Origin of the sequence: Nocardiopsis sp. NPDC006832, assembly GCF_040635885.1 — a bacterium.
Taxonomy (GTDB): domain Bacteria; phylum Actinomycetota; class Actinomycetes; order Streptosporangiales; family Streptosporangiaceae; genus Nocardiopsis.
Window position 1 is genome coordinate 1 of the sequence record NZ_JBEYLC010000017.1, and the last position, 57,671, is coordinate 57,671.

Annotated in this window: 51 protein-coding genes and 2 pseudogenes (1 of these 53 running past the window's edge); 8 read left to right on the forward strand and 45 right to left on the reverse strand. The window is 69.1% G+C overall.

The window, feature by feature from the left end:
* Positions 1-399 (forward strand): hypothetical protein (locus ABZ717_RS10640; protein ID WP_358508107.1); only part of this gene is annotated, 399 nt, incomplete at its 5' end.
* A 255-nt stretch (positions 400-654) separates the two neighbouring features.
* Here the strand turns inward: ABZ717_RS10640 and tyrS are convergent.
* Complete coding sequence (tyrS, locus tag ABZ717_RS10645) at positions 655-1,953, reverse strand: tyrosine--tRNA ligase (RefSeq protein ID WP_358508109.1); 1,299 nt, start codon at positions 1,951-1,953, stop codon at positions 655-657.
* A 231-nt stretch (positions 1,954-2,184) separates the two neighbouring features.
* Here tyrS and ABZ717_RS10650 point away from each other — a divergent pair, with 231 nt between their 5' ends.
* From ABZ717_RS10650 to ABZ717_RS10660, 3 genes are all read left to right on the forward strand, one after another.
* Positions 2,185-3,000, forward strand: a complete 816-nt coding sequence (locus tag ABZ717_RS10650) for an alpha/beta hydrolase (RefSeq protein WP_358508111.1) — start codon at positions 2,185-2,187, stop codon at positions 2,998-3,000.
* Positions 2,993-3,574: a TetR/AcrR family transcriptional regulator gene (locus ABZ717_RS10655; RefSeq protein WP_358508113.1), complete on the forward strand. Its 582-nt coding sequence runs from the start codon at positions 2,993-2,995 to the stop codon at positions 3,572-3,574. Before ABZ717_RS10650 ends, ABZ717_RS10655 begins: the two co-directional genes overlap by 8 nt.
* A gap of 178 nt (positions 3,575-3,752) precedes the next feature.
* On the forward strand, positions 3,753-4,463 hold the full coding sequence (locus tag ABZ717_RS10660) for an HNH endonuclease family protein (RefSeq protein ID WP_358508115.1): 711 nt from the start codon (positions 3,753-3,755) through the stop codon (positions 4,461-4,463).
* A gap of 4 nt (positions 4,464-4,467) precedes the next feature.
* On the opposite strand, the gene ABZ717_RS10665 is transcribed toward ABZ717_RS10660, so the two are convergent.
* From ABZ717_RS10665 to ABZ717_RS10825, 33 genes are all read right to left on the reverse strand, one after another.
* On the reverse strand, positions 4,468-4,977 hold the full coding sequence (locus ABZ717_RS10665) for a hypothetical protein (RefSeq protein ID WP_358508117.1): 510 nt from the start codon (positions 4,975-4,977) through the stop codon (positions 4,468-4,470).
* 116 nt (positions 4,978-5,093) lie between these two features.
* Entirely contained in the window at positions 5,094-6,326 is a 1,233-nt protein-coding gene (gene lhgO / locus ABZ717_RS10670; RefSeq protein WP_358508119.1) for an L-2-hydroxyglutarate oxidase, read from the reverse strand.
* A 27-nt stretch (positions 6,327-6,353) separates the two neighbouring features.
* A complete protein-coding gene (locus tag ABZ717_RS10675; RefSeq protein WP_358508121.1) occupies positions 6,354-6,803 on the reverse strand; it encodes a DUF742 domain-containing protein in 450 nt (149 codons plus the stop codon).
* Positions 6,793-8,904, reverse strand: coding sequence for an ATP-binding protein (locus ABZ717_RS10680; protein WP_358508123.1), 2,112 nt, complete (start codon positions 8,902-8,904; stop codon positions 6,793-6,795). Before ABZ717_RS10680 ends, ABZ717_RS10675 begins: the two co-directional genes overlap by 11 nt.
* A gap of 275 nt (positions 8,905-9,179) precedes the next feature.
* Positions 9,180-10,097 carry a CbiX/SirB N-terminal domain-containing protein gene (locus tag ABZ717_RS10685; RefSeq protein WP_358508125.1) on the reverse strand — a complete coding sequence of 306 codons (918 nt, stop codon included), beginning with the start codon at positions 10,095-10,097 and terminating at the stop codon, positions 9,180-9,182.
* 149 nt (positions 10,098-10,246) lie between these two features.
* Positions 10,247-10,849 (reverse strand): ATP/GTP-binding protein, encoded by a 603-nt coding sequence (locus ABZ717_RS10690; protein ID WP_358508127.1) that lies wholly within the window; start codon positions 10,847-10,849, stop codon positions 10,247-10,249.
* Positions 10,830-11,303 (reverse strand): DUF742 domain-containing protein, encoded by a 474-nt coding sequence (locus ABZ717_RS10695; protein WP_358508129.1) that lies wholly within the window; start codon positions 11,301-11,303, stop codon positions 10,830-10,832. The genes ABZ717_RS10690 and ABZ717_RS10695 overlap by 20 nt, the downstream gene beginning before the upstream one ends.
* Entirely contained in the window at positions 11,300-11,734 is a 435-nt protein-coding gene (locus ABZ717_RS10700) for a roadblock/LC7 domain-containing protein (RefSeq protein WP_304073430.1), read from the reverse strand. Before ABZ717_RS10700 ends, ABZ717_RS10695 begins: the two co-directional genes overlap by 4 nt.
* Before the next feature lies 1 nt (position 11,735).
* On the reverse strand, positions 11,736-14,204 hold the full coding sequence (locus ABZ717_RS10705) for a nitrate- and nitrite sensing domain-containing protein (protein ID WP_358508131.1): 2,469 nt from the start codon (positions 14,202-14,204) through the stop codon (positions 11,736-11,738).
* 265 nt (positions 14,205-14,469) lie between these two features.
* Entirely contained in the window at positions 14,470-15,888 is a 1,419-nt protein-coding gene (gene argH, locus ABZ717_RS10710) for an argininosuccinate lyase (protein ID WP_358508133.1), read from the reverse strand.
* 51 nt (positions 15,889-15,939) lie between these two features.
* Positions 15,940-16,476: an arginine repressor gene (locus tag ABZ717_RS10715; protein WP_358508135.1), complete on the reverse strand. Its 537-nt coding sequence runs from the start codon at positions 16,474-16,476 to the stop codon at positions 15,940-15,942.
* Complete coding sequence (argF, locus tag ABZ717_RS10720) at positions 16,473-17,417, reverse strand: ornithine carbamoyltransferase (protein ID WP_358508137.1); 945 nt, start codon at positions 17,415-17,417, stop codon at positions 16,473-16,475. Before argF ends, ABZ717_RS10715 begins: the two co-directional genes overlap by 4 nt.
* Positions 17,414-18,622 carry an acetylornithine transaminase gene (locus ABZ717_RS10725; RefSeq protein WP_358508139.1) on the reverse strand — a complete coding sequence of 403 codons (1,209 nt, stop codon included), beginning with the start codon at positions 18,620-18,622 and terminating at the stop codon, positions 17,414-17,416. The genes argF and ABZ717_RS10725 overlap by 4 nt, the downstream gene beginning before the upstream one ends.
* Complete coding sequence (argB, locus tag ABZ717_RS10730) at positions 18,619-19,605, reverse strand: acetylglutamate kinase (protein ID WP_358508141.1); 987 nt, start codon at positions 19,603-19,605, stop codon at positions 18,619-18,621. The genes ABZ717_RS10725 and argB overlap by 4 nt, the downstream gene beginning before the upstream one ends.
* Entirely contained in the window at positions 19,602-20,384 is a 783-nt protein-coding gene (locus ABZ717_RS10735; protein WP_358508143.1) for a bifunctional ornithine acetyltransferase/N-acetylglutamate synthase, read from the reverse strand. Before ABZ717_RS10735 ends, argB begins: the two co-directional genes overlap by 4 nt.
* Positions 20,385-20,400: 16 nt before the next feature.
* Positions 20,401-21,429 carry an N-acetyl-gamma-glutamyl-phosphate reductase gene (gene argC / locus ABZ717_RS10740; RefSeq protein WP_358508145.1) on the reverse strand — a complete coding sequence of 343 codons (1,029 nt, stop codon included), beginning with the start codon at positions 21,427-21,429 and terminating at the stop codon, positions 20,401-20,403.
* A gap of 137 nt (positions 21,430-21,566) precedes the next feature.
* A complete protein-coding gene (locus tag ABZ717_RS10745; RefSeq protein WP_358508147.1) occupies positions 21,567-23,015 on the reverse strand; it encodes an FAD-binding oxidoreductase in 1,449 nt (482 codons plus the stop codon).
* 161 nt (positions 23,016-23,176) lie between these two features.
* Positions 23,177-23,668, reverse strand: a complete 492-nt coding sequence (locus tag ABZ717_RS10750; RefSeq protein WP_358508149.1) for a MarR family transcriptional regulator — start codon at positions 23,666-23,668, stop codon at positions 23,177-23,179.
* Positions 23,669-23,858: 190 nt separating this feature from the next.
* A complete protein-coding gene (locus ABZ717_RS10755; protein WP_358508249.1) occupies positions 23,859-25,085 on the reverse strand; it encodes an aspartate aminotransferase family protein in 1,227 nt (408 codons plus the stop codon).
* A gap of 480 nt (positions 25,086-25,565) precedes the next feature.
* Positions 25,566-28,055 (reverse strand): phenylalanine--tRNA ligase subunit beta, encoded by a 2,490-nt coding sequence (gene pheT, locus ABZ717_RS10760; protein ID WP_358508151.1) that lies wholly within the window; start codon positions 28,053-28,055, stop codon positions 25,566-25,568.
* Positions 28,055-29,173, reverse strand: coding sequence for a phenylalanine--tRNA ligase subunit alpha (gene pheS, locus ABZ717_RS10765; RefSeq protein ID WP_358508153.1), 1,119 nt, complete (start codon positions 29,171-29,173; stop codon positions 28,055-28,057). The genes pheT and pheS overlap by 1 nt, the downstream gene beginning before the upstream one ends.
* A gap of 234 nt (positions 29,174-29,407) precedes the next feature.
* Positions 29,408-30,544 carry a HAMP domain-containing sensor histidine kinase gene (locus ABZ717_RS10770; protein ID WP_358508155.1) on the reverse strand — a complete coding sequence of 379 codons (1,137 nt, stop codon included), beginning with the start codon at positions 30,542-30,544 and terminating at the stop codon, positions 29,408-29,410.
* 518 nt (positions 30,545-31,062) lie between these two features.
* Positions 31,063-31,884 carry an RNA methyltransferase gene (locus ABZ717_RS10775; protein WP_358508157.1) on the reverse strand — a complete coding sequence of 274 codons (822 nt, stop codon included), beginning with the start codon at positions 31,882-31,884 and terminating at the stop codon, positions 31,063-31,065.
* A 25-nt stretch (positions 31,885-31,909) separates the two neighbouring features.
* Positions 31,910-32,281, reverse strand: coding sequence for a 50S ribosomal protein L20 (gene rplT, locus ABZ717_RS10780; RefSeq protein ID WP_358508159.1), 372 nt, complete (start codon positions 32,279-32,281; stop codon positions 31,910-31,912).
* A gap of 169 nt (positions 32,282-32,450) precedes the next feature.
* Complete coding sequence (gene rpmI / locus ABZ717_RS10785; protein WP_067607638.1) at positions 32,451-32,645, reverse strand: 50S ribosomal protein L35; 195 nt, start codon at positions 32,643-32,645, stop codon at positions 32,451-32,453.
* Between the two features lie 166 nt (positions 32,646-32,811).
* Positions 32,812-33,396 (reverse strand): translation initiation factor IF-3, encoded by a 585-nt coding sequence (gene infC / locus ABZ717_RS10790; RefSeq protein WP_084392792.1) that lies wholly within the window; start codon positions 33,394-33,396, stop codon positions 32,812-32,814.
* A gap of 371 nt (positions 33,397-33,767) precedes the next feature.
* Positions 33,768-34,595, reverse strand: coding sequence for a shikimate dehydrogenase (locus ABZ717_RS10795; protein ID WP_358508161.1), 828 nt, complete (start codon positions 34,593-34,595; stop codon positions 33,768-33,770).
* Complete coding sequence (gene mltG / locus ABZ717_RS10800) at positions 34,595-36,796, reverse strand: endolytic transglycosylase MltG (protein WP_358508163.1); 2,202 nt, start codon at positions 36,794-36,796, stop codon at positions 34,595-34,597. The genes ABZ717_RS10795 and mltG overlap by 1 nt, the downstream gene beginning before the upstream one ends.
* Complete coding sequence (gene ruvX / locus ABZ717_RS10805) at positions 36,793-37,281, reverse strand: Holliday junction resolvase RuvX (RefSeq protein WP_358508165.1); 489 nt, start codon at positions 37,279-37,281, stop codon at positions 36,793-36,795. Before ruvX ends, mltG begins: the two co-directional genes overlap by 4 nt.
* A 495-nt stretch (positions 37,282-37,776) precedes the next feature.
* The gene (gene alaS, locus ABZ717_RS10810) at positions 37,777-40,443 is read right to left on the reverse strand and encodes an alanine--tRNA ligase (RefSeq protein WP_358508167.1); all 2,667 of its coding nucleotides are present in this window, start codon (positions 40,441-40,443) and stop codon (positions 37,777-37,779) included.
* Positions 40,444-40,758: 315 nt separating this feature from the next.
* The gene (locus tag ABZ717_RS10815; RefSeq protein WP_358508169.1) at positions 40,759-41,301 is read right to left on the reverse strand and encodes a hypothetical protein; all 543 of its coding nucleotides are present in this window, start codon (positions 41,299-41,301) and stop codon (positions 40,759-40,761) included.
* Between the two features lie 127 nt (positions 41,302-41,428).
* On the reverse strand, positions 41,429-41,704 hold the full coding sequence (locus ABZ717_RS10820) for a hypothetical protein (protein ID WP_358508171.1): 276 nt from the start codon (positions 41,702-41,704) through the stop codon (positions 41,429-41,431).
* Positions 41,701-42,093: a DUF948 domain-containing protein gene (locus ABZ717_RS10825; RefSeq protein ID WP_304072502.1), complete on the reverse strand. Its 393-nt coding sequence runs from the start codon at positions 42,091-42,093 to the stop codon at positions 41,701-41,703. The genes ABZ717_RS10820 and ABZ717_RS10825 overlap by 4 nt, the downstream gene beginning before the upstream one ends.
* Before the next feature lie 393 nt (positions 42,094-42,486).
* On the opposite strand from ABZ717_RS10825, the gene ABZ717_RS10830 reads away from it, so the two are divergent.
* Positions 42,487-44,055, forward strand: a complete 1,569-nt coding sequence (locus tag ABZ717_RS10830) for a serine/threonine-protein kinase (RefSeq protein ID WP_358508173.1) — start codon at positions 42,487-42,489, stop codon at positions 44,053-44,055.
* Here the strand turns inward: ABZ717_RS10830 and ABZ717_RS10835 are convergent.
* The 3 genes from ABZ717_RS10835 to ABZ717_RS10845 form a co-directional block, all read right to left on the reverse strand.
* Positions 44,052-45,440 carry a replication-associated recombination protein A gene (locus ABZ717_RS10835; RefSeq protein WP_358508175.1) on the reverse strand — a complete coding sequence of 463 codons (1,389 nt, stop codon included), beginning with the start codon at positions 45,438-45,440 and terminating at the stop codon, positions 44,052-44,054. The genes ABZ717_RS10830 and ABZ717_RS10835 overlap by 4 nt on opposite strands.
* Positions 45,441-45,482: 42 nt before the next feature.
* Positions 45,483-47,474, reverse strand: a complete 1,992-nt coding sequence (locus ABZ717_RS10840; protein ID WP_358508177.1) for a SpoIIE family protein phosphatase — start codon at positions 47,472-47,474, stop codon at positions 45,483-45,485.
* A 931-nt stretch (positions 47,475-48,405) separates the two neighbouring features.
* Complete coding sequence (locus tag ABZ717_RS10845; RefSeq protein ID WP_358508178.1) at positions 48,406-48,735, reverse strand: hypothetical protein; 330 nt, start codon at positions 48,733-48,735, stop codon at positions 48,406-48,408.
* Between the two features lie 114 nt (positions 48,736-48,849).
* Here ABZ717_RS10845 and ABZ717_RS10850 point away from each other — a divergent pair, with 114 nt between their 5' ends.
* Positions 48,850-49,686, forward strand: coding sequence for a helix-turn-helix transcriptional regulator (locus ABZ717_RS10850; RefSeq protein ID WP_358508180.1), 837 nt, complete (start codon positions 48,850-48,852; stop codon positions 49,684-49,686).
* Positions 49,683-49,889 (forward strand): DUF397 domain-containing protein, encoded by a 207-nt coding sequence (locus ABZ717_RS10855; RefSeq protein ID WP_358508182.1) that lies wholly within the window; start codon positions 49,683-49,685, stop codon positions 49,887-49,889. The genes ABZ717_RS10850 and ABZ717_RS10855 overlap by 4 nt, the downstream gene beginning before the upstream one ends.
* A gap of 49 nt (positions 49,890-49,938) precedes the next feature.
* Here the strand turns inward: ABZ717_RS10855 and cmoA are convergent, their stop codons facing one another.
* From cmoA to ABZ717_RS10885, 6 genes and pseudogenes are all read right to left on the reverse strand, one after another.
* Positions 49,939-50,667, reverse strand: a complete 729-nt coding sequence (cmoA, locus tag ABZ717_RS10860; RefSeq protein WP_358508184.1) for a carboxy-S-adenosyl-L-methionine synthase CmoA — start codon at positions 50,665-50,667, stop codon at positions 49,939-49,941.
* The gene (locus ABZ717_RS10865) at positions 50,660-50,989 is read right to left on the reverse strand and encodes a hypothetical protein (RefSeq protein ID WP_358508186.1); all 330 of its coding nucleotides are present in this window, start codon (positions 50,987-50,989) and stop codon (positions 50,660-50,662) included. The genes cmoA and ABZ717_RS10865 overlap by 8 nt, the downstream gene beginning before the upstream one ends.
* Before the next feature lie 57 nt (positions 50,990-51,046).
* A pseudogene (locus ABZ717_RS10870) lies at positions 51,047-51,388 on the reverse strand (class I SAM-dependent methyltransferase); the annotation flags it as partial.
* A pseudogene (locus ABZ717_RS10875) lies at positions 51,322-51,957 on the reverse strand (ThiF family adenylyltransferase); the annotation flags it as partial. The pseudogenes ABZ717_RS10875 and ABZ717_RS10870, both read right to left, overlap by 67 nt.
* On the reverse strand, positions 51,958-53,730 hold the full coding sequence (aspS, locus tag ABZ717_RS10880) for an aspartate--tRNA ligase (RefSeq protein ID WP_358508188.1): 1,773 nt from the start codon (positions 53,728-53,730) through the stop codon (positions 51,958-51,960).
* Positions 53,731-54,033: 303 nt separating this feature from the next.
* A complete protein-coding gene (locus ABZ717_RS10885) occupies positions 54,034-54,711 on the reverse strand; it encodes an MBL fold metallo-hydrolase (RefSeq protein ID WP_358508190.1) in 678 nt (225 codons plus the stop codon).
* 460 nt (positions 54,712-55,171) lie between these two features.
* Here ABZ717_RS10885 and ABZ717_RS10890 point away from each other — a divergent pair, with 460 nt between their 5' ends.
* A complete protein-coding gene (locus ABZ717_RS10890) occupies positions 55,172-56,404 on the forward strand; it encodes a DUF349 domain-containing protein (protein ID WP_358508192.1) in 1,233 nt (410 codons plus the stop codon).
* Between the two features lie 91 nt (positions 56,405-56,495).
* Here ABZ717_RS10890 and ABZ717_RS10895 read toward each other — a convergent pair whose 3' ends face one another.
* Complete coding sequence (locus tag ABZ717_RS10895) at positions 56,496-57,245, reverse strand: hypothetical protein (protein ID WP_358508194.1); 750 nt, start codon at positions 57,243-57,245, stop codon at positions 56,496-56,498.
* Positions 57,246-57,340: 95 nt separating this feature from the next.
* A protein-coding gene (locus tag ABZ717_RS10900; RefSeq protein WP_358508195.1) for a hypothetical protein crosses the window boundary here: on the reverse strand, positions 57,341-57,671 show its 3' portion. It continues 329 nt past the right edge of the window; the window shows 331 of its 660 coding nt (coding positions 330-660); its start codon lies off the right edge, out of view — the gene reads right to left on this strand; the stop codon is at positions 57,341-57,343.

Below are 57,671 nucleotides of genomic sequence, written 5' to 3' on the forward strand. Positions count from 1 at the left end.
AACAAACATGGCTTAAAGAAAATCAAACACGCGCTGTTGAGTTCTCAAGAAACAATCACTCTTCCCGTACAAGCTCCGGAACCTTGCGGTTCTCGTTTGCTCTTCCGTGGAAGGCTTCTTCGTTGTGTCTTTACTTTATCAGGTGTTCCGTTTCCCGTCGAATCGGCGGTTTCGGTGTTCCTGATCGGGGTAAAGGCCCGTTTGTGCTTCTTTCGGCTTTGCGTTTTCGCCTGTCGGTTTGAACGCTGGGCTTTTGAAGCGACTCTTCGAGTTTACATGCTCCGAGCACCGCTCGAACCAGGCTGCTTTGAAGAGGATGTCTGTGATCGCGGTCCGGTGCCGAGCGCGAACCAGAAGGTTCGTGCGCTCTCCGTCCCGCAGCGACTCTTTCGAGTGTAGGGGTGTCGGGGGCAGACGTCAACTCAGGACCCGGATCCGGTGCCGTTACGGCGATCCGGGCCTCGATCGCCCCGGTTCGGGCGGCTTCTCAAGGCCCCTGACGTGCGCGGTCCTCACACCAGGCCCACGCGTCACATCGGCTGTTGTCAGACATGGGCTTCTTGCCCTCTTCGCTCCGCGACCAAACCCGGGCTTTCCCCGAACGCGCGAGGGGCCGATCTCCACGAGATCGGCCCCTCTACAAGCTGCTCGACGTCAGCCGCGAAGCACGACACCGCCGACGTTGCGCTTGCCCTTGCGCAGGACGACGAAGCGGTCCTGGAGCACATCCTCGGTGGACAGCTTGGCCTCGACGTCGGTGACCTTCACGTTGTTCACGTACGCGCCACCCTCCTGGATCGCGCGGCGGGCCGCGGACTTGCTCGGGGTCAGCCCGCTCTGCGCGAACAGGTCGGTGACGAGCAGGTCGGTGACCGGGCCCTCCACCTCGGCCTTGGGCACCTCGGACAGAGCGGACTCCAGGGTGCGCGCGTCCAGCTCGCGCAGGTCCGCGCGACCGAAGAGAGCCAGGCTGGCCTCCTTGACTTTGCGGGTCTCCTCCTCACCATGGACCAGCGTGGTGAGCTGCTCGGCGAGGGCGCGCTGGGCGGCGCGGGCCTGGGGACGCTCCTCCGTCTGGCGCTCCAGGTCGGCGATCTCCTCCTGGGACAGGAAGGTGAACACCTTGAGGTAGCGGGCGACGTCGCGGTCGTCGGCGTTGAACCAGAACTGGTAGAAGGCGTACGGCGAGGTGAGTTCGGGGTCGAGCCAGATGGTGCCGGACTCGGTCTTGCCGAACTTGGTGCCGTCGGCCTTGGTCAGCAGGTTCGTGGTGAGGCCGTGCGCGGACCCGTGCGGTTCGTTGCCCTCGATCCGGCGGACCAGGTCCAGGCCGGCGGTGATGTTGCCCCACTGGTCGGAACCACCGGTCTGCAGGACGCAGCCGTAGCGGCGGTAGAGCTGCACGTAGTCGTAGGACTGGAGCAACACGTAGCTGAACTCGGTGTAGCTCATGCCCTCACCGTCGAGGCGGCTCTTGACCGTCTCTCGGGCCAGCATCTGGTTGATGCTGAAGTGCTTGCCGACGTCGCGGAGCAACTCGATGGCGTTGATCTCGCCGAGCCAGTCGCCGTTGTTGGCCAGGATCGCGTCGGTGGGACCGGCCTGCTCCCCTTCCGGGGTGAAGCGCAGGAAGGCCGACAGTTGACCGGCGAGGTTGCCGACCCACTCCTGGACCGTCTCCACGGAGTTCATCTGTCGCTCGGCATTGGGCTTGGGGTCCCCGATGAGGCCGGTGCCGCCGCCGACGAGGGCGATGGGACGGTGGCCGGCCTGCTGGAAGCGGGCCAGGGTGAGCGCCTGGGTGAGGTGGCCGACGTGCAGGCTCCCCGCGGTCGGGTCGAAACCGCAATAGAGGGTGATCGGACCATCGGCCAGCGCCTTGCGGAGTGCGTCAAGGTCGGTCGTCTGCGCGATGAGCCCGCGCCACTGGAGTTCGTCGATGATGTCGATCACTGTGTAGCTCTCTGTCGGATAGGCGGGCCCACGGCCCGATCTGCCTAGCAGTCTAGGTCGGCTCACCGGGTGCCTCACCCGGTTTTCCGTCATGGGTCACGCTAGCGGGCCGCGCCCCGACCGCCCCATCGTGCCCCGCCCGAAACCCGATCGAGGCACCCCTTGACCATCGAAGCTAATGCCATTAGCTTTTAGGGTAATAGCAATAGCCAAAGCGAGGGAGAATCGACCATGCATCTTCTGGAGCGCCCCGAGGGGCGCATCGCCTACGACCTGTACGACGGGGACGGGGACCACGACGGGGCCCTCGTGGTCTGTGTCCCCGGCATGTTCGACCACCGGGCGTCCTTCCGCTTCGTGGGCCGAGCCCTGGCCGCCGCCGAGTACCGGGTCGCCGTCATGGACCTGCGCGGCCACGGGGACAGCGACACCACCTTCACCGCCCACGACAGCCGCGCCGCCTCGACCGACGCGATCGCCCTGGCCGAGGAACTGGGCGGGGAACGGGTGATCATGGTCGGCAACTCCATGGGCGCCGCCGCGGTGACCATCGCCGCCATCGACCGGCCGGACCTGGTCGCCGGCATCGCCCTGCTCGGCCCGTTCCTGCGACAACCGGCTCTCGACCCGGCGACCCGCGCCATGATGCGGCTCCTGCTCACCCGACCGTGGGCACCCCGCGCGCTCACCCTCTGGTACGACCGGCTGCACGTCGGACGCACCCCCGAGGACCACGCCGAACAGAAGGAGCGGGTCCTGCAAATGCTGCGACCCAAGGAGCGGTTCCGGGCGATCGCGGCGACCATCAACGCGCGCAACGAGACGATCGACACGACGGAGGGGATGGCGGCCGAGGCGGTCGTCATCATGGGCGAGTCGGACCCCGACTGGAAGGACCCGCGAGCCGAGGCTCGATGGGTGTCCTCGGTGGTGGGCGGCCGGTCGGTGATGGTGCCCGACTGCGGTCACTACGCCCAGGCACAGCGACCCGACGTGGTCACCCCGGTCCTTGTCGACCTGATCGAGAAGGTGGCCGCCGATGCCTAGGGCCGGTCTGACCCCGGAGGTGGTCGTCACCGAGGCCTCCCGGTTGTGCGACCAACAGGGGTACGGGGCTCTCTCCCTGGCGGCGGTGGCCAAGCGCCTGGGCGTGGCCACGCCCAGCCTCTACAAACACGTGCCGGGGTTGGACGAACTGCGCCGCCGGGTGGCGTTGGCCGCCGTGTCCGACCTGTCCGAACGGCTGCGCGCGGCCGCGGTCGGTCTCTCGCGTGGCGCGGCCGTACGCGCGCTCTTCGCGGCGTTCCGGACCTACGCGCACGAGCATCCCGGGCGTTACACCGCGTTGCAGCGGGAGGCCCCGCCGCCGGAGGAGGCCGAGACCTACGCGGCGTTCGCCCGCCCGGTCGAGGTCATCGCCTCGGTCCTGCGGGGGTTCGACATCCCCGAGGACCGCCTGGTGCACGTCATCCGGGCGCTGCGCAGTGCTCTGCACGGGTTCATCGACCTGGAGACGCACGGCGGGTTCCAGATGCCGGAGAACCTCGACGAGAGTTACACGTTGCTGGTGGACGGTTTCGTTCGGATCCTCGAACAGTGGCCCGAGGCGGAGGGGACCTGATGCTCGCCGAACATCCAGTTGCCGCCGGTGTGGCACTCCTCCTGGTGGGTTCGTTGGCCTTCGACCTCCTCGGTTGAGTCCGCCTTCGAGTTCTCCGGGGCGCCTCGATGGTCCAAGCTTGGAGTGGTCGTGACCTTCTCCCCGCCGGTCGGGGTGCACAGATGTTGGAGTCTCCCGCATGTCGAAGCAGTCCTCCCCCAAGGGTCGAAAGCCGAAGTCCAAACTGGCGGCCGTCGTCAGCACTCTGGTCGGCGTGGCCGTGGTCGCCGTCATCGTGTTGCAGCAGCTGGGGGTGATCGACCTCGAAACCGGAGGGTCCCCCAGCGAGCCGCAGGGCGCACCCGGCGACGTCTCGGCCTCCGATGTCGACCAGGCCCGCGAGCGTATCGAGGAGATCCGTGTCGAGGAGGAGAACGACCCGGGCGGCTACGACCGGTCGCTGTTCCCGCACTGGAGCGAAGAGGACGGCTGCTCGACTCGCGAGACCGTGCTGAAGCGCGACGGCGAGGGCGTGGAGATCGACGAGGACTGCCGCTCGACCTCCGGCAGTTGGTACAGCGCCTATGACGGCGAGACGTTCGACGACGCGCAGGATCTCGACATCGACCACATGGTCGCCTTGAAGGAGGGGTGGCGGTCGGGCGCCCACGAGTGGTCGACCGAGGACCGCGGACGGTTCGCCAACGATCTGGACACCACCCAGTTGTGGGCCGTGAGCGCCTCGACCAACCGTTCCAAGGGCGACGCCGACCCGTCGGACTGGCTGCCCCCGCTGGAGTCCTCGCACTGCGACTACGTGGTCTCGTGGATCGAGGTCAAGCACGAGTGGGACCTGAGCATGGACCCGGACGAGGAGACCGCGGTGCGCGAGGTGTTGGAGGGTTGCTAGGACGTCAGGCGGGGTTCTCCTCGACCACTCCCCTGGCGGTGGCGAGGAGTTCATCCCGGCCCAGCAGCCCCGAGGTGTCGCGGACCTCCACCGCGACACCTTCGCCCGGGGTCCAGAAGGCCTCCCGCTCACCGTGCAGGGCGGGGGCACCGTCGTCCCTGCTCAGGTCGGTGAGCTCCCAGGTTTCGGGGTCGCGTTCGTGGTAGCGGGTGAGGAAGGACCGGACGGCGTCCAGGTCGACGAACTCGTCGCCGCGCATCACCAGGACCTGGAGCACCACCTGGAATCCGCCACCCTCCTTGGCCTGTTCCCAGGCCCGTGAGGTGAAGGCGACGTCCTCCCATTCGTAGGTGAAGTCGGCGGCCGAGGCCTGCGCCCCGACCTGTTCGGGCAGGTGCGTGACGGCGAATCCGTCCAAGGGTCCTCCTCGGGTTCCTGCGGCCGGCGTGGCCGCGGTGAGCACGAGCGCGAGTACGACGGCCAGGGCCGCCGGGGCCCACCTGGTCAGGGACATTGCGCCTCCACCGGTGGCCACGGGACCGTCCCGCGCCACCCTTTCCATGGTCGGCGCGGCGGCGGCCCGGTACCAGGGTGTCCTCGAACCTGTGGATAACTCCGGTCCGACACACCTTAGGTCCGGGTGGGACGGTGCCCGTCCAGGTACGAGTCGTAGAGGAACTCGGCGATCGCGAGCGAGGAGGTCGCCGCCGGTGAGGGCGCGTTGCGCACGCACACCACCCGCCCGCGCGTGTCCACGTGGAAGTCGTCCAGCAGGGAGCCGTCCCGTCCGAGTGCCTGGGCCCGCACCCCCGCGGGGGCGGGACGCAGGTCGGCGGTGGTGATCTCGGGCAGCAGTCGACGCGCCTGGGCCGCGAACACCGCCCGGGACGCCGAGACGACCGTCTCCCGTGCGCCCACCGTCCAGTGTCGGCGGGCCAGGCGCCAAAAACCGGGCCAGGTCAGGGTATGGCCGAGTTCGCGTGGGCGCAGGTCCCGGGCGCGGTATCCCTCCAGGGCGGTGGCCAGGATCGCGTTGGGGCCGGCCATGACCTCACCGTGGACGTGGCGGGTCAGGTGTACCCCGAGGAAGGGGTAGCGGGGGTCGGGCACCGGGTACAGCAGGCCTCGGACCAGGTCACGGCGCTCGGGGACGATCTCGTAGTAGTGCCCGCGGAAGGGGACCACGCGCGGGTCGGGGTCGGCGCCGGCCATGCGCGCGAGTCGATCGCTCTGTAGGCCACCGCAGAGCACGACCTGATCGAAGCGGTGTATGACCCGCTCGCCCTTGGGGTCTCCGGTGAGGACCTCGGCGCCGTCGGAGTCCTGACGCAGGTCCAGGACGGGGGTGTTGAGCAGGACCCGGCCCCCGCCTCGGCGCACGTCGTCGGCGAGCTGTTCGGCCACGGCGACGAAGTCCGTGATGGCGGTGGTGGGCGAGTGGAGTCCGGCCAGGCCCACGGCGTGGGGTTCGACGTCGCGGATACCGTCGGGACCCAGGCGGGTGACGCCGGGAACGCCGTTCTCGCGCGCCGTGCGTTCGATGTCGTCGAGGCGGTCCTCATCCGCCGCGTCGACGGCGACCAGGAGCTTGCCCGCCTCGCGGTAGGGCAGGTCGTGCTCGGCGCAGTACTCGCGAAGCATGCCGACGCCGCGGCGGCAGAGGGTGGCCTTCAGGGAGCCGGGCCGGTAGTAGAGGCCGGCGTGCACGACACCGCTGTTGTGTCCGGTCTGGTGCGCGGCGACCCGGTCCTCCTTCTCCAGGACGGTGACACGGGTGCCGGGGCGGTGGAGGGTGATGTGGCGGGCCAGAGCCAGGCCGACGATCCCCGCTCCGATGACGCCGATGTGTTCGGTGCTGCGCATGGGCGCACGCTAGCAACACCCGGGGTCCTAGAGGGAACGCAGCCCGACGAGAACGGCGTGCAGGATGTCCTGACGTTCCAGCGGTCGCGAGGGACCGCAGCGTTGGAGAGCCCCTTCGTCGATCATCGCGGCGACCATGCCGCGGACCTGACCGACCGGCAGGCGGATCTCGGCCGCGATCTCGGCGACGGTGCGGGCGTGCAGGGCGTGGGCGAGGATGGCCTCACGTTCGGGTCTGAGCCATTCCGCCGGGCCCGGGGTTCTGGCGGCCACGACCAGGGAGAGCAGGTCGAGGTCGACCGGCCCGCGTCCATGCCCGGGCACGATGTCCGGTTCCGCCGCGCCCGCGTCGATGGCGTAGGGGCGCAGGAACCGTTCGTTCTCCGCGGCCTCTTCGATGGCCCGGCCCTTGGAGGCGCCGGTTCGGTCACGGGTGTCTCGTTGCGGACGGTGGGCGTGCCGGCCCTCAGCGTTCACGGTGTCCTCCTGGTGGCGTCTGGGTCGGGAGCGGCGCGATCCCTTGGGGGCCCGACGGACCGAGGTGGGTTTGTGGGCCCGAAGCTCCCACGGTCCACTGCGGCCCGGAGTGGCCGACCCCGTTCTGGACGGGGTGGCCGTTGACGGCGCCGGAGACGGTGAGCGGGTTGTCGACCGGTTCGAGCAGGCCGTCGGGGATCAGGGCGGTGGCTCGGGTGCCCCCGTAGGGTGAGGGGTGGAGCCAGACCCTGACGCCGTGACGTTCGGCGAGGCGGGCCACCACGAACAGACCCAGACGCGGGTCGTCGGGCAGCGCCATCACGTCGAACTCCGGGGGTTGGGTGAGGGTCCGCTCGGCGGCGGCGTACCCCTGTTCGGACATGCCCAGGCCCCGGTCCTCGATCTCCACCAGCAAGCCTTCGGCCGTCGGGGCGCAGCCGACGTCCACCGGTGTGCCCGCCGGGGAGAACTGGGCGGCGTTCTCGACGAGTTCGGCGAGCAGGTGGACGACGTCGGCGACGGCCTGTCCGTGCATCAGCACCCGGGGTGCGGAGGTGAGTCGGACCCGTTCGAAGTCCTCGGTCTCGGCGATGGCCGCGCGCAGCACGTCCACCAGGGGGCGGGGCTGACGCCAGCGTCGGGCGGATTGGCCGCCGCCGAGGATGATGAGGTTGTCGGCGTAGCGGCGCGCCCGCGTGGCCAGGTGGTCCAGGCGGAAGAGTCGGCGCAGGGCCTGGGGGTCCTGTTCGTTGTACTCGATCTCGTCGAGCAGGCGCAGTTGGCGCTGGACGAGGGTCTGGTTGCGAAAGGCGATGCCGAGGAAGGCGCGGTTGGCGCCGCGACGGATCTCCGCTTGGCGGACGGCGGCCTCCACCGCGGTGATCTGGGCGCTGTCGAAGGCCTCGGCGACCTGACCGACCTCGTCGTCGCCCTGTTCGTCCAGGGGCGGCAGTTCGTCGATGACGTCGACCTTGTGGCCCTGCTGGGCGCGCTCGACGATGTCGGGCAGGTCCGCGTCCCGTTCCATGATCTGCTCGCGCAGCGCGGAGAGACGTTCGCTGAGGCGGCGGGAGGAGCGGCCGACCAGCGCGATGGCGATCACGCCACCGAGGAGGAGGACGGCGGCTCCGGCCGAATGTATCCAGATCTCCAGGACGGCGGCGTTCCACGCCAGGTCGACGGTGCGCGCGGTCTGGGCGCGGGTCGACTCGCCCAAGGCCTCGACGGAGACGGGAGAGGAGGCGTCCCACTCGGCGGCGCCCACCTCCACCGCGGAGTTCCACTCGCTCAACGGTCCCCCGTCGACCCCGTCGACGCCTTCGGCGACCGGGGGGCGGGTGACCACGCGCCGGCTGAGCCTTTCGGTCTCGGTCCAGGCGGCGTCTTCGGTGATGGTCTCGTGGTCGGTGCCGTCCAGGGTGGCCCGGTAGGAGGCGGTGAGATAGGTGAAGTGGGCCGTCTCCTCGTAGCTCATCCGACCTGCCGCGATGACCCCGGCCAGGAGCGCGTCGGCGGTCGCGTAGTCCTCGTGGGCGTTGAGGAGTTCGCGAGTGAGGACGGCGTCGCCGAGGTTCTCCCCCGCCCCGGTGGAGTGGACCAGTGCGACGGAGGTGGCCTGGACGGATTCGATGAGGCCGCCGTATCCGGCCAGGACCTTCGGGCGATCTGCGGACCGGTCGTCGATCGACGCGCGCAACGCGGTGAGGTCCTCGGTGGCCCCGGCGACCTCGGCGGCGCCGCGACGTACCTCCTTGTCCCGGTCCTCGAAGCCCGCGGCCAGGTCGATCGCGCTCGCCAGGGCCTCGTCGGTGCGTTCGCGCTGCCCTTCGAGCTCCTCCTGGACGGTGGAGGTCCTTCCCGCGTCCTGGGCGCCAAGGTGCACGACCGACAGACGACGTTCGGCGCGCAGCTCCTCGGCCGCCTCGGACAGGGTCAGGGTGCCCTGGCGCGTCTGGCCGATGTCGCCCACGAGTTGTGCGGCCTGGACCGTGCCGACGGCGGCGATGATCAACCAGAGCGCGAGGAAACACAGACTCGGAATCAGGACGATGCGGGTGAGTTGCCCGCGGATCGTCCTGGTGGACGCGTGGTTTCTGCGCATGGCCCCCTCCAGCCCGTGCGGGTGCCGAGGCTTCCCTGGAGTGGTGCCACGGCGGCTTTGGGTCCTGCCGAGGCTATCGAAAAATCATTGCCGTAAGTTGTCGAATAATCACAAACAGTTATCCGCGCAGGCGCGAAAACCGGGCCGAAACGTGTTAGGTGGACCGGAACCCCCGGATGAACACCCAGGTCACAGCGGATGAGAACAGAACAGGACCGCCCGGGTCCCCGGACGGTCCTGTTCTGAAACCCTCAAGCCATGGGCGTGTCGCGCCCTCAGTCGTCGGGACGGTGCCGCGAACCCACCGGTGCGGGCAGCTCCTCGGCGGTCGGCGGCTGCTCCACGCCCAGGGAGTTGAGCACCTCCGCGTAACGCAGGGCGGCGATCTTGCCGAGCAGGCTGTCGGAGCCCATCGGCGCGCTCGGTCTGGCGCCGAAGCGCTCCGCGAGATCCGCCAGGCGCTCGGCCGGGAACTCCGGTCCCAGGGCGCTGGGCGCGATGACCGGGCGGCGGCTGCCGCCCTGGCGCATCTGGCCCATGACCTGTTCGAGCGAGGCCTCGTCCTCCAGGTCGGCGGGCAGGACGGTCAGGCCCAGGCGGGCGGCGAGCAGGACCGCGGTCACACCGGCGGCGCCCACCGCGCCCTCACCACCGACGGCACCGACGACGACGCCGTCGGCCATCGTGGTGTTGCGGGCGGTGACGCTGATGAGTCGCATTCGGTCGGCGCGGACGAACCCGGCCTCGGCCAGGCGAAGGTGGAGGACCTCGGCGAGCATCGGGTGCGGGCCGAGCCCCTCGGTCACCCGGACGTTGGCGTCGACCTCGGAGACGGCGGCCTCGATCGCGTGGTTGGTGGCCGCGTGCGGGGCGGTGACCAGCGGGACCACCACACCGGCCAGCGGACGGTCATCGCCGTCGTCCAGCTCGGCGAGGGCCTCGGTCAGGGTCTGATCATCGCCCTCGATGTGTCCGTAGCGGATGGTGACCTCGGGGCGGTAGGCCCGAACGAGGTCGGCCATCCGGGCGCCGATCGACTCGCCGTCGGCCCCCCGGGCCTGTTCGGCCGTGCCCGGCACCGCCATGATCAGAGCCGGGGTTCCGAACCAGTTGTCGAAGGACAACGGGTTGCGGTGACGTCCAGAGCGCCGCTTGGGCAGTTCACGTGGGGGAAGTCGGTCAGAGTTTCGCATACCAGGATTCAGACGAGAGGGCGGATGGGTGCGCATGAACAAATCAGGGGTCGCTGCGGCGACATTGTAGCGTTCAACACCACATTCAGGGGTGTATGTCCTGAACGTATACCGGTTCGGCCCCCTCTCGTCGCCCGGGGGCGCCCCGGTCAGCCGCTCAATGCGGGCCTGCGGCCATCGATGACGTGGGTCACCAAGCGGACGAGGACATCCTTCGCCGATCCTCGTTCGCGCGCGTCCGCCATCAGTACAGGTACATGCGCCGGGATGTCCAGGGCCTCCCGCACCTCCTCGGTCTCGTAGGCGGTGGCGCCGTCGAAGCGGTTGACCGCCACCACGAAGGGGACCTGACGACGTTCGAAGAAGTCGACGGCGTGGAAGCAGGTGTCGAGTCTGCGGGTGTCGGCCAGGACCACCGCGCCCAACGCGCCCTCGGCGAGTTCGTCCCACATGAACCAGAAGCGGTCCTGGCCGGGGGTGCCGAAGAGGTAGAGAACGATGTCCTGGTTGATGGTGATACGGCCGAAGTCGAGGGCGACCGTGGTGGTGGACTTGGCCTCCACCCCCGACAGGTCGTCGACGCCGTAACCCGCCTCGGTCATCACCTCCTCGGTGCTGAGCGGGGTGATCTCGCTGACCGCCCCCACCAGGGTGGTCTTTCCGGCGCCGAACCCTCCGGCGACGATGATCTTGACTGCCTGCGGGATCGCCTCTTGGGCGCCCGGCCGGTTCTCAGAGTCTGCGGATGCCATCGAGTACCGCCTGAAGCACTTTCTTCTCGGGGAGCTGGGTCATGGGCGTGGCCGCCCGAGTCCGGACCTCGCCCTGGGCGATCAGGTCGCCCAGCAGGATCCTGACGACGGTCAGGGGGATGTCCAGGCGCGCGGAGATCTCCGCGACCGAGATGGGGCGACGGCAGAGATCGAGGATCTCCTGTCGTTCGGGGTCCTGGGGGCGTCCTTCGTGATCGCCCGTCACCATCACGATGGTGATCATGTCCAGCCGTCCGCCCGCGGTGGGCGGGCGGGTGCGGCCCTTGGTGATGGTGTAGGGACGCACCAACGGACCGGTGGGCGCGTCGCCGGTGCGCACACCCGGGGCGGGTCCTTCGGAGGTCGGATGGCCTCTCCCCCAGTGCCGGGTGCGGTCCCGTCCGTGGAACGGCTCCCGCCCCCGCGCCCCTCGCCGATCGTACGCGGCGCTCATGATCCGACACCTCCCGTGGGAGTGAGCTGTCCGGGGCGGCGGGGCGCGGCGGTGAGGAACTGGCCCACCCGCTTGACCCGCAGGTTCATCTCGTAGGCGACCAGTCCGACGTCGGCGTCCTCGGAGGCCAACACCGCCAGGCAGGCGCCCTCGCCCGCGGCGGTCACGAACAGGTAGGAGTGCTCCATCTCCACCACGGTCTGTCGGACGTCACCGCCGCCGAAGTGCCGTCCGGTGCCCCGTGCCAGGCTCTGGAAGGCCGAGGCCAGGGCCGACAGGTGTTCGGCGTCCTCGGCTCCGAGGCCTCGGGATCGGCCGAGCAGCAGCCCGTCGGCCGATAGCACGATCGCGTGACCGGCGCCGACGACGCGGTCGACCAGATCGTCGAGAAGCCAGTCCAGGTTGTCCGCGGCCTTGCTCTTGCCCACCATCTCAGTCGTTCTCTCCCCTGTGGTCGTCGGCAGCTGCACCGACCTGGTCTTCACTTCCGTGTCCGAGCCCGTCGGCACCGATCTCCTCGGCCCGACCGCGCCGGGTTCCGGCGCTGAAGGCGTTCATCATGCGGCGTGCTTGGTCCGGGCTGCGTTGTGCCACCGATGCGGACTCGGTGGGGGCGCCGTCCCGGAGGCGGGGCGCCAGGCTGGCCTGTTTACGGCGTCGGGGCAGTCCCTCCCGACCGGGGCCCGCGCCGACCCGCGCGGGTTCGATCTCCGACACCCGGTCGTCGGTGCCGCGTCCTCGCCCGCGGCGGGGCAGCGGCGCGGGCGCGGTGATGGTCCCCGGATCGGTGTCGGCCCGGGGTTCGTTCGTGCCCTGTGGATCGGGCACCGGGCGCAGGATCGGGCGTCCGGGCCTGGTCCCCGCCTCGGCGGCGAGCAGGTCGGTGGCGTCGGCCTCCGCCTCGGGGCCCTCTGATCCGTTCGTGCCGGACCGGCCCAGGGTGGTGATCCCGACCAGGTCGTGCGAGGGGCCGGAGGCCACCAGGTCGCCGGGGACCAGCACGACGGCCCTGGTCCCGCCGTAGGGCGAGGGGCGCAACTGCACCCCGATGTCGTGCTTGCGCGCCAGACGGGCCACCACGAACAGTCCCAGGCGTCCGTCGGTCCCGGGGGTCATCATGTCGAACTCGTGGCCGTCGGTGAGGGTCCGCTGGGCCTCGCGCTGCACTTCCTCCGTCATGCCCAGGCCACGGTCCTCGATCTCGATCGCCACGCCCTTGGGGACGGTGCCGGTGTCGATGGTGACGTCGGTGTGCGGCGGAGAGTAGGCGGTGGCGTTCTCCACCAGTTCGGCGAGCAGGTGGATGACGTCGGCGACGACGGATCCCACCAGGGACAGGTCGGGTACGGAGGTGAGTTCGACGCGGGCGTACTCGTCGGTCTCGGAGATGGCGCCGCGCAGGATGTCGACCAGGGGCACGGGGTGGCGCCAGCGTCGACCCGGTCGTCCCCCGCCCAGGATGATGAGGTTCTCGGCGTGCCGGCGGCCGCGGGTGGCCAGGTGGTCGAGTTGGAAGAGGCTTTCGAGCAGGTCGGGGTCCTCCTCCTCGCGTTCGACCCGGTCCAGGAGCTGGAGTTGGCGTTGGACCAGCGACTGGTTGCGATGGGCGATGCCGAGGAAGACCCGGTTGGCCCCGGCTCGGATGTCGGCCTGTTTGACGGCCGCGGCCACGGCCGTGCGTTGGGCGGTGTTGAACGCGTCGGCGACCTGGCCGACCTCGTCGTTGCCGTGGTCGAGCTGTTTCATCTCGGTGTCCAGGTCCACCGACTCCCCCGCCTCCAGGCGGCGCACGATCCTGGGCAGGTCGGTGCGGGCCATGGCCAGGGACTGGGCCCGCAGGGTGGCCAGACGGTGGGTGAGCCGACCGGCCGAGCGGGACGCCACACCGTAGGCGACGGTGCCGGCGAACAGCGAGATGATGCCGCCGCCCACGGCCAGGGTGAACATCCAGGAACTGGAGGACTCGGTGGCCGCGACCACGGCGACCGTGCGGTCCGCGACCGTGGCGGACAAGGCCTCTTCGGTCCGGTCGGCCACGTCACGCCAGTCGTCCAGCCCGCCGGGGACGGAACGGTCACTCGTCTGTTCGCCGGTGAGGGGGTCGACGCCGACCGTGGCCTCGTGGTGGGCCAAGGCGTCGGTGATCTCCCTCGCCCGTGCCCAGTGCTCGGAGTCCAGGAGCCCGGCGATGTCGGCGGAGGCCTCGCCCTCGGAGGTGGCCAGGGATTCCAGGCGTCCGGAGACCTCCCCGTTCAGGGAGGCGAGGTCGGCACGGCGGCGCGGATCCAGTTCGCCTTCGGCCAGCGCGCCGCTGACGACGGCGTCGGCGTGGGCGAAGCCCTCCTGGGCCCAGAGCAGGTCACCGGTGGTGGCGGCTTCGAGCGCGGCGGGACCGTCGTCGAACCCTCCAACGGTGTGCTCGTAGAGGCGCACTCCCAGTCGCGCGGCCTCCGTGTAGACCCGCATGGTCTCCGTGGCCTCACCCGGTTCGACGAGGTCGGCGGCGCGCCTGGCCTCGACCGCGGAAAGGGCCTCTCGGAAGGCGCTCGCGCGCGGGTCGGGGTCGTCGGGATCGACCGCGAGGGTGTCCCAGACCTCGCGGACCCCTTCCAGGGCGGTGTCGGTCTCCCCCGCCGCCGCGGCCCACTCGCCACGGCGCTCCGCGTCGGGGGCGGCCAGGTACTCGGCGCTCACGCGTCGCTCGTGCTGGAGCGCGGTGAGCACGGAGGTGAGTTCGGCCGCGGCCCGACCGTCGGTGACCGAGGAGCGCAGGGAGACCGCCTGTGCGAGGGTCGCCGAGCTGAGCACGACGAACAGCACGAGGAAGGTGATGCCGGGAATCAACACGATGCGATTGAGCTGTGTTCTGATCCCGGACCTCGGGCCTGCGGACTGTCCCACTGCGCTCCTCCCCCGGCCATGGCCGCGGGCACCGAACGACGCCTGACGACGTGGCCGCCCCCACGCGAGCGATGACGGCGCGTGCAGAGGGGAACACGTGTGGTGCCCGCAGTGTCAGGACGCTATCGCACAGCCCTCGGTGCTGTACGGGGAATTCCACATCGGTCGTGGAAACCGCGTCACCTCGGGTGATGCGGACGCGCTACCGCTGAGCGCCTCCGCTAGCGCTTCGGTGTGTTCGGGCACCGTGGTCACCGAACGGCGTCTACGCGGTGAAGCCCTTGCGGTGTTCCTCGACGGCGGAGCGCAGCCGCTCCAACTGTTCGGCGACCCGGACCGGGGCGGTACCGCCCTTGCCCGAACGGGAGGCGAGGGAGCCGGGGACGGTGAGGACCTCGCGGACGGCCGGGGTGAGGTGCCCGGAGATCGCGGCGAAGTCGGCGTCGGTCAGGTCGGGCAGGTCGATGCCGCGTTCCTCGCACACGCGCACGCAACCACCGGCGATCTCGTGGGCGTCCCGGAAGGGCACCCCTTCGCGGACCAGCCATTCGGCGATGTCGGTGGCCAGGGAGAAGCCTTGGGGGGCGAGCTCGGCCATCCGGTCGGTGTGGAAGGTCAGGGTGGCGACCATCCCGGTCATGGCGGGCAGCAGCAGGTGGAGGCTGTCCACGGCGTCGAAGACGGGTTCCTTGTCCTCCTGCAGGTCCCGGTTGTAGGCCAACGGCAGACCCTTGAGGGTGGTGAGCAGGCCGGTGAGGTCGCCGACCAGGCGACCGGCCTTGCCTCGGGCCAGTTCGGCCACGTCGGGGTTCTTCTTCTGCGGCATGATCGACGAACCGGTGGAGAAGGCGTCGTCGAGCGTGACGAAGGAGAACTCCTTGGTCGCCCAGAGGATGATCTCCTCGGACAACCGGGACAGGTCCACGCCGATCATCGCGGTGACGAACGCGAACTCGGCGACGACGTCGCGCGAGGCGGTGCCGTCGATGGAGTTCTCCACCGAGTCGGGGAACCCGAGTTCGGTGGCGACCTCCTCCGGGTCCAGCCCGAGGGAGGAACCGGCCAGGGCACCGGACCCGTAGGCGGAGACGGCGGCGCGGCGGTCCCAGTCCCGGATCCGTTCGACGTCGCGGATCAGCGGCCAGGCGTGGGCCATCAGTTGGTGGCCGAGCAGGATCGGTTGGGCGTGCTGCAGGTGTGTGCGGCCGGGCATGGCGGCGTCGGGGTGGGCCCCGGCCTGGTCCGCGAGGGCGCGCACCAGGTCGAGCAGCCCGTCGGTGATGGTGCGGGCCTCCTCGCGCAGGTACATGCGGACCAGGGTGGCGATCTGGTCGTTGCGGGAGCGTCCCGCGCGCAGCCGACCGCCGAGTTCGGCGCCGACCCGCTCGATGAAGCCGCGTTCGAGCGCGGTGTGCACGTCCTCGTCCGCCAGGACGGGGGTGAACTCGCCCGAGGCCACGTCGACCTCCAGCCGGTCGAGTCCCTCGATCATGCGGTCGAGTTCGTCGGCGTCGAGCAGCCCGGCACGGTGCAGGGCGCGGGCGTGGGCGCGCGAGCCCGCGATGTCGTGGCGGGCCAGCCGCCAGTCGAAGTGGGTGCTCAGCGACAGGCGGGCCAGGGCCTGGTCCGGTCCGCCCTCGAAGCGGCCGCCCCACAGGCGCAGGGCCTCGGGCTGGTCGGCCATGGTGTTCTCCTTGAGTGTTTCGGTCGGTGTGGACGGTGCGGGTGCGTGCCGTCAGGGTCTGCGGTCGGCCAGTCGGAGGAGTGCGGCGGCCAGGTCCTCCCCGCCCTGGGGGTCGCGGGAGATCACCAGGATGGTGTCGTCGCCGGCGATGGTGCCCAGGATCGCGTGGAAGTCGGTGTGGTCGATGGCCGACGCCAGGAACTGCGCGGCCCCGGGCGGGGTGCGCACTATGACCATGTTGGCGGAGGCCTCGGCGGAGACGAGGAGGTCCTCGGCGAGTCGGTTCAGGCGTGCGCCGGAGACCTGTTCGAGGTCGAGGCTGTCGGGGCGGGTGCGTTGCAGGCGCTCGCCGCCCTCCCCGGGCAGGACGTAGGCCAGGTTGCCGTCGGCGGTGCGGAGTTTGACCGCGCCGAGCTCGTCCAGGTCCCGGGAGAGGGTGGCCTGGGTGACCTGTACGCCGCCCTCGGAGAGGCGTTTGGCCAGTTCGCCCTGGGAGCGGACGTCCTCGCGGGTGAGGACGTCCGTGATTCTCGCGTGTCTGGCGGCCTTGGTCATGGGTGCGGTGGCGCCGCCGTCGTTGTTCGTCATCCCTGGGTCGGCAGCTTGTCGTTCTCGTCCAGGAGGAAGGCCAGGAGGGCCTTCTGGGCGTGGCGGCGGTTCTCCGCCTCGTCCCAGACCACGCTCCGGGGGCCGTCGATGACCCCGGCGGTGATCTCCTTGCCGCGGTAGGCGGGCAGGCAGTGCAGGACGATCGACTCGGGGTGGGTGACCTCCATGAGCGCCTCGTCGACGATGTAGGGGCGGAAGGGCGCCTCGCGGGACTCCTTCTCACCTTCCTGGCCCATGGAGACCCAGGTGTCGGTGGCGACCACGTCCGCGTTCTCGGCGGCCTCACGGGCGTCGGTGGTGACGGTGATCGAACCCCCGGTGGTGGCGGCGAGCTCCTGGGCGCGGGTGAGGACGACCGGGTCGGGGTGGAATCCGTCCGGCGCTCCGATCCGTACGTGCATGCCGGCGGTGGCGCAGCCCAGCAGGTAGGAGTGGGACATGTTGTTGGCGCCGTCACCCAGGTAGGCGAGGGTGAGGCCGGCCAGGGCGCCCTTGTGCTCCCGGATGGTCTGCAGGTCGGCGAGGATCTGGCAGGGGTGGAACTCGTCGGTGAGGGAGTTGACCACCGGCACGTTGATGTGGCGGGCCAGGTTCTCCAGGTCGGCCTGGGCGAAGGTGCGCCAGACCACGGCGGCGACCTGGCGTTCCAGGACCCTGGCGGTGTCCTCCAGGGGTTCGCCGCGGCCCATCTGGGTGCTGCCGGAGTCCAGGACGAGCGGGCTGCCGCCCAGGTCGGCCACGCCCACCGAGAAGGACAGGCGGGTCCGGGTGGAGGGCTTGTCGAAGATGAGGGCGACGGTGCGCGGGCCGGACAGGGGCCGGTGGCCGAAACGGTCCCTCTTCATCTCGTCGGCCAGGTCCAGGACTCGCGCCTGTTCCTGAGGGTCGAGGTCGTCGTCGCGCAGGAAGTGACGGGTCATGACTGCGGCTCCTTCGTCGCGGCGGCCTCGGCGGCGTCCAGGATGGTCGGCAGGGCCTCGATGAACACCCCGATCTCCTCGGGGGTGATGACCAGGGGCGGGGCGATGCGGATGGTGTCGGGGGTCACCGCGTTGATCAGGAACCCGCGGACCGCGGCCTGTTCCTGGACGTGGGCGGCGTGCGGGCCGGTGAGTTCGAGGGCGCGCCACAATCCGCTGCCGCGTTGGCCGGCCAGCAGGGGGTGGTCGATGCCTTCGATGTGTTCGGCGAGCACCCCGCCCATCACCTGAACGTGCTCCAGCAGGTTCTCTTCCTCGATGGTGTCGATGACCGCGAGCGCCGCGGCGCAGGCCACCGGGTTACCGCCGAAGGTGGAGCCGTGGTCGCCCTTGTGGAAGGCGTCGGCGAAGCGGCCGAAACCGATGGTGGCGCCGATGGGCAGGCCGCCGCCCAGGCCCTTGGCGAGGGTGAGCACGTCGGGGCGCACGTCCTCGGCCTGGTGGGCGAACCACGCGCCGGTGCGGCCGATGCCGCTCTGGATCTCGTCGAGGACGAAGGCGGCTCCGGTGCGATCGCACAGGGCGCGTACGCCGGTGAGGTAGCCCTCCGGCGCGGGGACGACCCCGGCCTCTCCCTGGGTGGGTTCGAGGAACACGGCGACGCAGTGCTCGTCCACGGCCTCGGTGAGCGCGTCCAGGTCACCGTGCGGGACAAAGCGCACGTCCATGCCGAAGGGACCGAAGGGTTCACGGATGGCGTCCTTGCCGGTGAGGGCGAGCGCGCCGGAGCTACGGCCGTGGAAGCCCTTGTCGGTGGCGACGAAGTAGTGCCGAGCGGGGCCGGCCGCACGCTTGACCAGCTTCAGGGCGGCCTCGTTGGCCTCGGTGCCGGAGTTGGCGAGGAAGACCTTGGCGTCCCCGCCGACCAGGCCGATGAGGCGTTCGGCGAGTTGGACCTCACGTTCGTGCACGAACAGGTTGCTGGTGTGGGCCAGGGTGGCCGCCTGACGGGCGACCGCCTGGACCAGGGCGGGGTGGCCGTGTCCCAGGGCGGACACGGCGATGCCCGCGATGAGGTCGAGGTATTGGCGGCCGTCGGCGTCGTAGACCTCGCAGCCGCGCCCGAGGGTGAGGGCGATCGGGGGGACCCCGTAGTTGGGCATGAGCGAGGCTTCGAAGCGCTCCCTCAGTTCGCTGCTGGTCACTTTGTCTCTCCCGGGTTCGTAGCGTCGGTGTGGGTCGGGCGCCAGGGGCGCGGGTAGTGGCCGTGGCCGCCGAGCAGCTCGGCTTCGAGTACTTCGTCGGCGACCATGGTGCCCACGCCCCGGTCGGTGAAGACCTCCAGGAGCAGGGAGTGCGGGACCCGGCCGTCGATGATGTGGGCTTGGGGGACGCCGCCCTCGACCGCGTTCAGGCACGCCTCCATCTTGGGGAGCATGCCGGAGGACAGGGAGGGCAGCACGGCACGCAGCTCGTCCACGTTCAGTCGGCTGATGAGGTCGGTGTTGGCCGGATAGTCGGCGAACAGACCCTCGACGTCGGTGAGCATGATGAGTTTGCTGGCGCCGAGCGCGACCGCGAGGGCGGAGGCGGCGGTGTCGGCGTTGATGTTGTAGACACCGCCGTCGTCGGCGCGGGCGACGCTGGAGACGACGGGGATGCGCCCGTCCGCGATGAGCGCGGAGATCGCGCCGGGGTCGACCTCGCGGACCTCGCCGACGCGGCCGATGTCGACCCTCTCTCCGTCGACCTCCACGTTCTTGCGTTCGGCGTACAGGAGGTTGGCGTCCTCACCGGACATGCCCACGGCGAAGGGGCCGTGCTGGTTGATCAGGCCGACGATCTCACGGTTGACCTGGCCGGTGAGCACCATGCGGACGATGTCCATGGCCTCGTCGGTGGTGACGCGCAGACCGGCGGTGAAGGTGGACTCCACTCCGGAGCGTTCGAGCATGGCGCTGATCTGGGGGCCGCCGCCATGGACGACGACGGGACGCAGTCCGGCGTAGTGCAGGAAGACGATGGATTCGGCGAAGCGGACCCGCAACTCCTCGCTGATCATGGCGTTGCCGCCGTACTTGACCACGACGGTGCGTCCGTGGAAGCGCGAGAGCCAGGGCAGCGCCTCGATGAGGTTGGCCGCCTTGTCCAGGGCCCGGGCCTGGTCCTGTGCGGAGCGGGAGTTCATGCGGTGACCTGCCTGTCTTCGGTTGTGGGGGGATCGGCGTCGAGCTGGGCGGCGAGTTCGGTGCATACCCGGGCCAGGAGGTCCCGGACGACGTTCTCGTCGGTGGGGCCCTCGGCGGCTCCGCCGGCCATGAACAGCACCATGTCGTTGGTGCCGGTCAGCGGCGCGAAGGCCTCGGCTGCGGCCTCCTCGACCATGGCCTGACACTGGTGGTGTTCCAGGGCGGCGTCGGTGGTGAGCACGCACAGGACCGATCCCAGGGAGGGGTCGGGGCCCTTGGCCATGCCACCGACGGTGATCCCCCCTCCGCGTCGGAAGGCGATCTTGGCGACGGTGTCGTTGGTGCGGATGGCGTCGGCGGCGGCCAGGCCCCCGCCTCGTCCGGCCTCGGCGACGGCCTTGGTCAGGCCTTTCCCAAGGGTGTCCAGGGGTGGTCTGGTCCCGACGGGGCCGGCCGCGCCCAACACGATCTCGGCGGCGGAGTCGGAGAGCAGTTCGGCGGCGCGTTCGGCTTGGGAGTGGGCGTCCTGGAAGCCGAGCGGTCCGGTGCCGGCGTTGGCGCAGCCGGAGTCGAGGACCACGGCGCGCACGCGTCCGCCCGCGACGACCTGGCGGGACCACAGGGTCGGCGCGGCCGGGTCCGGGTGGTCTGCGAAGACCGCTCCGGCGGCCGGGGAGGGCCCGTCGTTGACCACGATGGCGACGTCACGGCGGTTACCGGAGGTGGTGCCGGCGTGGACGCCCGCGGCGCGGAATCCCTGGGGCGCGGTGACACTCATCGGGTGTCTCCTTTCCTCAGGGGGCGACCGCGGCGAGCGGCAGTCCGGTGGTCTCGGGGAGGCCGAGGGCGAGGTTGGTGCTCTGGATCGCGCCACCGGCGGTGCCCTTGGTGAGGTTGTCCAGGGCCGCGACGGCGACCAGGCGGCCGGCCTCCGCGTCCGTGGTGACCTGTACGAGGGTGGTGTTGGCGGCCAGGGTCATGGCGGTGTTGGGCCAAGTGCCCTCGGGCAGCAGGTGGACGAAGGGTTCGTCGGCGTAGGCGGTCTCGTAGGCCGCACGGACCTGGTCGGCGGTGGCGCCGGGCTTGAGGGGCGCGGTGCAGGTGGCGAGGATGCCGCGGGGCAACGGGGCCAGGACCGGGGTGAAGGACAGGCGGACCGGCTCTCCGGTGACGGAGGTGAGGTTCTGGATGATCTCGGGGTTGTGCCGGTGGGCGCCGCCGACCCCGTAGGGGCTGAGCGCGCCCATGATCTCGCTGCCGACCAGGTTGGGCTTGGGCGCCTTTCCCGCGCCGGAGGTGCCGGTGACGGCGACCACGGTCAGGTCGGGTTCGACGAGCTGTTCGGCCAGACCGGGGAAGAGTCCGAGGGTGGCGACGGTGACGTGGCAGCCCGGGACGGCGACCCGGCGGGCGTCGGTGAGCTGTTCGCGCCGACCGGGGAGTTCGGGCAGACCGTAGGGCCAGGTTCCGGCGTGGGGGGTGCCGTAGAAGCGTTCCCAGGCGGCGGCGTCGTCGAGGCGGAAGTCGGCGCCGCAGTCGACCACGAGGACGTCGTCGCCGAGTTCTCGGGCGATGTCGGCGGATTGGCCGTGTGGCAGGGCGAGGTAGACGACGTCGTGACCGCGCAGTTCCTCGATCGTCGTAGGGGCCAGGATCCGGTCCGCGAGCGGAAACAGGTGGGGCTGGTGCTGGATGAGGGGGGTGCCCGCGTTGCCGCCGGCGGTGACGGTTCCGATCTCGATCTCGGGGTGCCCCAGGAGCAGACGCAGCAGCTCACCTCCGGCGTAGCCGCTGGCCCCGGCGATCGCCGCTGTGTATCCCATGGTGAGACCCCCTCTTCGAAATGGATTGGACCATCATGCATGCCCTTGCAAGTTTATGCAACCAAGTTCGAAGGTGGCCACCATCGCTCACGTGACATGGGCGACACGGTCACTCCGCGTCGCCCAGGGCTCGATGTTCAGCGGCCGGGCATGCGGGTGGCGATACCGGCCAGGCGTGAGGTGTTGCCCTTGCCGCTGGAACGGAACTCGCGGCGGTCGGCGGTGCGGTACAGGCCGTTCACGACCTGGGTGCCGACCCAGCGCAGCGGCTCGGGCTCCCAACCGCCGGCCTCGTGGCCGACCCAGGGCAGCCGGGTCAGGTCGGTGCGGCGGCCCAGCACGAGGTCGCGCAGGGTTCGCCCGGCCAGGTTGCTGATCGAGACGCCGCTGTGGGCGTAGCCGCCGGCCCAGGCCAGGCCGGACTCCGCGTCCAGCTGCACGGTGGGCGACCAGTCCTTGGGCACCCCCAGCACCCCGGACCAGGCGTGCTCGATCGGAACGTCGGAGACCTCGGGGAACATGCGGGTCAGGGCGCGCCAGAGTTCGACGATGGCCTGCGGTTGGGTGGCGCCCTCGTCCACCGGGGAGGCTCCGGGCCGCTTGGACTCGCCTCGACCGCCGACGGCGATGCGCCCGTCGGGGGTGCGCTGAGCGTAGACGTAGAAGTGCGCCGCGTCGCCCAGGACCTCGCCGCCCTCCCAACCGATCCCCTTCCACAATGTGTCCGGGATGGGTTCGGTGACGATCATCGACGAGTGCATGGGGCGCCACTTGCGGCTCTGACCGCGCAGGGTTCCGGTGAAGCCCTCGGTGGCGCGGACGACGTGGTCGGCGCGCACGGTGCCGTGGTCGGTGACCACGGCGGGGCGTTCGGATCCCTGGCGAGGGCGGATCTCCTCGACCGTGGTGCCCTCGAACAGGTCCACGCCCAGGTCCTCCACCACGCGGGCCAGCCCGGTGACCAGCTTGGCCGGGTGCAGGCGGGCGGCGTGCGGTGTGTAGCCGGCGGCGACGGCGTCGCGCACGGCGATGCGGGGGGTCTGGTCGGGGTCCACCATGTGGAAGTCGTCGGGCCAGTAGCCCCAGTCCTGGAGGTACTCGATGTGACCCTGGAGGCGGGTGCGCTGGGCCTCGTTGCCGGCGACCAGGTACATACCGCCTTTGACCTGGTCGGCGTCGATGCCCTCGGCCTCCAGGACCGAGAGCACCTCGTCGACGGTGGTCATCAGGCCGCGTTGGAGGGCGACCATGGACGACTTGCCATGTGACTGTGCGTAGCTCTCCCGTGAACCGGCGAACTCGGCCGAAAGCCACCCTCCGTTACGGCCCGACGCACCGAAGCCGGCGAACTCGCGTTCGACCACGCAAACGCGCAGGTCGGGCTGGTCCTTCTTCAGGTAGTAGGCGGTCCACAGACCGGTATAACCGGCTCCGACCACGCAAACGTCGTAGTCGGTGTCGCCCGAGAGGGGGTCACGACGTTGGGGCAATCCGATGTCACGGAACCAGTGGGAGACGCCGCCGTTGGCGAAGCGTGTGGACCGGGGAATCGGCCTCAGCTGGGCAGCAGTGGTGAAAAGCCTCATGATTCCCCCCGGAACATCCGTGTCACCGACCCACCCCGCTCTGGGCCCCGACCTCTGGACAACCTACATGGGCAACGACCATGCGTGGGATGATTTCTGCACATTCGAGAGGGTTCCGAGCCAATTGAACGGGGATTCGACTACGTAGGGTTCCGAGACCCTCAGCTCGAACTGTCACGGAGCGTACGCGCGATGGCGGCGAGTTGTCGAACGCCCTCGCTCCCCAGTGGGGCGAGCACGTGTTCGTGCAGTCGTTGGACGTGCTTGTCGCGCGCGGCGCTGATGAAGGCCAACCCGCTCTCGCTCAGGGTCGCGTAGACGACCCGTCGGTCCTCGGCACAATTGTTCCGTACCAGGTAACCCTCCTTCTCCAGCCGGTCGGCGAGCTTGGTGAAGCCGCCGGTGCTGAGGCTGACCTCGCGGGCCAGGCGACTCATCGGCAACCGGTGTTCGGGGGTGCGCTGGAGCCGGATGAGCACTTCGAACCAGGGACCGGCCATGTCCTTGCCGTCGGGGGTTATTCCCTTCAGGAGCTTGGGCTCGATGGAGTGCATCGCCTCGGAGACCAGCCCCCAGGCGGTGATCAGGTCGTCGTCGTCGGGACGGTTCTCGGCGTGCGTATTCTCGACACCGTCGATCGGTTGCGCGGTCATATGTCCCCCTGTTCGTAGCCCAGGGCGCACGAACCAGGCCACACCCCAGAGAAGTATCTTCCGAGTAAATATTACTCGAATATAGCAGTCAGGGACAGTAGTTTCCTAGAAAAATAAATATCCCGTCGGCGCGCTCGCGCCGACGGGTGGGTGCCGGACCTGTGGACGGGAGCCCACCCGGGCTCCCGTCTCAGTGTCGGGCCATCACGGCGTCCAGTGACGCCGCCAAGGTGTTGGCCATGTGGTCGATCTGTTCCCAGGTGATCACCAGTGGTGGCGAGACCAGCAGGGCCCTTGGGATCGGGCGTACGATCACCCCTCGGGTACGGGCCTCCGCGAAGACCTCCGCCGTGGTGATCCCCCGTTCGGTGAGCGCCTCCTCGGTGAGTTCCACCGCGCCCATCACCCCGACACCGGAGCGGACCTCGGCCACCAGCGGGTGGTCGGCCAGTCCGCGCAGCGCCGAGTCCAGGTGCGTCTCCACCTCGCGAGAGACCGTGAACAGGTCCTCCCGCTCCAGGATGTCCAGGTTGGCCAGGGCCGCCGCGCAGGCGGACGGGTGGCCGGCGTAGGTGGTGCCGTGCAGGAAGGGGTTGCCCTCCTGGTTCCAGAACGGGTCGGCCACCCTGCCGTTGACCATGACCCCGCCCAGCGGCAGGTAACCGCTGGATACACCCTTGGCGAAGACGATCATGTCCGGGCTCACGCCGAAGCGCTCGATCCCGAACCAGTTGCCCATGCGCGCGAACCCACAGATGACGCTGTCCACCACGAACAACACACCGTACTTGCGACAGATCCGCGCGACCTCGGTGAAGTATCCGTCCGTCGGCAGGAACACTCCGCCGGCCCCGATGACGGGTTCGGCGAAGAAGGCGGCGACCCGGTCGGCCCCCACCCGAAGGATCTCCGCCTCCAGCGCGGCCGCGGAGTCGTGCGGGATCACGGAGGTGTCCTCGATGAGGCGACCGTGCCCGCTGCGGAACCGCTCCATCCCGATGATGCTGGTACCGAAGCCGTTGAGGCCGTGGTAACCGCCGGTGCGGCTGATCAGGTGTTGCCGGTCGGGTTGTCCCAGCGCCGCCCAGTAGCTGCGTGCGAGCTTGGCGGCGGTGTCGATCGACTCCCCTCCCCCACAGGTGAGGATGGTGCGCGGGTCCTCGATCGGGGCGTGCGCGGCCAGGCGTTCGCTCAGCTCAAGTGCGGGTTCGTTGGCGAAGTCCCCGTAGACGGTGTAGGCGTCCAGCGTGTTCATCTGGCGGTGGACCGCGTCCGCGATCTCGGTGCGACCGTGCCCGACGTTGCAGTACCAGAGGCTGGCCGTGCCATCGAGGTAGCGGTCTCCGGACCGGTCCCACAGCCACACGCCCTCGGCGCGGGCCACCACGAACTCCGGGCCCTTGGCCACGGTGTTCATATCGCAGAAGGTATGCCAGAGACGGCTGGGCTCCCGGTGTTCCTTGGGAGTGAGCGCGGACGAGACAACCGTTTCGGTCATATGGCGACCTCCGAGCCGTGACGTGCGCGAAAACGCGCAGTGGAAAACGGATCCGACCCCTTACCCGGGCGCCCAGGTTGTGTCAGGTGATTGCAGGCTAAGTTGTCGACCCGCTTCTCAGCAAGAGCCAAAACGAAGGCTCATGCCCCGAAACACAAACTTCATGCCGGCTACCCCCGGCCATGATCCCCAAAACCCTTGCTGTGCAGGAAAAACAGGCCGAAAAAATCTTGGAATCCGGGGTCACTCATCGGACGTTTCGCAAACCTACCGGGGGTTTCGAGCGACGCCGAGAACCCCCGTCGAAGGTCGTGTCACCGTCCTGACGCAAAGGGCGGGGCGGGGTCTCCCTTCCGAGAGAACCCGCCCCGCCCACGCGTGAACGGCGTGTCGCCGAGGTCAGCCGCGCAGGACCGCCCCGGTGCGTTCGGTCGCCAGGGCCACGGCCGCGTCGCGGGCCGCTCCGGCCTCCTCCGCGGTCAGGGTCCGGTCACCGGCGCGGAAGCGCAGCGCGAAGGCCACGGACTTACGCCCCTCCTCCACCTGCTCACCGGTGTAGACGTCGAACAGACGCACGCTCTCAAGGAGTTCACCGGCACCCTCCGCCAGGGCGGAGCCGATGTCGCCGACCGGGACGGACTCGTCCACGACCATGGCCACGTCCTGGGTCGCCACCGGGTAGGTGCGGACCTCGGGCGCGAAGACCTTGGCGCGGGCGCTCTCGACCCGGTCGAGGTCGAGCTCCATGGCGGCGGTGCGCTCGGGCAGGGAGAACGCCTTGACCGTACGCGGGTGCAGCTCACCGGCGTGTCCGACGAGCACCCGCTCGCCGCCCACCCTCACGTACAAGGCCGCGCAACGCCCCGGGTGCCAGGGCGCCCGGGTGTCGGCCTCGATCTCCAACCCCACACCCGCCACGCGAGCGACGTCACGGGCGGCCTGGATCGCGTCGGCCCAGGAGGCCTGTCGCCCCGGACCCCACCAGCCGGTGCGCTCCGCGGCCCCGGTGAGCACCACGCCCACCCGGCGCGGCTGCTCTGGAAGGGCCGCGTCGATGCGGGCCAGTTCCTCGTCGCTCGGACGACGGTCCACCGGGGGCAGCGGGGCGCGTCCGGCCCCGGGCCTTGGCCGGTAGACCAGGCCCATCTCGAACAGGGCGACGTCGGTCAGGCCGCGACCCACGTTGCGCGCCAAGGCCTTGAACAGCCCCGGCAGCAGCGTGGTGCGCAGCAGCGGTTCCTCGTCGTTGAGCGGGTTGGCCAGGCGCACGTTGTCACGACGGGGGTCGTCGGCGGCCAACTGGAGCCCGTCGAGGTCGCGCTCGCCGACGAACGGGTAGGCCAGCACCTCGTTGTATCCGACGGCGGCCAGGGTACGGCCCACCGCCCGACGCAGCCGCTGGCTCTCGGTGAGTCCACGACCGGAGCCCTTGAAACCGATCGAGGGGATGTTCTCGTACCCCTCGAAGCGGATGACCTCTTCGGCGATGTCGTTGGGGTCGGTCAGGTCCGGCCGCCAGGACGGCGGGGTCACCGTGAGCACGTCGCCGTCGGCCTCGAAGGAACACCCGATGGCGCGCAGCCACTTCTCGGTGGTGCCCTCGGGGTAGTCGATCCCGGCCACGGATCCGGCGTGCCCGGTGCTCACCGTGATGGTGGTGGGCTCGGACGCGTGGTGGACGTGGGTGTAGGCCGACTCCACCGTGGCGCCGCCCAGTTCGGCCAGCAACCGGACCGCGCGGGTGGCGGCGGCGAGCTGCACCTGGGAGTCGATGCCACGCTCGAAGCGACGTGAGGCCTCCGAGGAGAGCTGGTGTCGACGCGAGGCACGGGCGATGTGGCGCGGTTCGAAGTGCGCGGACTCCACCAGCACCGAGCTGGAGGTCGAGCCGATCTCGGTGTCCACCCCGCCCATGACGCCGGCCACCGCCTGGGCGGCGGACTCGTCGGCGATGACGATGTCGTCGACGTCCAGGGAACGCTGGACGTGGTCCAGGGTCTCCAGCTTCTCGCCCGCCTCCGCGGCGCGCACGGTGACGGTGCCGTCGAGCCGGTCACGGTCCCAGGCGTGCAGCGGCTGACCGAGTTCGAGCATCACGTAGTTGGTGACGTCCACGGCCAGGGAGACGGGGCGCATCCCGCTCTGGTGCAGGCGGCGCTTCATCCACAGCGGGGTGGGCGCCTCGGGATCGAAGCCGGTGGCACCGCGCAGCACGAGGCGGTCGGCCAGGGCCGGGTCGGCGATGGCACCGGGGTGGCCCTCGCCGGTGGGCTCGTCGACGCTCATCTCGGCGGGGTCGTGGAAGTCGACCCCGTACAGGGCCGCCACGTCACGGGCCACGCCGCGCATCGACAGGGCGTAGCCGCGGTCCGGGGTGACGGCGATGTCGAGGACGTCCTCGCGCAGGCCGAGGACGGCGATGGCGTCGTCGCCCACCGCACCGAATCCCTCGGGCAGCACGACGATGCCGGTGTGGTCCTCCCACAGGCCGAGTTCGGTGGCCGAGCAGATCATGCCGGCGGACATCTTGCCGTAGGTCTTGCGGGCACCGATCTTGAACCCGCCGGGCAGTTCGGAGCCGGGCAGGGAGACGACGACCAGGTCGCCCTCGGAGAAGTTGCGGGCACCGCAGACGATCTCCTGGGGCTCACCGGTGCCGTTGGCCTCGCCGACGTCCACCTTGCAGTGGCGGATGGGCTTCTTGAAGCCGGTGAGCTCCTCGATCTCCAGCACGCGACCGAAGACGATGGGGCCGGTCAGGTCGGTGCCGAGCTCGTCGACGGTCTCGACCTCCAGACCCGCGAGGGTCAGGCGGGAGGCCAGCTCGCGGGCGGTGACGTCGGCGGGAAGCTCGACGTACTCGCGCAGCCAGGTCAGGGGAACACGCATCAGATCTCACTCCCGAACGCCGAGGTGAAACGCATGTCACCCTCGACCATGTCGCGCATATCGCGCACACCGTGCGCGAACATCAGTGTTCGTTCCACTCCCAGGCCGAAGGCCCATCCGCTGTAGACCTCGGGATCCACCCCGGCGGCGGTCAGCACGCGCGGGTTGACCACGCCGCAGCCGCCGATCTCGATCCAGCCCTCGCTGGAGCAGGTGCGGCACGGTGCGTCGGGGTCTCCCACCGACGCGCCCCGGCACACGAAGCACTCCATGTCGACCTCGGCGGAGGGCTCGGTGAAGGGGAAGTAGGAGGCACGGAAGCGGGTCCGCAACGCCTCACCGAAGAAGGACTCGACGAAGGTGTCGATGGCGCCGCGCAGGTGCGCCATCGTGATGCCCTTGTCGACCACCAGGCCTTCGAGTTGGTGGAAGACCGGGGTGTGGGTGGCGTCGAGCTCGTCGGTGCGGAAGGTCTTGCCCGGCGCGACGACGTAGACCGGAAGCTCACGGGTGAGCAGGGAGCGCACCTGCACCGGGGAGGTGTGGGTGCGCAGGACCATGCCGGACTCCCCGCCGTCGGGACCCTCCACGAAGAAGGTGTCCTGCATGGTGCGCGCGGGGTGGTCGGGCTGGAAGTTGAGGGCGTCGAAGTTGAACCACTCGGCCTCGATCTCGGGGCCCTCGGCGATCTCGAAGCCCATGCCGACGAACACGTCGGCCATGCGTTCGGCGACCGTGGTCAGCGGGTGCCGGGCGCCGCGGGGGGCACGGTCCCAGGGCAGGGTGACGTCGACGCGTTCCTCCACGAGGACGCGTTCGTCGCGCTCGGCCTCCAGGACGGCCTGACGGGCCTTGACGGCCTGTCCGACGTCGCGGCGGGCGCCGCCCACGCGTTTGCCGGCCTCGGCCTTGGCGGCCGGCGGCAGGGCACCGATCTCACGGTTGGCCAGGGCCAGTGGGGAACGGTCGCCGGCGTGGGCGAGCCGGACCTCCTTGAGTTCGGCGAGGTCGGCGGCGGCCTCGATGGCGGCCAGCGCCTCCTCGCGCATGCGGGCGACCTCGTCGGGGTGCAGGGGGGTCACCTCGACCGGGTCGAAGGAATTGTTCGGTGCAGACATGTGGTTGCCTCGCCGTCACCGCGTCCGCGCGAGGCGGAGGCGGGCGGTGGTCACGGGTCCGCGCGGGGGCGGACCAAGCCGACAGGAAGAAGCACGGGGTTACCGCGGGCCGGGTGCGAAGTCGACCCAGGTGTCACAGCAAGCCCAGGGTTGACGGGCCGCGCCGGACGGAATCCACGAAGGGATGACGGGACGGGACCGCGTGCGCCCACCGGGGCCGAAGAGTCTGAGGGATCAGACGAACTCGGGTGTCCCGGCGGGCATGGTAAATCGGAACTCTGCGCCACCGTTGGGGGCGCGGCCGACGGTGATCGTGCCGCCGTGGGCCTCGACGAGACCCTTGACGATGAACAGTCCGAGTCCTGTGCCACCACGGCGCTTGCTGCGCCAGAACTGGCGGAAGACGCGCGGAATGGTCTCGGGCGCTATGCCCTGGCCTTCGTCGCGCACCGACACCGCTGCTCCTCCTTCACACGGCTCGATCACGATACTGACAGTACCAGCGCCGTGCCGCACCCCGTTTTCCACGAGGTTGGCGAGGATCTGTTCGAGTTTGTCGGGGTCCAGCCACATCTGGGGCAGGTCCCCGTGCGTTTCGACCCGGAAACGCTCCTCCGACTCACCGGAGGCGACCCGTCCGGAGACCACTCGACGGACGGCCTCGGGCAGGTCGACGACCTGCCGGCGCACCTCCAGGCGTCCCGACTCGATACGGGAGACGTCAAGGAGGTCGTGGATGAGGCGGGTGACGCGGTCGGCGTCGGCGTTCACGGTCTCCAGCATGAACAGCTTCTGTTTGTCGGTGAGCCGTTCCCACTTGGTCAGGAGCGTGGAGGTGAAGCCCTTGACGCTGGTGAGGGGCGACCTGAGTTCGTGGGCGACCTCGGAGACCAGGTCGGCACGGGAGCGCTCGGCCCGCGCGGAGGCGTCCCTGAGGCTGACCACGAGACGGACGAGGTCACCTCCGGGGCGGGCCCGCACGTAGCGGGCCGCGACGAGGACCTCGCGTTCGTCGGGCAGGCAAAGGACCCGTTCGATCTGGCGGGTGCGGTCGCGGTCCCCACCGTAGGGGTCGCTGGCCTCCCACCAGTCGTGTCCGTCCAGGCCTCGTAGGGGCACGGCGGTGCGGAAGTCGCGGCCGAGCGCGGAGGTGATGGGAACGCCGACGAGTTGGGCGGCCTGGGTGTTGAACAGGACGACACGACCCCGGGCGTCGGCGACGACGATGCCGTCGGGCAGGTCGTCCGCGTGCAACGGGATGCCGCCGGTGGCGACGATGTCGAGGTCGGAGGTGACGGGTTCGTCCGTCGGCTGCGCCGCCGCGCCGTCGGAGTCCTCCGCCGGTCGATCCACCTGCCGGCCGCTGCCCACGCCTGCCCCAGCTCCCCTCCGAAGGTCCGCGGCTCAGGCGTCCTGGGCCGCGGATCTGTGTTCGGTGGTGTCCGTCCTCAGCGGACTCTCCCTGGACACCACCGCAGGTCTACCCTGCTCTCCCACCTGGTACGCCTCACTCGTCCAGGCGTACCCGGATGGGAGTCCGAGCGTACGGGCACCGATGCCCGTCCACCGGTCGCGGACGGGCACCTCCCTCGGACGCGGTCCTCGTCCGAACGCTCACACCGTGTGGCCGAGCCTGCCGTGTGGGCCGGGCGGGCGCACCCTTCTACCCGTGACACGGGTCGTGTGAGGGTGGCCACGCGGAATCCGCATGGCCACCGTGGTGCCGGTCCGACCCTATCGACACTCAAGGCTCGTGCACGTGCATTCGGCGAGGTTGCCACGACCTGTTACCGAGTGTGTACACCGAGGGAACTCCGAGCGCCCCAGGAGGACTCTTTGAACACGGGGAGTAGTCACCCGTGGAGTCGTTCGCCCGTGGCCGGGATGCTTCAGGAGCGCCGCTGTTGGCGCGCGGTCGTGTACAGACACACCGCTGCCGCCGTGGCCAGATTCAGGCTTTCGGCCCCGCCGTAGATCGGAACGCTGACCGCGCCGTCGGTCAGACGGACGGTCTCCTCCGGCAGTCCCCAGGCCTCGTTGCCGAAGACCCAGCCGACCGGACCATCGAGGTCACCGTCGTCGGCGACCTGGTGCAGGTCCTTGTCGCCCCCGCCGTCGGCGGCCCACACCTTGGCGCCCGCCTCGTTCAGGAAGTCGATCGCCCGGGCGACCGGCACGCCCACGACCACGGGCAGGTGGAACAGGCTTCCGGCGGAGGCGCGCACGCACTTGCCGTTGTAGGGATCCACGGACGCGTCCGTGAAGACGACGACGTCCGCCCCCGCGGCGTCGGCGGTGCGCAGTACCGTTCCGGCGTTGCCGGGGTCGCGCACGTGGGAGAGGATGACGGCCAGCCGCACGTCGGTGACCTGCTCCAAGGGGACGTCGACGAACTCGCAGACCGCGATGACCCCTTGCGGGGTGATGGTCTGCGCCAGTTCGGACATCACGTCCAGACTGACCTGATGGGTGGGGACGCCGGCCGTGTGGGCGGCGTCCATCAGGTCGATGTGACGTTGCATGGCCTCCGCCGTGGCGTAGACCTCCAGCACGCCGTGCCCGTCGCCGCTCGCCGCGGCGAGCGCCTCCCGCACAGCCTGAGGGCCCTCCGCGAGGAAGCGCCTCTCACGCTGGCGGAAGGTGCGTTTGGCGAGCCGCCGAACCCCCTTGATCCTGGGTGACCGGACGCTCGTGAACTCGTGGCTCGCCATAGCTACCCGTCTCGTCTCGCCGTGACTAGGCCGCGACGGAGGCCGGCAGGGCCTGCTTGGCCTTCTCCACCAGGACGGCGAAGGCGGCGGCGTCGTTGACGGCCAGGTCGGCCAGGATGCGACGGTCGACCTCGATCTCGGCCAGCTTCAGACCCTGGATGAGACGGTTGTAGGTCAGGCCGTGAGCGCGGGAGGCCGCGTTGATGCGCTGAATCCACAGACGACGGAACTGCCCCTTGCGGTCCTTGCGGTCCCGGTAGGAGTAGGTCATCGAGTGGAGCATCTGCTCCTTGGCCTTGCGGTAAAGGCGCGAGCGCTGCCCGCGGTAACCACTGGCCCGGTCGAGAACGACCTTGCGCTTCTTCTTGGCGTTGAGAGCCCGCTTCACGCGTGCCACAGTGACTCCCTCATAGGTTCTTTCGACGCGCACGGCGCGCCGACCGGTCCGGCCAGGACTGGCCCGGCGGCCGTGTTCGCTTCAGGTGGTCGCCCTTCGAGCGCTCAGAGCGAACCGACCGGGTCGGACGCGGGGCACTTTCGAGAAGGGCTGAGGTTACTGCCGTTGCCTAGCGGCCCAGGAGCTTCTTGATGCTCTTGGTGTCGGCCGGGGAGAGCTCGGCCTCGTTGCTCAGCTTGCGCTTGCGCTTGGAGGTCTTGTGCTCAAGGATGTGGTTCTTGTTGGCACGGCGGCGCATGATCTTGCCGGAACCGGTGACCTTGAAACGGTCCTTGGCTCCACTGTGGGACTTGTTCTTCGGCATGTCGCCGTCGTCTCCTACTCCGTCGGCGCGGCATCCGCCCTGGGGACGAATGTCGCGATTGTTCCGCGCTAGGCGGGTCTCGCACGCCTGTGCATCGTGGGCTGTTCGCGCACAGCCCACCCCACCGTCCGGCCGTCTCGAAGGCGGCCGGACGGTGGGGGACTACCTAGGCCTGGTCGCTGCTCTCACGGCGGGGCTTGTCCCCGGCCGCCGCACGGGCCTCGGCCTTGTGGTCGGAACGCCGCTTGTGCGGACCGATCACCATGACCATGTTGCGGCCGTCCTGCTTGGGCTGGGACTCGACCATGCCGAGATCCTGGACGTCCTCGGCCAGACGCGCCAACAGCCTGCGCCCGAGTTCGGGGCGGGACTGCTCGCGACCACGGAACATGATCGTCACCTTGACCTTGTCCCCACCCTTGAGGAACCGGACGACGTGACCCTTCTTGGTCTCATAGTCGTGCGGGTCGATCTTCGGGCGGAGCTTGATCTCCTTGATGATCGTGTTCGACTGGTTCTTGCGCGACTCACGGGCCTTGACCGCGGACTCGTACTTGAACTTGCCGTAGTCCATCAGCTTGGCGACCGGCGGGCGCGCGGTCGGCGCGACCTCGACGAGGTCGAGGTCGGACTCCTGGGCCAGACGCAGGGCGTCCGGCACGGAGACGATTCCGACCTGCTCGCCGTTGGGCCCGACAAGTCGGACCTCGGGCACCCGGATACGGTCATTGATGCGGGGCTCGGCGCTGATGAGACCCCTCCCTAGCTTTCTCGGATTACCTGGGACCGGTCGGCCACCACCTGGTGGTCGACCTGTTCGACCGGGTCGCCCGCGCTTTCAGGCCACCCGCCCGCTCCGGGGTCCGTGCAAAGCAAAAACCCCGCCAGCGTGTGCAAGCGGGGCGATCCGATCGGACGAAGAAGACGAAGGCGCGACGCACCGAGGCCGAAACGACAGCCCAGGGGTGGGAGTCGAGCACTCGCCATCCGACCGAAGACCCACACGAGCGAGGCTCGGCAGGTGGGAGGATCATCTCCGCTTGCGGTTCCATCGTGCCTGAGCACGATGGAACGAAGTCGATTTAACTCGATTGTATCAGCACTCCGAGACGCTCGGACCGCCTAGGGAAGCACGGCCCGACGCTTCAGTTCGGTCTCGCCGGCGGCACGCATGGCGGCGACCGGAACGTCCGTGGCCCCCGTCATCAGGCGGACCTGGGCCACGGCCTGATGCAGCAGCATCGGGAACCCGCCGACCACACGTCCGCCCCGACCGGCCACGGCCTCGGCCGCCTTGGTGGGCCAGGGCGCGTAGACGACGTCGAACAGGTCGGCACGGCTCTCGGACAAGGCCCCGGCGTGGGCGTCGGTCGCACCGGAGGGCAGGGTGGACATCACCAGGTCGGCGTCCAGGTGACGTTCCACCTCGGCCAGCGGGGCCACCTCGATCGGAACACCGAGTCGTTCGGCCGCCGCCACCACCTCTCCGGTACGGGCGGTGCTGCGGGCCAGCACCGTGACGGCGCCGATCTCCCCCAGCTCACGCAGGGCCGCCAGGGCGGAGGCCGCGGTGGCCCCCGCCCCCAGGACGACCGTGTCGCGCGGGGCGATGACGCCCGCCTCGCCCAGCGCGACCGCGATGCCCTCGACGTCGGTGTTGTGCGCCGACCACCCGTTGCCGTCCCGAAGCATCGTGTTGGCCCCGCCCACCTGGATGGACAGGTCACTGACCCGTGCGGCCAGTTCCATGGCCCGACGCTTGAGCGGCATGGTCAGGGACAGACCGGCCCAGTCGTCGTCCAGCCCGGAGAGGAAGGGGGCGAGCCCCTTCTCGTCGCACTCGAACCGACCGTAGGACCACTCGACCAGGCCCATCTCCGCGTAGGCGGCGGTGTGCAGGATCGGGGACAGGGAGTGTGCGACCGGCGACCCCAGGACCGCGGCGCGCATCAGCTCCCGCCACCGCCCCAGGTATCCTCGAAGCGTTCCTTGAGGATCTCGAACTCCTCGTGGGTCTCGGCGAACTCGGTGACACCGTTCTCGGGGTCGGTGGCCACGAAGTACAGCCACTCCCCCTCCTCCGGTTCCAGCGCCGCCCTGAGGGCGTCCTCACCCGGGGCCACGAACGGGCCCGGGACCAACCCAATCTTGTGGTAGGTGTCGAACCCGCTGTCGTCGGCCTCACAGGCGGCCAGCTGTTCGTTGTTCAGCGCGATGCCGTACTCGCCGATCGCGTAGAAGCAGGTGCTGTCCATTTGCAACGGCATGTCGATGTCGAGGCGGTTGTGGACCACTCGGGAGATCTTGGGCATGTCCTCGGCGCTACCGCTCTCCGCCTGGACGATGGAGGCGATCGCCATCACCTCGTTGGCGTCGTAGTCGATCGCCTCGGCCTCTCCCTCCAGGTCGATCTCCTCGGCCACCTGGCGGTGCTGGGTGACCATGGTGCGCAGCATGGACGCGGCGTCGGTCTCGGGCTCGAACCGGTAGGTGGACGGGAACAGGTAACCCTCGGGCCCCTCGACGGCGTAGTCCGGCAGACCGAGGTCATCGGTCTGGGCGTAGGCCTCCTCCAGCTCCTCCCGGCTCACACCCGTGCTCTCGGCCAGCTCGTCCAGTATCTGGTCGGCGCGCAGCCCCTCACGGATGGTGACCCGACCGCCGACGCGGTTGTCGGGGTCGAACAGGGCGGCCACGGCGGCCTCCCCGCTCATGCCCTCGGCCAGGGAGTAGGTGCCGGGGGTGAGTTCCCCACCGGACTCGCCGAGCGCGTTGGTGAAGGCTCGGCTACTGGCCACGACGCCCTGATCCACCAGGGCGTCGGCGACGGATCCGCCGCTCTGACCGTTCTCGACGGTGATGACGACCTCGCCGGAACCGGTCCCATCGAAGTCATCCGGGAACACGTAGGTCCGCATGACCACGAAACCGCCACCGGCGATGACCAGCATCAGGACGAGGGCGAGCAGGATCGTGGGGCCCTTGCGCCTGCGGCGCGACGCGCGGCCACCGCCCTTGCCCGATCCGTGCCGCTTGGCCTGAGCCTTCTTCGCGGCCTTGAGGCGCTTGCGGTTGGCCCGACTGTTGCCGTAGGAGGCGGCGATGTCCTCAAGGCTGTCCTCCTCGTAGTCGTCCTCCTCCGCTTCCGCCTCGGGCTCCGGCTCGATCGGCTCCGGTTCGGGCTCGGGTTCGTTTCGGCGACCTCGGCGTCGGCCACGACGGGGCCGGGGTTCCTCTTCCTCGTCGGGCAGCGGGAGGGCACCGGTGGGGGTGCGGGGCTCCTCCTGGTCGCGGGGATCTTCGGGAAGGTCGGGGAGGGGGAAGGCGCCGCTACCCGGCTCCGCCGCGCGCCTACGGCGACCGCGGCGGGGGCCCGGTTCGACGAAGGCACCGCTGTCCGGTCCGCTCTCGAAGGGGCCGGTGTCATCGCGGGCTCCGCCGGGGGCCGCGAGGGACCCGGTTTCGGTGGGTTCCTCCTCGGCTGCGCGACGGGCGCGGCGCCGACCACGACGTCCGGTCGGCTCCTCGGGAACGGCCTCGAACGAGCCGGTCTCGCGGGGGGCCTCGTCGTCCTTGGCCCGACGGCGGCGCGCGCGACGGCCCTTGGGCTGCTCATCGGGTTCGTCGGCGAAGAAGGCGGGGGTGGGTTCGTCCTCGTCGTCGCCCCACAGGGGCGAGCGGGCCTCGGGGGTCTCCTCCTGGCGCGCGCGACGGGCCCTTCGGGGCGGCTGCTCCGCCGGGGGTTCCTCGGGGCGGGGGCGTCCGGGCGTCTCGGGGGTTCCGCCCAGTCCGGCCAGGGCGGCGAGTGCCTCCTGGGTGGGGTCGGCTCCGGGCCTTTGGTGGCTTCCCGTGCCGGCGCTCCCGGGTTGGGACCGTTGTCCGCCGCGGGCCGCTCGGCCGCCGCGCAGTGCGTCGGCGGCGCCGAAACGGCGCGGGGGTTGTTCACCGGGGGCCGGGGGCCCGGTGTGCCGGAACTCACCGGTGCGCGGCGCCTCGTTCCAGGCGTTCTGTTCGGGTTCGGGGCGTGCCCGGCGCCCGCGCGACGGAGGTTGCGCGGGCAGGGGGTCGCTCAGCGGGTCGTAGTCGTAGCCGCCTTGACGGTCGGCACGGCCACGGTAGGGACTATCGGGGTAGTCATCCCTGTCGGTCATGAATCTCCCTGGCTGGCACGGACGATCTCGCCCGGGGGATGGCCTGTCGACCGTTCCTGGTCCAAAGCGCTCTGCAAGAGGACCGTGGCCGCCGCCTGGTCGATCACGGAACGGCGGGCACGGCCGCCCTTGGCGCCCTTCTTGCCGAAGGAGGCACCGGCGAGCAGTTGGCCCTGGGCGGTCACCGTGGTGAGTCGTTCGTCCACGAGCCTGACGGGGACGGGGTCGAGGAGCCGGACCAAGGAGTTCGCGAACTCGCGAGCGGACCGGGCCGCCGGTCCCTCCTTGCCGGATAGTGATGCAGGGTAACCCACGATGACCTCACGGGCCTCCTTCTCCAGCACGAGAAGGGCGATGCGCTGGGTGTCCCCCTTTCCGCGGGGGATCGTTTCGACGGGGCTGGCGAGCATTCCGCTCGGGTCGCTGGCCGCGACGCCGATACGGGCGTCACCGGGGTCGACCGCCAGTCGAACTCCATGCCTCACGAGGACGCCTCTTCCGGTACGGGGGCGTTGTGCGGAGGGGCTGTGCGGTCGACGGCACAGCACCGCTGTTGGGAGATCCTCAACACGGTGGTCCTGTTCATCAGCGGGATCGCGGGAAAGCCGCGCAGACAGCCATGGGGTTCGGCTGTGGCGCGCCACAGTATGCCCGATTCGATGACGGTGCGCAGCCTCGGCCTCGGCAACCGTCGGCTCGGTGTTCTCCGACCGGGTGGAGGGCCTCGTGTCGGGCTGCGGCGGGTGTCCAGGGCGAACACGTACCGTCCGAGTGTAGATCACCCGGACTCCACATCGAGTCGGACCGGCAGGTCCGGTCGGGTTCGGTACGGTCACGGATTCGGCACATGAGAACAACCACATGATCACGGAGAGTCACACTACGGGTGGTTCGGGTGTCCTCCACGGAGCGTGCGCGTTCGGAGTGGCGAACGCCCCGCGCGGTCTCCTCCCGGATCCACGCGGGGCGTCTCCGATGTCTCAGGCGCCGGCCACGCGCGCCTCGACGGCGCGCAGGGCCTCATCCACCTTGCCCGCGTCGCTGCCACCCCCCTGGGCGATGTCGGGCTTGCCACCGCCACCGCCGCCGAGGGCGCGGGCCGCGACGCCCACCAGGTCACCGGCCTTGATCCCGGCCTTCTGGGCGGCCTTGTTCGTGGCGATCACCACGACCGGGCGGTCCTTGGGCACCGCGGTCATCGCGACGACGACGGGCTCGTCCTCACCAAGGCGGCCACGCACGTCCAACACCAGCTTGCGCAGGTCATCGCCGCTCGCGCCCTCGGGCGCCTCGGTGGCCACGACCAGCGCCGAACCGTGCCGGCGCGCGCCCTTGGCGATCTCGCCGGCGGCCTGCAGTACCTGGGCCGCGCGCAGCTTCTCGATCTCCTTCTCCGCGACGCGCAGCCGGGAGACCATGGAGTCGATCCGCTCGGGCAGCTCCTCCCGCGGGGCCTTGAGCTGTTCGGAGAGCCGACCGACCAGTGCCGACTCCTTGGACAGGCGCTTGAAGGCGTCCACACCCACGGCCGCCTCGACACGTCGCACGCCCGAACCGATGGAGGACTCCCCCAACAGCTTGACGATGCCGAGCTTGGCGGTGGAGCCCACGTGGGTGCCACCGCACAGCTCGACGGAGTAGTCGCTCATCTCCACGACGCGGACCCGGTCGCCGTACTTCTCGCCGAACATGGCCAGGGCGCCCATCTTCAGCGCCTCGTCCAGGCTCTTCTCCTCGGTCTGGACCGAGATGTCCCCGGCCAGAACGGTGTTGACCTCCTCCTCGACCTCGGCCAGACGGCCGCCGCCCAGCGCGCTGTCCGCGGTGAAGTCGAAGCGCAGCCGACCCGGGCTGTTCTCCGAACCCGCCTGGCCCGCGGTGGGACCGAGCGCGTTGCGCAGCGCCGAGTGGATGAGGTGGGTGGCCGAGTGGGAGCGCTCGATGGCGTGCCTGCGGCCGGTGTCGATGGACGCGTGCACGGTGTCGTCCAGGACGACCTCGCCCGAGCGCACGGTGCCGCGGTGCACGAACAGGCCGGGCAGGGGCTTTTGCACGTCCTCGATGTCGACGACGCCGCGTCCGTCCACGGTCAGGGTGCCCTTGTCGGCGAGCTGACCACCGCTCTCGGCGTAGAACGGGGTGCGGTCCAGGACGATCTCGACCTGGTCGCCCGCCTTCGCGGCCGGCGCGCCCTCACCGTCCACGACGATGCCCTTGACGTGGGACTCGCTGTCGGAGTCTCCGTAACCCAGGAAGTCGGTGTCACCCGCCTCCTCGTGGATCCGCCCGTAGAGGGAGATGTCGGCGTTGCCGAGCTTCTTGGCCTTGGCGTCGGCCTTGGCGGTGTCCTTCTGGCGCTGCATGAGCTCGCGGAAGGCGCCCTCGTCCACGCTCAGACCCTGCTCGGAGGCCATCTCCAGGGTGAGGTCGATGGGGAAGCCGTAGGTGTCGTGGAGCTGGAACGCGTCGGAGCCGGAGAGGACGGTTCCGCCGGCGGTGCGGGTGCGCTCGGCGGCCCGGCCGAACAGCGTGGTGCCCGCGCGCAGGGTTTCCGCGAAGTTCTTCTCCTCGTTGTCGATCACGCTGTGGACCACGTCGGCCTTGTCGAGCAGGTCCGGGTAGATGTCCTTCATCGCGTCGATGCCGACCGCGGTCAGCTCGTGCAGGAAGAAGGAATCGGTGCCCGAGAGCAGACGCAGGTTGCGGATCGAGCGGCGCAGGATACGGCGCAGCACGTAGCCGGCCTTCTCGTTGCCGGGCTTTACGCCATCGCTCACGAGCATGACGGCGCTGCGCACGTGGTCGGCGACCACACGCAGCATCACGTCGGTGTCACCGTCGGCGCCGTAGGTGGTTCCGGTGAGCTCCGCGGCGCGGTTCAACACCCGACCCATGATGTCGGTCTCGTAGATGTTGTCGACGCCCTGCAGGACCGCCGCCAGACGCTCCAGGCCCATGCCGGTGTCGATGTTCTTCTTGGGCAGATCGCCGAGGATCGGGTAGTCCTTGCCGCTGCCCTCACCTCGCTCGTACTGCATGAAGACGAGGTTCCAGATCTCGATGTAGCGGTTGTCGTCCACCGCCGGACCGCCCTCGACGCCGTACTCGGGGCCGCGGTCGTAGAAGATCTCGGAGCAGGGGCCACAGGGACCGGGCACGCCCATGTCCCAGTAGTTCTCGTCCATGCCCAGGCGCTGGATGCGCTCGGGGCGCACCCCCACCTTGTCCCGCCAGATCTCCGCGGCCTCGTCGTCGTCGAGGTAGACGGTGACCCACAGCTTCTCCGGGTCGATGCCGAAACCGCCCCGGTCGACGGGGGTGGTGAGGAGCTCCCACGCCAGCGGGATCGCCTTCTCCTTGAAGTAGTCACCGAAGGAGAAGTTGCCCAGCATCTGGAAGAAGGTGGCGTGCCGGGAGGTCTTGCCGACCTCTTCGATGTCGATGGTGCGGATGCACTTTTGGACGCTGGTCGCGGTGTCCCACGGGGCCGTGCGTTGACCCAGGAAGTAGGGCTTGAAGGGGACCATGCCTGCGGGCACCAGCAGCAGAGTGGGGTCCTCGGCGATCAGGCTTGCCGAGGGCACCACGGTGTGTCCGTTCTTCTCGAAGAAACCGAGGAAGCGGCGCGCGATCTCTGCCGTCTCCATTGTGATGCCCTCCTGTTTTCGGCTCCGCCGCTGCGGACGGCGGCGGGGTTGTCCCTGGGTGGGACCGTGGTCACGCATGGTCGATAGGGGCCCATCGTAGAGGGGAACCCCGCGCCGGCGCGCATGGTTTGTCACCGCCGTCGAAGGTCCCGTCGTCCGGGACGACATCGACGGTCCGGTCGTTCCACCAGGCTATCGCCGTCGAACACCGCCGCCGGACCGTGGAACGCCCTTGGGGCCCGCCGAAGCGGGCCCCAAGGGATGGTCATCGGCACCGGGCTCCGCGGGGTCGACCCCGAACGAGCTCCCACCGGCTCAGTAGGCGCCCGGGTGGCCGGGGGCGGCCGGCTTGCTCTCGTAGAAGGCGCGCGTGTTGGGCACGACCATCAGAACGATCATGCCGATGGTGAAGAACAGCGGGATGATCGAGGCGAAGCCGCCGGTGATCACGGCCAGGACCAGAAGCAGCGCGGACAGGCCCTGGAAGACCACGATCGACCACATCACGCCGGCGCTGCGGTGGCCCATGATGGAGGCCAGGACGATGGACACCACCCCGTAGAGGAACGGGATCGCGCCCATGACACCGAAGAACACCCCCGCCTCACCGCCGGAGAGCGGCAACCCGGCGTCGCGCATCCCGTCGAGGAAGTCCCGGCTGAACTGTCCCTCGCCGGAGGCCATCGCCGCGGCGAGCCAGAAGAGCGCGCCGAAGAGCAGCCCGCACACACCACCGATGAACATCAGGACCCGCACGGTGATGGCGGTCCCGGGCATCCCCGCGGGGGCCGGCGGGCCGGGCTGGTAGGCGTACGCTCCGGCGGCGTAGGGGTCATCAGGTTGTTGCGGCGGATACATGTGGGCCTCCGTCTGCTCTGCGACTACTCCCAGAACCCTATAGAGGCACCCTTACCCAGTGTGAGACCGACCAGATGACAATTCCGGGCATCTCGCAATAATTTCCGCGAATCCCGATGACCATCAGTCACCGTTCGACGGCGTCGGTCTCCTCGTTCCCGCGCACCGAACGCCGGCCCGCCTTCGGGGAGTAGCGCCGCAACAGCTCGGCCTCCTCCTCCCTGACGGCCTCGGCCAGGTCGTCGTTGAGTTCGCGCAGGGCGCCCTTGTACTCGCCGACACGGTTCTCCACCCGATCGGCGATGCCGCCGGGGGTCAGCGCGTTGCGGGCCCGGTTGACGCGGTGGACCACGTAGCCGCCCACCACCGCCCCCGCGGCGACGTAGAACAGTCGGCCGATCACCGGCTCTCCTTCCGGCGGCGTCCCCGCATCACGGCCAGGGCCTTGCGGCGCCCCAGGACCTGGCGGATGGCGTAGGAGAACGACGCGACCTTCACCAACGGCCCGGTGAACACCGAACGGGTCAGCGCGGTCATCGTGGAGACGTCCTCCGAGGAGGCCTGCACGTTGGCGGTGATCTCCTCCACACGCTCCAGCGAGGTGTGGGTGCGCTCCATGGTGGAGGCCACGTCGTCCAGTAGCGGCGGGGTACGTTCGCCCAGCTCGGAGACGACCTTGGTGGTCTCGTTGATGAGCTTGATCAGTTTGACGAGCGCCACGCACATGAACGTGGCCAGCACCGCCCAGACCACCGCGGCGACGAGTGCGGCGACCTCTCCTCCGGTCAGCATTGAGGCTCCGTAGGCAGATAGCAGGGTTGCTTCGAGGGTGTGCGAACGCGCCTTGGGGGCGAGTACGGGGCACACGGGGGTGAGGGGAGCCGACGATCGCGCCGGGTCGGATCTCCCGGTCCGGGAACGTCGCGGGGCCCGGTAGGGGCCGGGGACGAGCCGGTTTCGGCCGACCCTATCGTGTCCACCCGACGTCCGCTCGGGCTCGTCACGGTGTGCCGGGAACCCGTGAAGACGAGAGAGGCCCCGGCCCCCTTCCCTCCTGTCCGTTGGAGGCCGCGGGGATCGACGGGGTCACGGTCTTCCGCGAGAATCACTCCAGAGCGGGATCTTCACTACGATGTCCGGACACCACGCCGCCCGCCTGCCAACGGAAGCACCGACAGGACACTGATGAGCCCTCGTTCTCCCCGAGAGATCTCCGTACTGGTACCACCGGACCTCGCACCCCTGTATCCGGACGACCCGTCGCGGATCGGCCCCTACCTCGTCCTGGGCCGGTTGGGGCAGGGGGCCACCGGCACCGTCTACGCCGCGGTGGACACCTCCTCCAGCGCGGACGACCCCCTGGTCGCGGTGAAGTTGCTCAAGGCCCCCGAACTCGACACCCCCGACGCCTATACGGAGTTGGCCCGACGATTGCGGAATCTGTCGGCGGCCGATCCCGAGCGGGTCGTGGTGCCGTTGGCCTTCGACGCCGACGCCAACCCGCCGTGGGTGGCCATGCCCTATCTGGCGGGGGAACGGCTCTCGCACTTCGTGACCAAGCGGGGCGGCCTGGGTTTCGGCAAGCTCATCGCGTTGGCCACCGGGCTGGCCGAGGGGCTGACGTCCCTGCACGCCCGTGGGGTGTCCCACGGTTCGCTCAGGCCCAGGGAGATCCTCCTGGAGTCGCACGGTCCGCACATCATGGAGTGCGCCATCGCCGCCGACTCCGAGCGGCTGCTCGGTTCGGGGGCCACCTGGCTCGGCCCCGAACGCTACCGGGGCGGTCCCCCGACCCCCGCCGCGGACGTGTTCGCCTGGGGTGCGGTGGTGGCCTTCGCCGGGACCGGGCGGCTGCCCTTCGGCACCGGTGAACCGGAGGAGATCGCCCAGCGGGTGGCCTCGGGCTCCTTCGACCTGAACGGCCTGTACAAGGGGCTGGTGCCCGTCGTGGGTCGTTCCCTGGACCCGAACCCGGACCGCCGCCCCAGCCTGCGCGAGGTGATCGGCGCGGTCATCGCGGTGTGGCAGACCGATACCGCGGAGGACGCGCCACCGACCCCGGGTGACCGCGAGGAGATCAACCGGATCCTGGAACGGGAGTGGCACGGGGTGGAACCACCGCCCCGGGTCCCCGAGGTGATCCGGTTGGAGGGCCGGATGTCCAACAAGCGTCCGACCCGCACCCTGTTCGTGGTCGGCTCCGCCGTCCTGGCCGCGGCGCTGATCGGTGGCGGGATCTGGGGTATCGGCCGACTGATCGGTGACAGCGCCGAGGCGGGTCCGGTGGCCGACGACGCGGAGGAGGACCCCTCCGAGGACGCGAGCGCGGCAGAGGAGGAAGAGGACCCGCTGACCCTGGTGGTGCGCTTCGACCCCGCCGAGCAGGAGGAGCCCGAACCCGGCGAGGAGGAGCGCTCCTGGGTGTACACACCGGTCACGCGCGAGGGCGAGATCCCGCGCAACCAGGGCATCCCCAGCCACGAGGCCTGGTCAGAGGAGTGGGACGAGGACGGCGAGCCCGGTGAGGCGATCATCAGTCCCGACGCCGAGGTCCTGTGTGCCAGGTTCTGTGCGGCGCCCGAGCACGTGTTCCTCGATGAGGAGGGGCGCGGCACCTGGGAACTGACCGGCGCCGACTTCGAGGGCTACCTTTCCTGGGGGCCGGCGCTGATCGTGGAGATCACCTTCGCCGAGGAACAGGAGGGCGACGGCCCCCGCGAGGTCGTACAGGTGACCGAGCTGTTCTCGGATTAGGTCCTGCCACCCCGCAGGACGTCCTTGATCTTGTTCAGGACCTCGGTCAGGCGACGTTCGGTTCCGTGCTGGGTGGGCCGGTAGTACTCGCGGTCGGTGAGCCCGTCCGGAGCGTGCTGTTGCGGGGCCACCCCGCCCGGGTAGTCGTGCGCGTAGCGGTACCCCTTGCCGTGGCCCAGGTCGGCGGCGCCCTTGTAGTGGGCGTCGCGCAGGTGGGCGGGGACCGGCCCGGCCCTTCCGGCTCGAACGTCCGCCATCGCCTCGTCGATGGCGGCGATGACCGCGTTGGACTTGGGCGCCAGACTGATGTGGATGACCGCCTGGGCCAGGTTGATCCGGGCCTCGGGCATCCCGATGAGCTCGACCGCCTGGGCCGCCGCGATGGCGGTCTGCAGGGCGCTGGGGTCGGCCATGCCGACGTCCTCGCTGGCGTGCACGATCAGCCGACGCGCGATGAAGCGGGGGTCCTCCCCCGCCTCGACCATGCGGGCCAGGTAGTGCAGGGCGGCGTCCGCGTCGGATCCGCGCATGCTCTTGATGAACGCGCTGATGACGTCGTAGTGCTGGTCTCCGGAACGGTCGTAGCGGACCGCGTGCCGGTCGACGGCGCGTTCGACGTGGTCGGCGGTGATCTCCACCCGATCCTTGTCGGAGGGGACCACCGCGCCGGAGGCGTCCGTCGAGGGTTGGTGGCGGGCGACGGGTGGGCCCGAGACCAGGGCCGCCGCCTCCAGGTAGGTCAGGGACCGCCTACCGTCTCCCCCCGCCAGGCGGATGAGGTGGTCGGCGCCCTCCTCGGTGAGGGTGTAGCGCCCGTCCAGCCCGCGTTCCTCGGTCAGGGCCCGGTCCACCAGCTTCCTGACGTCACTGTCGTCGAGCGACTCCAGGGACAGCAGCAGGGAACGTGACAACAAGGGGCTGACCACGGAGAAGAACGGGTTCTCGGTGGTGGCGCCGATGAAACTGACCCAACGGTTCTCCACCGCCGGCAGCAGCGCGTCCTGCTGGGTCTTGTTGAACCGGTGGACCTCGTCCACGAACAGCAGGGTGCGGGTGCCGTTCATCCCCATGCGGCGCTTGGCCTCGGCGACGACCGCGCGCACGTCCTTGACCCCGGCGTTGACGGCGGACAGCTCCACGAACCGACGCTTGGTGACCCGGCTGACCACGGTGGCCAGGGTGGTCTTTCCGGTGCCGGGTGGCCCCCACAGGAAGACGGACATGGGAGCGTCGTCCTCGACCAGGCGGCGCAGCGGACTGCCCTCGCCCAAGAGGTGGCCTTGGCCCACGACCTCGTCGAGGGTGCGCGGCCGCATGCGCACGGCCAACGGCTCCTGGCCCTTGGCCGCATCGTCCCCGGCGGCGTCGAACAGTGTTTCGGACATCGATTCAGAGTAGGCCAGATCGGAGACGGTCCGGGCGCTCCCCTACTCGGAAGGGGCCGCCGCGCGCGGGGGCATCCGGGTGATGAGCAGGGCGATGTCGTCGCCGCGCCCGGCGGGTGCCATCTCGGCCAGGACCTGGGCGGCCGTCTTGGGGCTCTCCTCGTGTTCGGCGAGGGCCTCCCCCACCAGGGCCAACCCCTCACTCATCGGCATCTCCGAGCTCTCCACGAGCCCGTCCGAACACAGCAGCAGGGTGGTGCCGGGCGCGAGCACACGGGTGGTGACGGTGTACTCGGTGTCGGGCATGACACCCATGGGCGGGCCGGTCTCGGGCGACCACAGCTCGTAGGCGCCCTTGGAGGCGAGCACCGCGGGCGGCTGCCCGGCCCAGGCCGCCTGCATGACCCCGCTCTCCCGGTCCACGACCAGGTACCCACAGGTGGCGAAGACGATCTCACCGGTCTCGGTGAGCAGCCGGTTGGTCTCGCCCAGGACGACCCCGGGGTCGGACTGGTTGGTGGCGTAGGCGCGGAAGGCCACACGGATTTGCCCCATGGCGGCGGCCGCCTCCACACCGTGACCCTGCACGTCGCCGACCAGGAGCCCCACCTTGTTGTCGGGCAGTTCGATGACGTCGTAGAAGTCGCCGCAGATCCGCCACTCGGCCCGCGAGGGCAGGTACTTGGTGGCGATGTCCATGTCGGGGAAGCTGGCGACCTGGCGGGGCAGCATGCGGCGCTGGACGGCGTCGGCCAACTCCAGTTCGGCCTGCTGGGCCTTTATCCGCTGCAGTGCCTGCCCGGCGAGGCCGGCGAAGGTGAGCATGAGCGCGCGTTCGTCGCGGCTGGCGTGGTGGGGACGGTCCCAGATCATCTGCCACACGCCCAGGGCGATCTTGCCGTCGCCGAAGATCGGCACGGTGGCCCAGGCCTGGCCTCGGACGTTGTGCATCATCTCGGCGGCGGACGGGAAGCGGCTGACGATCTCGGCGCGACTCTCGAAGAAACGGGGTTGCCGGTCCTGGATGACCGCGCCCATCGGGTAGTCGGTGTCGTCGGCGCGGCGCCCGTCGATGTGGGAGACGCCGCCGCGTTCCAGCACGCTGGGCGAGGCGCGCAGCAGGCCTTCGTCGACGTAGAAGGCCACCGCGTTGAACCCGCCGAAGATCGGCAGGAACTCCTCGCTGAGCAGGTCCATGACCTTGTCCACGGTGGTGGCCGAGACCAACTTGGAGGAGAGCTCCGTGACCAGGCGGCCGTGTTCGGCCTCGGTGCGACGGCGGTCGGCCAGTCGACGGACCAGCTGGACGTGCTCGGTGACGTCGTCGACGATCCCGACGAGGCGATCGGGGGCGCCGGGGACGAAGCGGGCGCGCACGTGGAGCGAACGCTCATCGCCGAGGCGGTCGAAGACCCGGAAGCGCTGCTCGTAGTCGCGTCCGTTGAAGGACGCGGAGATGGCGTCGCGGACCCGGGCGGTGTCGTCCGGGTGGATGCGCTCCAGGATGTTCTCCAGCTCGCAGTCGTTGCCGGCCAAGAGCGCTCCCAAAGGGGTGGGACCGAAGAGCTCGCGGATGCGTCCGCTGCTCAGGTCCAGGCTCCACAGGACCGAGTCGGAGTTGTCGGTGCGCAGGTCCCCGACGACCCTCAGGTCGGTTTCCTCGGTGGAGAGGGTGTGGACCAGGAGCACGGTGGCGTCGTGGTCGGCCTCGGGCCGGACCGGGCGGACCTCGACCTCCGCCAGGCGGGAGACCTTCTCCGTGATGGCCAGGCGCAGGCGGATGCGGCGGACGTCGCCGTCGACCGCGCGGCGCTGCAGGTCGGAGCCGCGTTCGCTCTCCTCACCCTCCAGGAGGTCGAACCAGGCCGTACCGGAGAGTTCGGCGACGGTGCGGCCGAACAGCTCGGTGAACGCGAGGTTGGCGTGCCGGATCGCACCGTCCGCCGCGGTGAGGGCCATGGGCTCCGGCGCATGGCGGAACGCTCCCGCGAGCGCTGCCTCGGAGCCATCGCCTGAAGCACGTTTTCCGTTCACGTATGACTCATCCTCATGTCGTCTCGGACGCCACACCCGCGATCAGACGCGGTCACCCCTGGAACGTTCCGATTCGGCTCATTGTAGTGTCCGAAAGCGGTCCCGGCCCGGGCAGGGACCGGAACGGGCACGATGGCTCCCGTTCGCTTTCGGGCGCGTCACCTCGCTCGACGTACCGACGCACTCCCCGCCGACACGGATGATCCACGGTCGGCCCCACCCGGGGTCGTCTCTCCCGGACGACACCTAGGCGTGAATCGTTACGCTCGCGTGACTGTGTGGCGCGCAAATGCACTCCGCACCCTCCGCGCCTCCAAAGGAGGTCGGCCCCACCGGTGCACCGTCTTCACTCCAGGACGCGTGCCGTTCTCGGTATGGGAGGGTGATTCGCCCCCAACGGTAGGGGATGACGGCCCCGAACGCATCCAGGTACGGGCCACACCCGCATTCCGGACGTGCATTTTGGTCACTTAATCACCATTTTCAGGTATATGACCGAATATAGAAAGTTCAAAGAGGAGACTTTCCGGGCACCGATTCTCCAGCGGAGAACTCGCCGAACACCCCCGAGGACACACTTCATGGACCCTGTCACCGGCCGCCCCGCTCCGAGAACCCGCCCGTCCCACCTCATCCGGAACTGGACCTGTCCCCTCTGTACCCACAGCAACCCCGACGACGAGGACATCTGCTGTCAGCAGTGCGGCGCCGGCAAACGCTGACGCGCCTCGCCCCACCCGCCCCGTCCCCGCACACGAGGACGGGGCGGTGCGCCGGGGTCGATTCCCCGCACACCGCCCCGTGAAGAGCACCGGGCCGTTCTACTCGGCCTTGGCGGCCTTCTCCGCCTCCGGGTCCACGTCCACCCCGGCCTCAGCCCGCTCGGTGTAGGCGTAACCGTCAGCGCGTTGGAGCATGAGGTTTCCGCCCATCAGGTGGAGGATCCCACCACGTAAGGCTCCTCGATGCGCGTTTCCGCCCGAAAGATACGGGTTTCGCGGTTCTTCACGCTGGAGCCGTCCCACAACAGCAGCTCCTCGCGATGGCACACGATCTCCTCGCCCTCCTCACCAAGCTCGGCGTGACCGGCGCTGTACAGTCCCAGTTCGTAGCCCCTGGAGAGTTCCTCGATCGTCCACCGGTAGAGCCCGTTGCCAGAGGGGATCCCCCCTTTCAGGTGATGGGTCACCAGGGTGAGGAAGGTAGGGGCTTCCTTCGGTTTCGGTGAGGCCCAGACGGCAGAGAGCAGGTAAGCATCCACGAAGTCACTCCTCTTAGCAGCTCCAGGATCTTACGGTAACATGGATTAATCCATCTAGTTGGAATATCTGATAGATATGATTCTATCCGACTCACACGATGCGCGGGGAGTTCGATGGCTCAGGTGAACATCCGGCGGCACCGGCTCGGCCGCAAGCTCGCTGAGATCCGCAAACAGGCGGGATACACACAGGCCCAGGTGGCCGCTCTCCTGGAGACTCTCCAAGGATCCTTCGCACGCTACGAACGAGGCGAGCGCATCCCCAAGCGCACGGTGCTTCACCAGCTCTTCAAGATCTACGAAGTCTCGGACGACGTCCGGCAGGAGGTCATGTCACTCTTCCGTCTCGCGGAACAGCCGAGTTGGTGGCATCCCTACCGCGACCTCCTACAGCCCGAATACGCGGCCCTGTTGGACCTGGAAGTGGACGCCTCGGAGATCCGGACCTATCAGGTGATCGTCCCGGGGCTCTTGCAAACCCCCGAGTACACGCGTCAGATCCTGCTGTACGGCCCGCAGGAGCTCGACGATGAAGAGGTTGAGCGTCGCCTTGAGCTACGCATGGCACGGCGGCAGATCCTCTCCCGTGAGGAAAGCCCTCGCCTCTTGGCTCTCATGGACGAGGGTGCGTTACGCCGAATCGTGGGGAACGAACAGATGATGCGAGATCAGGTCCAGCACCTTCTGAACGTCTCAGGCCAAGCACAGACCTCGGTACAGATCGTGCCGTTCTCCGCAGGCGCCCACCCGGCCGTGGTAGGGGGCCTGACCCTGCTCGTCTGTGACGATCGTCGAGTGGTCTACGTGGAGACCACCGTGGGCGAGCTGTTCTTGGACAAACCCACCGAGGTCACCACCTCCGCACGCGCTTTCGAGAGCCTGCTGGGCTTCGCGTTGAGTGTGAAAGAATCCCGTGAGCTGATGGAGAAGTACGTCGAGGAGTACTCGTGAGGATCAAATCGAGCTTCAGCGGGCAGCAAGGGGATTGCGTGGAGGTGGAGCGGGTTGGCGACGAGTTCCACGTCACGGACAGCAAGCACCCCGAGCGTCCCGCCCACGTGTACACCCGTGGGGAGTGGCGTGCGTTCCTCCAGGGTGCACGTAACGGCGAGTTCGACTTCGACGTGTTCGATGAAGAGGGCGTTCAGGCCTGACATCCGGACCGAACAGGGCGGGGCATCCGAATAGGTGCCCCGCCCTCGTCTATCTCACCGCGAGGTAGACGACGAAGTTGTACCAGCGGAACACTTCGTCCACCCGGGAGAACCCGGCTTTGAGCAGTGCGTCGCGATTCTCCGAGACTCGGTACGGAACGAGGACGTTCTCCAGGGCTTCGCGCTTCTTGGCGATCTCGGTCCGGGAGTAGCCGCTGCGCTCCTTGTAGTCGTGGTAGAGGTCGATGTAGACCCGGGAGAGGTCGTTGTCGTCCCCGAGCACCTTCTCCCCCAGCAGTAACGCCCCGCCTGGTTCGATGGACGCACAGATCTTCGCCAGGACCGCGTCACGCTGAGGCGGTCGCACGAATTGCAGAGTGAAGAGCATGATGACGACTCGTGCCCCGGGAAGATCCGGCAGACATTCCACCGAATCCTCAAGGATGTCGATCTCGTGGCCGAGGCCCTCCGCTCGGATCTTCTCCCAACACCGTGCCCGCATCGCGGCTGAAGGCTCCACACCCACGAACCTCACTCGTGTCTTCGGGGATATCGCCTGCATCAGTCGAAGCAATGTGTTCCCCGTGGAGGAACCCACGTCATAGACGGTCCCACCCTCCTCTTCGAGAAAACTTCGGCTGAGCTCAACGGACATCCTCTGGATCTCTTCGTAGAACGGGATGCTGCGGTCCAGCATGTCGTCGAAGACGTCCGCCACACCCTCATCGAAGACGAAGTCGCCCACCCGGGTCCGGTCCACGAAGATCTCGTCACGCATCGCGCCCCCTCTCCAGGACCATGACCAGGAAGTACGGGATGCGGCTCGACTTGTCGAAGATGACGGGATCTCGTTCCGCGATCAGCTCGTCGGGCTCCGGTTCCAGTACTCGACGCATGAGAAACCCCTGGCCGATGAACTCTTCGAAGTACCTGGACAGCGTCCGGTGGTGCGTTCGGATCCCTTGGATCCTGACCTCGCCGTGCCGGTCCTCTCGATCCTTCAGGCATTCCCCCTCGACGAAGTAGTCATCGACGACGTAGTGCCGGTACTCCCACCCTTGTGGGCCGGGGACCTTGTACCAACCGCCGCGATCCTTCATCGGATGTGGGATCGACAGCACGAGACGGCCCCCGGGTTTGAGTGCTGTGCGAAGACTCCGAACACTGGCCGGCAGATCGGCGATGTGGTCCAAGACGTTGAGGCAACAAATGGTGTCGTAGCGTCCTTCAGCCTCGATGAGGACCTCCAGACCGGCGCGGTGCACCTCAACGCGTTCCCCCCACCCTTGGACACGGTCACGAAGGATCCGCTCCATCGCCCCATCTGGCTCATAAGCGTCAACGTTCGCTCCCAGAGCCACGAGTCGGTCCGTGACCTGACCGGAGCCCGCGCCGACGTCCGCGACCCAAGGTGAACGTCGGCCGGACGGTCGGCGGACAGTAGAACGATGTCCGATCGCGCGGCCACCCGTCCCGCCAGATCGGAAGAAGTGAACGATTCGGGGATCGTGACTACTTCCAGATCCGAACGGAGTTCAAGCAGCCTTTCCGCCGCGACGTCGACCTTGAGTCGGCCGACGTCCTTCTCCTTGAAGAGCGTTTGCCGGGTGAGGTTGGACAACTCCACCACGTCACCGTCCGACATCACCAGACGTCCGACCCCGGCGGCGGCCAGATGCGTCGCCACATGGGTACCTATTCCACCCATACCCACCAGACCCACCGTGACCTCGGAGAGCCGCTCCTGCGCACCCTCGTCGACCCCCATGAGCTGAAAGAAAAGACCGTGGCGGTCGTACCGGCCACGGTCTTCGGGTGCGGGGACAAGGACACGGGCCTGTTCCAGGTCAGCGATCACCGCTGTGGATTCGGCCCGTGTCCAGCCGGAAAGCTCGGCTGCCGCCTCTACCAGTCCTTCACGCTCCCTTGGCCGAATACAGCCTTGGAGCAACGAGATGAGGAACTCGGGTGGCTCCTCAAGGTGCCACGCGTTCGGTGGAAGGGTCCCTATGCGGAGACCACCATCGGTTCGACGAATCGAGAGGTAGGGCGGCAGCCAAAGCTTCATTTAACTCCCTTTTTTGTCTCCCTGAGGGATGACCGTGCGGATGTGCACGTCACTCAACTGCTTCTCCGAGACGGCCGCCGGGGCGCCCATCATCAGGTCCTGGGCGTTCTGGTTGAGCGGGAAGGCGATGGTTTCACGGATGTTGGGCTCATCGGCCAGCAACATGACGATCCGGTCGATGCCGGGAGCGATGCCACCGTGGGGCGGAGCACCGAACTTCAGGGCCTTGAGCATGCCGCCGAACTCGGCTTCGACGGCGTCCTTGTCGTAGCCGGCGATCTCGAACGCCTCGTACATGATCTCGGGCGAGTGGTTCCGGATCGCGCCGGAGGAGAGCTCCACACCGTTGCAGACGATGTCGTACTGCCAGGCCAGAATGTCCAGCGGGTCCTTGTTGAGCAACGCGTCCATCCCGCCCTGTGGCATGGAGAACGGGTTGTGGCTGAACTCGATGTCGCCCTCGTCGGAGCGCTCGAACATCGGGAAGTCCACGATCCAGCAGAAGCGGTAGACCTTCTCCTCCGCCAGGCCCGCGCGCTTACCGGCCTCGACACGGACCGGAGCCATGATCCGGTTGATCTCGGCCTCGTCCTCACTGGCGCAGAAGAACAGGCCATAGCCGGGACCGGCGCCGAGGGTGGTCAACAGTTCGTCGGAGATTTCGGTGACGAACTTGGCGATGGGACCGGTGAGTTCGTTGTTCTCCCCGACCTTGAGCCAGGCCAGTCCCTTGGCGCCCTGTTCGACGGCGAAGTCGCCGATGCCGTCGTAGAACTTGCGCGGCTGCCCGCCCACGTCCGGCACGGCCAGGGCACGGACCTTCTTGCCGGCGAAGGCGCGGAAATCGGTCTTGTCGAAGAGCGCGGTGACGTCGAGCATCTTCATCGGCACTCGCAGGTCCGGCTTGTCGGTGCCGTACCACTCCAGGGCATCCCGGTAGGCGATGCGCGGGTAGGGAGAAGTGATCTCCCAACCCGTGGAGAACTCGCGGAAGACGTCGGTCATGACCTTCTCGATCACCTCGAAGACGTCCTCCTGTTCGACGAAGCTCATCTCGACGTCGAGCTGGTAGAACTCACCGGGCGAACGGTCCGCGCGGCTGTCCTCGTCACGGAAGCAGGGGGCGATCTGGAAGTATCGGTCGAACCCGGCGATCATGAGTAGCTGCTTGAACTGCTGCGGCGCTTGGGGCAGGGCGAAGAACTCACCGGGGTGAAGGCGCGAGGGGACCAGGAAGTCACGAGCGCCCTCAGGGCTGGAGCTGGTGAGGATCGGGGTCTGGAACTCGTTGAAGCCCAGGTCCGTCATCTTCTTACGGATGGCGGCCACCACCTGCGAACGCAGCATGACGTTGCGGTGCATCCGCTCACGACGCAGATCCAGGAAGCGGTAGGTCAGGCGACGCTCTTCGGAGGTGTTGTCCTCGGGGAAGACCGTGAGGGGAAGCTCCTCGGTCGTTCCAAGGATCTCCACCTCCGCCGCCTCGATCTCGATCTCACCGGTGGGCAGGTTCGGGTTGACGTTCTCGGCGCTTCGCGCGGAGACCTGACCCGTGACCTGGATCACCGACTCCTTGGAGATGCGGCTGAGTTCCTCGAACACCGGGGATTCGGGGCGAGCCATGAGCTGCGTGACGCCGTAGTGGTCGCGCAGGTCGACGAAGAGCAGACCACCGAGATCCCGGCGGTTGTGCACCCAGCCAGAAAGGCGCACCTGCTGCCCGACGTGCTCCTTACGGAGCTGACCACACGAATGAGTCCTGTAACGATGCATGAGTTACCAAGTCCACTAACTACACGGCTGGGTGAGGATGCCGGGGAGCCCGCGGCCGGGCCCGGCTGAAGGCATGGCATGCCCTTGAACAACTGGGATCCTACCGCCAACCACGCCCCCTGGCCTCCTGGTTCGAGTGGCACACGGACCCCCGAAGGCTCGGGGCCCGATCCCGGCCGCTAGTTGGCGACCACGGTGGTGCTGCCCTTGACCTTGCGGACCGGGGTCATCGAGATACGGCGCATGCGGCTCTCCTCCGACTGTCTCGAACACCGCCGGGATCGAGCGAGGCGTAAGACCGGGTCAACCGGCGATATCGCGCAGGTAGGGGTTGGTGGCGCGCTCGCGCTCCACCGTGGTGGCCGGGCCGTGCCCGGGCAGGATCCGGGTGGCGTCGGGGCGGTTCAGAACGGCGCTGCTCAGGCTGCGGTTCATCGCCTCGGTGCTGCCGCCGGGAAAATCGGTACGGCCGATGGATCCGGCGAAGACCAGATCACCGGCGAACATGACCGGCTCCCCGTCCTCGGCGGTCACCGTGTAGACCACCGAGCCCGGGGTGTGGCCGGGGGTGTGCTCGACACCGAACTCCACCCCGGCCAGGGTGAGGCTCTGACCGCCCTCGACCTCACGCAGGTCGGCCGGGACCGGATAGGGCCCCGGGCCCAGCAGCATCTGCAACTGGGCGGCGAAACCGGCGTCCACTCCGGCTGCGGGCTCGGAGAGCAGACCGTGGTCGTCGGCGTGCAGGTACACCGGGGCTCCATGGGTCTCACCGAGTTCGGTGGCCGACCACACGTGGTCGAAGTGCCCGTGTGTGAGCAGGATCGCGGCCGGGGTCAGGTCGTGCTCGGCCAGGACCTTGTCCACCTGGGCGGTGGCCCCCTGGCCGGGGTCCACGATGACGCAATCGCCGCCCGGGGCCGGTGCGAGCACGTAGCAGTTCGCGGCGAGGGGCCCGGTGGGGAGAGCGGCGATGAGCACGGCGGTGGTCGTCCTGTTCGTGGAGCGTTCGTGGTCTGTGCGTGGTCGGCCCGGACACGGGTGCCACGGACCTGTCCAGGAGAGCCTACCGAGAGCGAGGAGGGGCGGCGAACCGAAAAGCACATATGAGAAGGCGTTTGATCACCATTCGATCACCCCGCACGCCCGGGCTCTTTGCCAAAGCGCGTGGTAATGCCATATTGGTCACCGTCGTCGTGTCGTGTCGGGCCGCGCGACCTGCGTCTCTTTTCCGAGGCGGCGGGATCGGACCGACCGGACGAGGACGAAAGCAGACCCGAAAGATCTGCTCACACGTTGAACACGGCGCGTCGTTGTCCGCCGGAGCGTGGGGATATCGTGCAGGACACGGTGGCCTTCCCCTCACGCAGAGGCCCGGACGCCGCCGCGACGACCCGAACCCGGCCCCGCCCGGCCCGGTTCACGACAGCAGGAGGACACGGTGACCACGGACCCTTGGGGCCGCGTAGACGACGACGGCACGGTCTATGTGCGCACAGGTGATGGCGAGAGGGTCGTCGGATCGTGGCAGGCGGGTGCTCCGGAGGAGGCTCTCGCCTTCTACCGGAACAAGTACGACGCCCTGGTGACCCAGGTGGGGTTGCTGGAGAAGCGGCTTCGCAGCACCGACCTGTCGGCCTCCGCCGCGATGAGCAGCATCGACAAGCTCCGTGACTCGATCAAGGACGCCAACGTCGTCGGTGACCTGGACTCGCTGATGAAGCGCCTGGACAAGCTGTCCGGCCGCGCTGAGGAGCGCAAGGTCGAGCAGAAGCAGGCCCAGGAGCAGGCCCGCGGCCAGGCCCGCCAGGTCAAGGAGCGCATCGTCGCAGAGGCCGAGCGCGTCGCCGCCGAGACGACCCACTGGAAGTCCGGTGGCGAGCGCATGCTCCAGCTGATCGAGGAGTGGAAGAAGGCCCCTCGGGCCGACCGCCCCACCGAGCAGGCGCTGTGGAAGCGCATGTCGGCGGCACGCAACTCCTTCTCCAAGCGGCGCAAGGCCTACTTCGCCAACCTGGACCAGCAGCGCGAAGGGGTGCGCTCCGACAAGGAGCAGATCGTCGCCGAGGCCGAGGCTCTGTCGAGTTCCACCGAGTGGGGGCCCACCGCCCGCGCCTACCGGGACCTGATGCAGCGTTGGAAGGCCAGCGGCCGCGCCGACCGGACGAGCGAGGACAAGCTGTGGGCGCGTTTCAAGGCCGCCCAGGACACCTTCTTCGACGCGCGCAACGCCACCTTCGCCGAGCGTGACGCCGAACTGAGGGTCAACGCCGACGCCAAGGAGAAGATCCTGGCCGAGGCCAAGGCGGAGATCCCCGGCATCTCGAACCCGCGTCGTGCACGCGCCCGGCTGCGTGACTTCCAGGAGGCCTGGGAGGAGGCGGGTGAGCTGCCGCGCGACACCCGCGACAAGTTGGAGGGCGCTTTCCGGCAGATCGAGGACGGTGTGCGCCGGGCCGAGGAGGCCGAGTGGGACCGCACCAACCCCGAGGCCCGCGCTCGCGCCAAGGACACCGTCGACCAGCTGTCGACGGCGATCCAGGGCCTGGAGGCCAAGCTGGAGAAGGCTCGGGCCGCCGGTGACGAGCGTCGGATCAAGGAGAACGAGGCCGCCCTGGAGGCACGTCGTTCCTGGCTCGCCGAGGCCGAGAAGGCCCTCGACGACATGAGCTGAGGCACCTCACCGCGAGGACACGCGAACGGGCCGCGCCCCCTCTCACCGGGGGTGCGGCCCGTTCTCGTTTGCGGTGTTCGGGAAGCGTTCTCTAGTCGCGCTGCTTCTCGGGGCCTCGACGGCGTCCCAGGAACATCGCGCCGATACCGGCGACGGAGGTCAACAGCCCGCCCAGTGCCGGGATCGCCACGGAGGCTCCGGTCTGTGCGAGAACCGGCTTCTCCGGTTCGGGCTCGGGCTCCGGCTCCGGTTCGGGCTCCGGTTCGGGCTCCGGCTCGGGCTCCGGCTCGGGCTCCGGCTCCGGCTCGGGCTCCGGCTCCGGCTCGGGCTCCGGCTCGGGCTCCGGTTCAGGCTCGGGCTCGGGCTCGGGCTCGGGCTCCGGTTCAGGCTCGGGCTCCGGTTCAGGCTCGGGCTCGGGCTCCGGTTCAGGCTCAGGCTCCGGTTCAGGCTCGGGCTCGGGGTAGTACCCCTCGTAACCGCCGTCCCCGTTCTCTTCCCGACTCTCTTTTTGGGCGCCTTGGGACTCGGAGTCCCGCACCGAGCGATCGGTTTGAAGATCGTCCGGTTCCGCCTCGACCGATTCCCGCTCTGGGAACGTGTTCGCGGTCTCCGAGGGTGACTCGATCCGAACCCGGTCCAGGACGTCCTTCTCCACCGGGTCCAGTGGTCGGGTACTCGGCCGCTCGACATACTCGACGTCGTCGGCGAGCACCGGGGTCGTCCCCCACAAGAGGGGTACGACGATCACGGTGCCGACGGAGACGGCCGCCATTCGGATCAGACTGCGAGCACCAACCGTGGTCTTGAACGCCTCGGACACGTACTTAGAGCAACAATTCATACACAGATCGTGCTATATCGACTACCCAGAGCAACGACCATTCGGTCAAGCGTACGGAAAACCGGGTAAATCCATCGATCGGTTCGCCCCACCCCTCAGCGGTGTGAGTCCAGGTGGAAGACGGGCGCGTGGCCGGGGGTGGTCCCGACCTCGGGTGTGGGCTCCGGGGTGTGGTCGTTGGGCGGTTCCGGTTCGACCCGTGGCCGGCGTGTACCCCGGTAGCGCAGGTAACCGCCGACGCCCGTGGCCAGGGCCACCACCAGCGCCACGCCGGCGGCCACCCAGACCGGGGGCGGCTCATGGTGCACTCGGTGGACGCTGGCGGTACAGGAGGCGAGTCGCGCGTCGGCGGCGGGGCGCATGCAGACGGTGGAGACCGGTTGTACGCCACGCTCGGGCAGGGCGGTGACCTCGGCGGTCACGGTG

Coding starts and splice junctions, on each gene's coding strand:
- ABZ717_RS10650 (WP_358508111.1), top strand. CDS start 2,185: ATGCATCTTCTGGAGCGCCCCGAGGGGCGCATCGCCTACGACCTGTAC.
- ABZ717_RS10655 (WP_358508113.1), top strand. CDS start 2,993: ATGCCTAGGGCCGGTCTGACCCCGGAGGTGGTCGTCACCGAGGCCTCC.
- ABZ717_RS10660 (WP_358508115.1), top strand. CDS start 3,753: ATGTCGAAGCAGTCCTCCCCCAAGGGTCGAAAGCCGAAGTCCAAACTG.
- ABZ717_RS10665 (WP_358508117.1), bottom strand. CDS start 4,977: ATGTCCCTGACCAGGTGGGCCCCGGCGGCCCTGGCCGTCGTACTCGCG.
- lhgO (WP_358508119.1), bottom strand. CDS start 6,326: ATGCGCAGCACCGAACACATCGGCGTCATCGGAGCGGGGATCGTCGGC.
- ABZ717_RS10680 (WP_358508123.1), bottom strand. CDS start 8,904: ATGCGCAGAAACCACGCGTCCACCAGGACGATCCGCGGGCAACTCACC.
- ABZ717_RS10685 (WP_358508125.1), bottom strand. CDS start 10,097: ATGCGAAACTCTGACCGACTTCCCCCACGTGAACTGCCCAAGCGGCGC.
- ABZ717_RS10690 (WP_358508127.1), bottom strand. CDS start 10,849: ATGGCATCCGCAGACTCTGAGAACCGGCCGGGCGCCCAAGAGGCGATC.
- ABZ717_RS10695 (WP_358508129.1), bottom strand. CDS start 11,303: ATGAGCGCCGCGTACGATCGGCGAGGGGCGCGGGGGCGGGAGCCGTTC.
- ABZ717_RS10700 (WP_304073430.1), bottom strand. CDS start 11,734: ATGGTGGGCAAGAGCAAGGCCGCGGACAACCTGGACTGGCTTCTCGAC.
- argH (WP_358508133.1), bottom strand. CDS start 15,888: ATGGCCGACCAGCCCGAGGCCCTGCGCCTGTGGGGCGGCCGCTTCGAG.
- ABZ717_RS10715 (WP_358508135.1), bottom strand. CDS start 16,476: ATGACGAACAACGACGGCGGCGCCACCGCACCCATGACCAAGGCCGCC.
- argF (WP_358508137.1), bottom strand. CDS start 17,417: ATGACCCGTCACTTCCTGCGCGACGACGACCTCGACCCTCAGGAACAG.
- argB (WP_358508141.1), bottom strand. CDS start 19,605: ATGAACTCCCGCTCCGCACAGGACCAGGCCCGGGCCCTGGACAAGGCG.
- ABZ717_RS10735 (WP_358508143.1), bottom strand. CDS start 20,384: ATGAGTGTCACCGCGCCCCAGGGATTCCGCGCCGCGGGCGTCCACGCC.
- argC (WP_358508145.1), bottom strand. CDS start 21,429: ATGGGATACACAGCGGCGATCGCCGGGGCCAGCGGCTACGCCGGAGGT.
- ABZ717_RS10745 (WP_358508147.1), bottom strand. CDS start 23,015: ATGAGGCTTTTCACCACTGCTGCCCAGCTGAGGCCGATTCCCCGGTCC.
- ABZ717_RS10750 (WP_358508149.1), bottom strand. CDS start 23,668: ATGACCGCGCAACCGATCGACGGTGTCGAGAATACGCACGCCGAGAAC.
- ABZ717_RS10755 (WP_358508249.1), bottom strand. CDS start 25,085: ATGAACACCGTGGCCAAGGGCCCGGAGTTCGTGGTGGCCCGCGCCGAG.
- pheT (WP_358508151.1), bottom strand. CDS start 28,055: ATGCGTGTTCCCCTGACCTGGCTGCGCGAGTACGTCGAGCTTCCCGCC.
- pheS (WP_358508153.1), bottom strand. CDS start 29,173: ATGTCTGCACCGAACAATTCCTTCGACCCGGTCGAGGTGACCCCCCTG.
- ABZ717_RS10775 (WP_358508157.1), bottom strand. CDS start 31,884: ATGGCGAGCCACGAGTTCACGAGCGTCCGGTCACCCAGGATCAAGGGG.
- rpmI (WP_067607638.1), bottom strand. CDS start 32,645: ATGCCGAAGAACAAGTCCCACAGTGGAGCCAAGGACCGTTTCAAGGTC.
- ABZ717_RS10795 (WP_358508161.1), bottom strand. CDS start 34,595: ATGCGCGCCGCGGTCCTGGGGTCGCCGGTCGCACACTCCCTGTCCCCG.
- mltG (WP_358508163.1), bottom strand. CDS start 36,796: ATGACCGACAGGGATGACTACCCCGATAGTCCCTACCGTGGCCGTGCC.
- alaS (WP_358508167.1), bottom strand. CDS start 40,443: ATGGAGACGGCAGAGATCGCGCGCCGCTTCCTCGGTTTCTTCGAGAAG.
- ABZ717_RS10815 (WP_358508169.1), bottom strand. CDS start 41,301: ATGTATCCGCCGCAACAACCTGATGACCCCTACGCCGCCGGAGCGTAC.
- ABZ717_RS10825 (WP_304072502.1), bottom strand. CDS start 42,093: ATGCTGACCGGAGGAGAGGTCGCCGCACTCGTCGCCGCGGTGGTCTGG.
- ABZ717_RS10830 (WP_358508173.1), top strand. CDS start 42,487: ATGAGCCCTCGTTCTCCCCGAGAGATCTCCGTACTGGTACCACCGGAC.
- ABZ717_RS10835 (WP_358508175.1), bottom strand. CDS start 45,440: ATGTCCGAAACACTGTTCGACGCCGCCGGGGACGATGCGGCCAAGGGC.
- ABZ717_RS10850 (WP_358508180.1), top strand. CDS start 48,850: ATGGCTCAGGTGAACATCCGGCGGCACCGGCTCGGCCGCAAGCTCGCT.
- cmoA (WP_358508184.1), bottom strand. CDS start 50,667: ATGCGTGACGAGATCTTCGTGGACCGGACCCGGGTGGGCGACTTCGTC.
- ABZ717_RS10865 (WP_358508186.1), bottom strand. CDS start 50,989: ATGAAGGATCGCGGCGGTTGGTACAAGGTCCCCGGCCCACAAGGGTGG.
- aspS (WP_358508188.1), bottom strand. CDS start 53,730: ATGCATCGTTACAGGACTCATTCGTGTGGTCAGCTCCGTAAGGAGCAC.
- ABZ717_RS10895 (WP_358508194.1), bottom strand. CDS start 57,245: ATGAATTGTTGCTCTAAGTACGTGTCCGAGGCGTTCAAGACCACGGTT.